The organism is Micromonospora zhanjiangensis (assembly GCF_042650605.1).
GTDB classification, from domain to species: domain Bacteria; phylum Actinomycetota; class Actinomycetes; order Mycobacteriales; family Micromonosporaceae; genus Micromonospora_J; species Micromonospora_J zhanjiangensis.
In genome coordinates this window covers 115,344-172,588 of sequence record NZ_JBHSBN010000012.1, presented here as the reverse complement: position 1 = coordinate 172,588, position 57,245 = coordinate 115,344, and the positions used below count along the sequence as shown (strand labels likewise).

The 57,245-nt window shown below is 70.7% G+C and carries 49 protein-coding genes and 1 pseudogene (2 of these 50 cut by a window edge); 24 read left to right on the top strand and 26 right to left on the bottom strand.

The genetic code is table 11. From position 1 onward, the window contains the following. Positions 1-406, bottom strand: partial view of an RICIN domain-containing protein gene (locus ACFOX0_RS18990; RefSeq protein WP_377547672.1) — the beginning only. Its footprint begins 1,040 nt before the window's first position; the window shows 406 of its 1,446 coding nt (coding positions 1-406); it begins with the start codon at positions 404-406; its stop codon lies off the left edge, out of view. 152 nt (positions 407-558) lie between these two features. On the opposite strand from ACFOX0_RS18990, the gene ACFOX0_RS18985 reads away from it, so the two are divergent. Continuing rightward, the gene (locus ACFOX0_RS18985) at positions 559-2,016 is read left to right on the top strand and encodes a DUF3237 family protein (protein ID WP_377547669.1); all 1,458 of its coding nucleotides are present in this window, start codon (positions 559-561) and stop codon (positions 2,014-2,016) included. 24 nt (positions 2,017-2,040) lie between these two features. Here the strand turns inward: ACFOX0_RS18985 and ACFOX0_RS18980 are convergent, their stop codons facing one another. From ACFOX0_RS18980 to nikB, 8 genes are all read right to left on the bottom strand, one after another. Then, entirely contained in the window at positions 2,041-3,099 is a 1,059-nt protein-coding gene (locus ACFOX0_RS18980; protein WP_377547667.1) for a hypothetical protein, read from the bottom strand. Between the two features lie 285 nt (positions 3,100-3,384). Then, a complete protein-coding gene (locus tag ACFOX0_RS18975) occupies positions 3,385-4,887 on the bottom strand; it encodes an ABC transporter substrate-binding protein (protein ID WP_377547664.1) in 1,503 nt (500 codons plus the stop codon). Further along, on the bottom strand, positions 4,884-5,717 hold the full coding sequence (locus tag ACFOX0_RS18970) for an endonuclease/exonuclease/phosphatase family protein (RefSeq protein WP_377547662.1): 834 nt from the start codon (positions 5,715-5,717) through the stop codon (positions 4,884-4,886). Before ACFOX0_RS18970 ends, ACFOX0_RS18975 begins: the two co-directional genes overlap by 4 nt. A 39-nt stretch (positions 5,718-5,756) precedes the next feature. After that, on the bottom strand, positions 5,757-6,416 hold the full coding sequence (locus ACFOX0_RS18965; protein WP_377547659.1) for a histidine phosphatase family protein: 660 nt from the start codon (positions 6,414-6,416) through the stop codon (positions 5,757-5,759). Then, complete coding sequence (locus ACFOX0_RS18960) at positions 6,413-7,426, bottom strand: ABC transporter ATP-binding protein (RefSeq protein ID WP_377547657.1); 1,014 nt, start codon at positions 7,424-7,426, stop codon at positions 6,413-6,415. Before ACFOX0_RS18960 ends, ACFOX0_RS18965 begins: the two co-directional genes overlap by 4 nt. Further along, a complete protein-coding gene (locus ACFOX0_RS18955) occupies positions 7,401-8,444 on the bottom strand; it encodes an ABC transporter ATP-binding protein (protein ID WP_377547655.1) in 1,044 nt (347 codons plus the stop codon). Before ACFOX0_RS18955 ends, ACFOX0_RS18960 begins: the two co-directional genes overlap by 26 nt. Then, entirely contained in the window at positions 8,444-9,418 is a 975-nt protein-coding gene (locus ACFOX0_RS18950; protein ID WP_377547654.1) for an ABC transporter permease, read from the bottom strand. Before ACFOX0_RS18950 ends, ACFOX0_RS18955 begins: the two co-directional genes overlap by 1 nt. Positions 9,419-9,420: 2 nt before the next feature. After that, positions 9,421-10,341, bottom strand: coding sequence for a nickel ABC transporter permease (gene nikB, locus ACFOX0_RS18945; RefSeq protein ID WP_377547652.1), 921 nt, complete (start codon positions 10,339-10,341; stop codon positions 9,421-9,423). A gap of 397 nt (positions 10,342-10,738) precedes the next feature. On the opposite strand from nikB, the gene ACFOX0_RS18940 reads away from it, so the two are divergent. The 6 genes from ACFOX0_RS18940 (at position 10,739) to ACFOX0_RS18915 (ending at position 15,204) form a co-directional block, all read left to right on the top strand. Then, a complete protein-coding gene (locus ACFOX0_RS18940) occupies positions 10,739-11,701 on the top strand; it encodes a DUF6772 family protein (protein ID WP_377547650.1) in 963 nt (320 codons plus the stop codon). A 4-nt stretch (positions 11,702-11,705) separates the two neighbouring features. Further along, a complete protein-coding gene (locus tag ACFOX0_RS18935; protein ID WP_377547648.1) occupies positions 11,706-12,041 on the top strand; it encodes a hypothetical protein in 336 nt (111 codons plus the stop codon). 67 nt (positions 12,042-12,108) lie between these two features. Continuing rightward, positions 12,109-13,191: a LacI family DNA-binding transcriptional regulator gene (locus ACFOX0_RS18930; protein WP_377547646.1), complete on the top strand. Its 1,083-nt coding sequence runs from the start codon at positions 12,109-12,111 to the stop codon at positions 13,189-13,191. A 161-nt stretch (positions 13,192-13,352) separates the two neighbouring features. Continuing rightward, entirely contained in the window at positions 13,353-13,577 is a 225-nt protein-coding gene (locus ACFOX0_RS18925) for a hypothetical protein (protein ID WP_377547644.1), read from the top strand. 262 nt (positions 13,578-13,839) lie between these two features. Beyond that, on the top strand, positions 13,840-14,862 hold the full coding sequence (locus tag ACFOX0_RS18920) for a trypsin-like serine peptidase (RefSeq protein ID WP_377547642.1): 1,023 nt from the start codon (positions 13,840-13,842) through the stop codon (positions 14,860-14,862). A gap of 108 nt (positions 14,863-14,970) precedes the next feature. After that, positions 14,971-15,204 (top strand): hypothetical protein, encoded by a 234-nt coding sequence (locus tag ACFOX0_RS18915; protein WP_377547640.1) that lies wholly within the window; start codon positions 14,971-14,973, stop codon positions 15,202-15,204. A gap of 9 nt (positions 15,205-15,213) precedes the next feature. Here ACFOX0_RS18915 and ACFOX0_RS18910 read toward each other — a convergent pair whose 3' ends face one another. The 4 genes from ACFOX0_RS18910 to ACFOX0_RS18895 form a co-directional block, all read right to left on the bottom strand. Continuing rightward, the gene (locus tag ACFOX0_RS18910) at positions 15,214-17,697 is read right to left on the bottom strand and encodes an FtsX-like permease family protein (RefSeq protein WP_377547638.1); all 2,484 of its coding nucleotides are present in this window, start codon (positions 17,695-17,697) and stop codon (positions 15,214-15,216) included. After that, positions 17,694-18,455 carry an ABC transporter ATP-binding protein gene (locus ACFOX0_RS18905; protein ID WP_377547636.1) on the bottom strand — a complete coding sequence of 254 codons (762 nt, stop codon included), beginning with the start codon at positions 18,453-18,455 and terminating at the stop codon, positions 17,694-17,696. Before ACFOX0_RS18905 ends, ACFOX0_RS18910 begins: the two co-directional genes overlap by 4 nt. A 109-nt stretch (positions 18,456-18,564) precedes the next feature. Next, on the bottom strand, positions 18,565-19,218 hold the full coding sequence (locus ACFOX0_RS18900) for a response regulator (RefSeq protein WP_377547634.1): 654 nt from the start codon (positions 19,216-19,218) through the stop codon (positions 18,565-18,567). Continuing rightward, a complete protein-coding gene (locus ACFOX0_RS18895) occupies positions 19,206-20,432 on the bottom strand; it encodes a sensor histidine kinase (protein WP_377547632.1) in 1,227 nt (408 codons plus the stop codon). Before ACFOX0_RS18895 ends, ACFOX0_RS18900 begins: the two co-directional genes overlap by 13 nt. A 302-nt stretch (positions 20,433-20,734) precedes the next feature. On the opposite strand from ACFOX0_RS18895, the pseudogene ACFOX0_RS18890 reads away from it, so the two are divergent. Then, a pseudogene (locus ACFOX0_RS18890) lies at positions 20,735-20,974 on the top strand (peptide deformylase); the annotation flags it as partial. Between the two features lie 79 nt (positions 20,975-21,053). On the opposite strand, the gene ACFOX0_RS18885 reads toward ACFOX0_RS18890, so the two are convergent. Beyond that, the gene (locus ACFOX0_RS18885) at positions 21,054-21,308 is read right to left on the bottom strand and encodes a winged helix-turn-helix domain-containing protein (RefSeq protein WP_377547630.1); all 255 of its coding nucleotides are present in this window, start codon (positions 21,306-21,308) and stop codon (positions 21,054-21,056) included. A 462-nt stretch (positions 21,309-21,770) separates the two neighbouring features. Between ACFOX0_RS18885 and ACFOX0_RS18880 the strand changes: the two genes are divergently transcribed. From ACFOX0_RS18880 to ACFOX0_RS18865, 4 genes are read left to right on the top strand one after another with little or no spacing between them, the layout of a single operon-like run. After that, a complete protein-coding gene (locus ACFOX0_RS18880; protein WP_377547628.1) occupies positions 21,771-22,319 on the top strand; it encodes a peroxiredoxin family protein in 549 nt (182 codons plus the stop codon). A gap of 17 nt (positions 22,320-22,336) precedes the next feature. Further along, positions 22,337-24,163, top strand: a complete 1,827-nt coding sequence (locus ACFOX0_RS18875) for an ABC transporter ATP-binding protein (protein WP_377547626.1) — start codon at positions 22,337-22,339, stop codon at positions 24,161-24,163. After that, entirely contained in the window at positions 24,160-24,636 is a 477-nt protein-coding gene (locus ACFOX0_RS18870; protein ID WP_377547624.1) for a S26 family signal peptidase, read from the top strand. Before ACFOX0_RS18875 ends, ACFOX0_RS18870 begins: the two co-directional genes overlap by 4 nt. A 1-nt stretch (position 24,637) precedes the next feature. Continuing rightward, a complete protein-coding gene (locus tag ACFOX0_RS18865) occupies positions 24,638-25,165 on the top strand; it encodes a MauE/DoxX family redox-associated membrane protein (RefSeq protein WP_377547622.1) in 528 nt (175 codons plus the stop codon). A gap of 128 nt (positions 25,166-25,293) precedes the next feature. Here ACFOX0_RS18865 and ACFOX0_RS18860 read toward each other — a convergent pair whose 3' ends face one another. Further along, positions 25,294-25,905, bottom strand: coding sequence for a dihydrofolate reductase family protein (locus tag ACFOX0_RS18860; protein WP_377547620.1), 612 nt, complete (start codon positions 25,903-25,905; stop codon positions 25,294-25,296). A 185-nt stretch (positions 25,906-26,090) separates the two neighbouring features. Here ACFOX0_RS18860 and ACFOX0_RS18855 point away from each other — a divergent pair, with 185 nt between their 5' ends. After that, positions 26,091-27,596, top strand: coding sequence for a glycoside hydrolase family 5 protein (locus ACFOX0_RS18855; protein WP_377547618.1), 1,506 nt, complete (start codon positions 26,091-26,093; stop codon positions 27,594-27,596). A gap of 74 nt (positions 27,597-27,670) precedes the next feature. Here the strand turns inward: ACFOX0_RS18855 and ACFOX0_RS18850 are convergent, their stop codons facing one another. Further along, positions 27,671-28,894 carry a multidrug effflux MFS transporter gene (locus ACFOX0_RS18850; protein ID WP_377547708.1) on the bottom strand — a complete coding sequence of 408 codons (1,224 nt, stop codon included), beginning with the start codon at positions 28,892-28,894 and terminating at the stop codon, positions 27,671-27,673. Between the two features lie 734 nt (positions 28,895-29,628). Here ACFOX0_RS18850 and mhpA point away from each other — a divergent pair. After that, positions 29,629-31,179, top strand: a complete 1,551-nt coding sequence (mhpA, locus tag ACFOX0_RS18845; protein ID WP_377547616.1) for a bifunctional 3-(3-hydroxy-phenyl)propionate/3-hydroxycinnamic acid hydroxylase MhpA — start codon at positions 29,629-29,631, stop codon at positions 31,177-31,179. Here mhpA and atzF read toward each other — a convergent pair. From atzF to ACFOX0_RS18825, 4 genes are read right to left on the bottom strand one after another with little or no spacing between them, the layout of a single operon-like run. Beyond that, positions 31,133-32,821, bottom strand: coding sequence for an allophanate hydrolase (gene atzF, locus ACFOX0_RS18840; protein WP_377547614.1), 1,689 nt, complete (start codon positions 32,819-32,821; stop codon positions 31,133-31,135). The genes mhpA and atzF overlap by 47 nt on opposite strands. Continuing rightward, positions 32,818-36,417: an urea carboxylase gene (gene uca / locus ACFOX0_RS18835; RefSeq protein WP_377547705.1), complete on the bottom strand. Its 3,600-nt coding sequence runs from the start codon at positions 36,415-36,417 to the stop codon at positions 32,818-32,820. Before uca ends, atzF begins: the two co-directional genes overlap by 4 nt. 1 nt (position 36,418) lies before the next feature. Next, a complete protein-coding gene (locus ACFOX0_RS18830; RefSeq protein WP_377547612.1) occupies positions 36,419-37,072 on the bottom strand; it encodes an urea amidolyase associated protein UAAP2 in 654 nt (217 codons plus the stop codon). Beyond that, positions 37,069-37,908, bottom strand: coding sequence for an urea amidolyase associated protein UAAP1 (locus tag ACFOX0_RS18825; RefSeq protein ID WP_377547610.1), 840 nt, complete (start codon positions 37,906-37,908; stop codon positions 37,069-37,071). Before ACFOX0_RS18825 ends, ACFOX0_RS18830 begins: the two co-directional genes overlap by 4 nt. Before the next feature lie 143 nt (positions 37,909-38,051). Here ACFOX0_RS18825 and ACFOX0_RS18820 point away from each other — a divergent pair, with 143 nt between their 5' ends. Next, positions 38,052-38,690 carry a TetR/AcrR family transcriptional regulator gene (locus ACFOX0_RS18820; RefSeq protein ID WP_377547608.1) on the top strand — a complete coding sequence of 213 codons (639 nt, stop codon included), beginning with the start codon at positions 38,052-38,054 and terminating at the stop codon, positions 38,688-38,690. On the opposite strand, the gene ACFOX0_RS18815 is transcribed toward ACFOX0_RS18820, so the two are convergent. The 5 genes from ACFOX0_RS18815 to ACFOX0_RS18795 all read right to left on the bottom strand — a co-directional run bounded on the left by ACFOX0_RS18815 (position 38,683) and on the right by ACFOX0_RS18795 (position 44,790). Next, positions 38,683-40,173, bottom strand: coding sequence for a sodium:solute symporter family transporter (locus tag ACFOX0_RS18815; protein ID WP_377547606.1), 1,491 nt, complete (start codon positions 40,171-40,173; stop codon positions 38,683-38,685). The genes ACFOX0_RS18820 and ACFOX0_RS18815 overlap by 8 nt on opposite strands. A gap of 138 nt (positions 40,174-40,311) precedes the next feature. Further along, on the bottom strand, positions 40,312-41,181 hold the full coding sequence (locus ACFOX0_RS18810; protein ID WP_377547604.1) for a carbohydrate ABC transporter permease: 870 nt from the start codon (positions 41,179-41,181) through the stop codon (positions 40,312-40,314). Continuing rightward, positions 41,178-42,134 (bottom strand): carbohydrate ABC transporter permease, encoded by a 957-nt coding sequence (locus ACFOX0_RS18805; protein ID WP_377547703.1) that lies wholly within the window; start codon positions 42,132-42,134, stop codon positions 41,178-41,180. The genes ACFOX0_RS18810 and ACFOX0_RS18805 overlap by 4 nt, the downstream gene beginning before the upstream one ends. Before the next feature lie 73 nt (positions 42,135-42,207). Further along, positions 42,208-43,479: an ABC transporter substrate-binding protein gene (locus tag ACFOX0_RS18800; RefSeq protein WP_377547602.1), complete on the bottom strand. Its 1,272-nt coding sequence runs from the start codon at positions 43,477-43,479 to the stop codon at positions 42,208-42,210. 273 nt (positions 43,480-43,752) lie between these two features. Continuing rightward, entirely contained in the window at positions 43,753-44,790 is a 1,038-nt protein-coding gene (locus ACFOX0_RS18795; RefSeq protein WP_377547600.1) for an arabinan endo-1,5-alpha-L-arabinosidase, read from the bottom strand. A 611-nt stretch (positions 44,791-45,401) separates the two neighbouring features. On the opposite strand from ACFOX0_RS18795, the gene ACFOX0_RS18790 reads away from it, so the two are divergent. From ACFOX0_RS18790 to gap, 8 genes are all read left to right on the top strand, one after another. Then, complete coding sequence (locus tag ACFOX0_RS18790) at positions 45,402-45,584, top strand: hypothetical protein (RefSeq protein WP_377547598.1); 183 nt, start codon at positions 45,402-45,404, stop codon at positions 45,582-45,584. Between the two features lie 93 nt (positions 45,585-45,677). Further along, a complete protein-coding gene (locus ACFOX0_RS18785) occupies positions 45,678-45,812 on the top strand; it encodes a hypothetical protein (RefSeq protein ID WP_377547596.1) in 135 nt (44 codons plus the stop codon). 41 nt (positions 45,813-45,853) lie between these two features. Then, positions 45,854-47,647 carry an ABC transporter ATP-binding protein gene (locus ACFOX0_RS18780; protein WP_377547594.1) on the top strand — a complete coding sequence of 598 codons (1,794 nt, stop codon included), beginning with the start codon at positions 45,854-45,856 and terminating at the stop codon, positions 47,645-47,647. After that, complete coding sequence (locus ACFOX0_RS18775) at positions 47,644-48,213, top strand: S26 family signal peptidase (protein WP_377547592.1); 570 nt, start codon at positions 47,644-47,646, stop codon at positions 48,211-48,213. The genes ACFOX0_RS18780 and ACFOX0_RS18775 overlap by 4 nt, the downstream gene beginning before the upstream one ends. A 286-nt stretch (positions 48,214-48,499) precedes the next feature. Further along, complete coding sequence (locus tag ACFOX0_RS18770) at positions 48,500-48,877, top strand: hypothetical protein (RefSeq protein WP_377547590.1); 378 nt, start codon at positions 48,500-48,502, stop codon at positions 48,875-48,877. 98 nt (positions 48,878-48,975) lie between these two features. Further along, positions 48,976-51,840 (top strand): AfsR/SARP family transcriptional regulator, encoded by a 2,865-nt coding sequence (locus ACFOX0_RS18765; protein ID WP_377547588.1) that lies wholly within the window; start codon positions 48,976-48,978, stop codon positions 51,838-51,840. Positions 51,841-51,987: 147 nt separating this feature from the next. Beyond that, the gene (locus tag ACFOX0_RS18760; protein ID WP_377547586.1) at positions 51,988-52,581 is read left to right on the top strand and encodes a TetR/AcrR family transcriptional regulator; all 594 of its coding nucleotides are present in this window, start codon (positions 51,988-51,990) and stop codon (positions 52,579-52,581) included. 5 nt (positions 52,582-52,586) lie between these two features. Further along, the gene (gap, locus tag ACFOX0_RS18755; RefSeq protein ID WP_377547584.1) at positions 52,587-53,597 is read left to right on the top strand and encodes a type I glyceraldehyde-3-phosphate dehydrogenase; all 1,011 of its coding nucleotides are present in this window, start codon (positions 52,587-52,589) and stop codon (positions 53,595-53,597) included. Between the two features lie 35 nt (positions 53,598-53,632). Here gap and ACFOX0_RS18750 read toward each other — a convergent pair whose 3' ends face one another. Beyond that, on the bottom strand, positions 53,633-56,749 hold the full coding sequence (locus tag ACFOX0_RS18750) for an AfsR/SARP family transcriptional regulator (RefSeq protein WP_377547582.1): 3,117 nt from the start codon (positions 56,747-56,749) through the stop codon (positions 53,633-53,635). Between the two features lie 111 nt (positions 56,750-56,860). Here ACFOX0_RS18750 and ACFOX0_RS18745 point away from each other — a divergent pair, with 111 nt between their 5' ends. Next, positions 56,861-57,245, top strand: the start of a protein-coding gene (locus ACFOX0_RS18745) for a fumarylacetoacetate hydrolase family protein (protein WP_377547580.1). It continues 482 nt past the right edge of the window; 385 of the gene's 867 nt are visible here — the first part of the coding sequence; its start codon is at positions 56,861-56,863; its stop codon lies off the right edge, out of view.

Genomic DNA, 57,245 nt, shown 5'->3' with positions numbered 1-57,245 from the left:
TCTCCTTGTGCATCCACATGACGAAGCGTCCGGTGCCGGCGTTGTAGACGACCTTCGGTCGCTCGATGTTGGCGCCCTGCAGTTCGGCGGCGGACGACGGGGTGAGCACGTCGTTGCGGAACTCCCAGGTGCGCAGGTCGGTGGAGCGGTAGACGGACACCGCCCGGAAGGTGTTGTTCGGGTTGCGGTTCTCGCCGAACCAGTAGTAGTAGTCGCCGACCTTGAGCACCCCGCCGCCGTGGGCGTGCACCGGGGTGCCGCGGGTGTCGATGAACTGGGTGCCGTTGGTGATGGTGACCGGTGCCGCCCGGGCGGGCGTACCGGTCCCGGTGACCGCCGCACCGACCAGCCCGCCGATCGCGACGAGCGCCGTCGCGAGCACCCCCAGCCGCCTGCTCGTCCGCACCGGGCACCCCCTTCCGCGGGCCGGCGACCGGCCCGCTCGAACCGTCACTATACATCGAGTGTCGTCGATTGACAGAAAATCGTCCGGTCGGGACACTGGCCGAAACGCATCCTCCGACCCGAGGTGCGCGGTCACCGATACAGGAGACCCGGATGAGGCTCGGTCACGATCGTCCCCTGCTCGCGGCGGCAGCCGTCGTCGCCGTCCTCATCGGCGGCGTCGGCATCGCCACCTCGGCCCACGCCGCCTCCGGCTGCCGGGTCACCTACACGGTCTCCAGCCAGTGGTCCGGCGGATTCGGGGCCACCGTCGGCGTCACCAACCTCGGCGACCCGGTCAACGGGTGGCGGCTGACCTGGTCGTTCACCGCCGGACAGCAGATCACCCAGCTCTGGAACGGGTCGGTCAGCCAGACCGGGGCCCAGGTCACCGTCGCCAACGCCGCCTGGAACGGCGCCCTCGCCACCGGGGGAAGCGCGTCGTTCGGATTCAACGGGTCGTGGAACACCGCCAACCCCGTGCCGACCGACTTCGCGCTCAACGGGACGCCGTGCACCGGCGGCAGCACGCCGTCCGGTTCACCCTCCGGACCGGGCGACGGAACACCGAGCGCCCCACCCTCGACGCCGACCTCACCCACCCCGTCGCCCACCCCGAGTACGCCCGGCGGCGAGCCGACGATCGTCCCCGACCCGTCGTGGACGTGCGGGGCACCGGCGGGCATCGTGCCCCCGGCGCGTGGTCGGCTCGTGCTGCGCGTCTCGGCCCAACTCGGCACCGTCCACGACGTCGGTGTCACCCAGTACGGCCGGCGCCGCATCCTCGACGTGCGGGGCGGCACGTTCACCGGGGACCGGATCAGCGGCACCGTCCTCACCGGTGGGCTGGACCTGGAACTCACCCTCACCAACGGCGCAACCGAACTGGAAGAGATCAACGTCCTGCGGGCGACCGACGGCACCCTCATCTACCTGCGCGGCTGCGGTGTCGCACCCGGCGGCGAGTCCACCGTCCGGGTGGTGCCCGACTTCGAGGCGCCGACGTCGAGCCCGCACGCCTGGCTGAACACCGGCACGTTCGCCGCGACCCGGGTGGTCGACACCGCGACGAACACGCTCCAGATCACCGTCTACGACGTCTCCGGCGTCTCGCCGGCCGAGCCACGGCTCCGGCTCACCGATCCCGTGGGCCTGGCCAACCAGTCCTGGGACTGCGCGACCGGCAGCGGGACCAGGGGCGCCGCCGTGTTCAGCGAATCCGTGACGCTCGGCGCCAGTCTCGCCGTGGGCGCCAGCAAGCGGGGCACCCGCAACATCATCCCCATCACCGGCGGTACGACCAGCGGCCGGGTGACCGGGTCGGTCCTCGCTGGCGGCGCCGACTACCAGCTCATCGGCTCCACCGCGACGCTGGACGCCCGGTACACCCTGTCGACCGCCGACCACGAGTTGATCCTGGTCCGCAACTGCGGTCCGATCGGCCGGCTGGTGCCGACCTTCGAGGCCCGCGCGGACGGCCCGTACGCCTTCCTCAACACGAACACCTGGTTGAGTTCCGACCCGGGTTCCGCCCCCGGCGGCGTGAGCATCACCTTCTACGAACGGCGTTAGCGGAGGTGCCGGGCCGTGCCGGTGTCACCTGCTGGGGCCGCGGCCGGGGGCCTGGCCAGGCCCTCCGGGAGCCGGTCGGTGCGGCGACCGGAACGGATTCGTCGAGGGCATTCCTCGCGGCGCCGGCACGGTTCCATCCCAACCGGCCGGCGTCATCTGAGCGGCCGACAGGATCTCCATACGCCGCCTGAACGAACGGCGAGCCTGCTCAGGGCTTTCCGGCGGCACCAGCGCGTCGCGCTGTCTGGGAAGCATCCGTTCCAGTTCTTCCGGGGTCGGCTCCGCCGTCCGCCGCGCCGGGTCAGGTGCCGACCCGTTGCCGGACGGCGGTGGCGGGGAGGGCTGCGAATAACTCGCTGACGGCAGGTACGGCGGCGGCGGATAAAAGGCCGTGTGCATCTGGTCGACGGTCCCGCGCCCCATGCCGGGGCCGGGTGCCACCGAAACCTGTCGGGGTTCGAACGTGGTCTGCCAGACCTCACCGCTGCCGGCGAACCGCGCCGACGCGGCGTCGGGCCGAGAGCCGGCCCGAGGCTCGTACGCGTTGGCGATCCGGTCGGCCTCTCCGAAGATCTCCGCCAGGTTCCGCATCTCCCGTGGATTCTTCTGATAGAGCGTGTTCAGCTCCGGGTTGCGGGAGACGAGGTAAGCCGCGGCCACGGCGCTTCCGACGGAACGCTGCTCATCGTGGCTCAAATGCTGCCGGCTGAGCAGACCGATCCACCGTTCCTGCTCCGCGCCGATCGCCGGGAATCTCCCGTGGCCGTCGGACAGCGCCATCTCATCAGGTTTCCGCCTCCTGCGGGCCTGGCGCATGAACCAGTTGCCGGCGATGCGCGCCCACCCCAACCAGCCCTCCCGCAGGCGGCCGTCGACCAGCGCGGCGGTGTTGGCGCGGGCCTTCCTCGTGGCCTGCCTGGTGTTCGGCACCTTCAGTCCGCCGGGCAGCCGGCGGCGACCGGACGAGCGGTCCGCGCGGTTGTTGTCGATCGCGACGCGGAAATCCTCGTCCAACGATCGCTGGACTCGGCGCAGCGTGCTGTTGGAGATCCATTCCGGCAGGTCCAGTTCCTGTTCCGCCATGCCCTCTGAACGCACGGAAACGGGGTGCGGTTCACGCTCGCCACCGGAAAGTTCCGTAGCCGGGTGCCGACACCGCCCCCCCTCCGGCCGGAGTGCCGCGCCGGCCTGCGCGAAGAGATCGGCGGCGGCCGGTACGCTGCGCCGACGAGCCTCGGCCCGACTCTCTGCGTGGCCGGGCGGCGGGACCGGTAGGCCGCCGCACGCCGGAGTGATCCGCGGTCGTACGTGGTGACCGGCTGGAGCGCGAGATGCTCCAGCCGGTCACCGTCCGTGGCGTCCGATGCGCTATCCGACCGACACCGTGGAGAAGTCCGGCCGACCGTTGACCGGCATCTCGAACCCCTTGACCTTCTCCCGTACGGCGTAGTTGTTCTTCAGGTCGACCGGGAAGACGCCGACCGCGTCTTCCCACAGGATCTTGTCGGCCTGGGCGTACAACGTCTTGCGCTCGTTCTGGTCCAGCGACGCGCGGGCCTTCGCCAGGATCTCGTCCAGGTCCTTGTTGCAGTAGCCCATCCGCTTGGCGGCACAGGTGTAGAGCCGGTTCAGGGTGAAGTCGGCGTCACCGGTGCCGGTGGTGTTGGTCTGCAGGTTCAGGTCCCACTTCAGCGCGCCGAAGTCCTTGAGCCAGGTGGCCCGCTCCTTCTCCAGCGGCTGCACCTTGATGCCGGCCTTCGCCCAGTCCGAGATGAACGCCTGGGCCATCGCCCGGATGTTCGGACCGCCTTCCAGCGGCCACTGCATCGAGACGCTGAGGCCGCCCGGGTATCCCGCCTCGGCGAGCAGCCGCTTGGCCAGCTCCGGGTCGTAGGAGTAGGGCTCCAGCGGGGTGGACCCGAAGACCGCCTGGGTGACCGGCGACCGGCCCACCGTGCCGAGCTCGCCGAAGAGACCGGAGACGGTGCCCTGGACGTTGATCGCGTGCAGCATGGCCTGCCGCACCTTCACGTTGTCCAACGGCTTGGTGCCCTGGTTGAACCAGATGAAGTAGTAGTTGTAGCTGGGCCCGGTCCCGTACGAGATGCCGTCCTGCCCGGACACCTCACCGACCTGGTCCGGCGGGATCGACGCGAGCACGTCCACCTCGTCGTTGTTCAGCGCGGTGATCCGGGAGGCGACCTCCGGCATGTCGAGGATCTGCAGCGTCCCCACCTTGGCCTTCGGACCCCAGTAGCCGTCGTTGCGGCGCAGGACGACCTTGTCGTCCGGGTCGAACGACTCGAACGTGAACGGTCCGGTGCCGATCGGCTTCTGCCAGTACGCGTCGCTGCCCACCTTGTCGCCCTGACCGACGAAGACCAGGGACATGGTGCTGGGCAGGGTGCCCAGCGGCGCCGAGGTGTGGAAGGTCACCGTACGGTCGTCGGTGGCGTCGATCGCGGTGATCGAGGCGAGCAACGGGTTGAGCGAGCCCTTGAGGCTGATCAGGCGCTCCACCGAGCCCTTCACGTCCTTGGCGGTGAACGCTGTCCCGTCGCTGAACTTCACGTTCTCGCGCAGGTGGAAGACCCAGGTCTTCGGGTCGGGCGCTTCCCAGGAGGTGGCCAGCTTCGGCGCGGGCTGGCCGTCCTTCATCACGGTCAACGTCTCCAACGCCTGCTGCACCGTGGTCTGGACGGCCTCCTCCGCCGGGTACTGCTGGACGTCCAGCGATACGGGGAACAGTTGCGGCGCGTACCGCACCACCGCGTCCCCGCTCTCGGCGTCACCGGAACCGCCGCAGCCGGCCAGACCGGCCACCAGTGCGACGGCGAGAAGACAACTCTTCAATCGTGTTCGGGCGATCATTTCTCTCCTTGGTTCGACGTCGTGCCGGCGCCCGCCGGGGCGGCCCCGGACGGCAGGGTGAAGGTGGCCGCGACGGGCTTGTGGTCCGAGGGCGCGCTGCCCGCCGAGAAGAACTCGACGACCTCGCTGGCCCGGGTCGTGATCGGGCCGCGCGAGAAGATCCAGTCGATCGCCTTGGCCGGGGATCCCAGTGGGGAGAGCCGGGTCCCGATCCCGGTGGTGAACGGCATCGGCGAGACCGGATGGGTGACCGGCGACGTCCGTCCCAGCGCGGTGAACGAGTCGAGGAAGCCGCCGTTGCCGAGCTCCCACAACGGGGGTCCGATGTCGTTGATGTCCACGGTGAACAGGGCCGCTCCGTCGCCGGCGATCTCGTCCAACGCGGCGACCACCCGCTGCGCCTGCCCGGTGCGCCGGTTGCGCCCGTCCTGCCGCTCGTCCGGGTGCCCGGGCCAGGTCAGGTGCGCGGTGGAGAAGACGATCGGCGGCGCGTCCCCGGCCAGCGGCCGCAGCCGCACCCAGAACAGCCCGGCGTCGGCGGCGAGGATGCCGACGTCACGCCGGCCGTACTCGACGAGCTCGAACAGCTCCGTGCGCCACCACAGGTTGCTCTGCCCGCCCCAGCCCGGGAAGTCGTCGTGCACCCGCGCGTGTCCGGGCAACGCCTCGTCCAGCACCTCCCGGGTACGCGGCCGCAGTTCCTGGGTGGCCAGCAGGTCGGGTGCGCGGGTGGCGAACAGGTCGCGCAGCGCCGGCTCCCGCTGCTCCAGATGGGCGTCCCCCCACACGTTGTAGGTCATCGCGACGAAGGTGAACGATCCGGTCAGCATGTCGGTCCTTTCCTGGCTCGGTCCGCGCGGGCGCCGGGCTCAGTCCGCGCGGGTCGCGGAGGCGGCCCGCGCGGTCGGCGAGTTGTACTCGACGAGGCAGTGGTGTCCCTGCTCGCCGGCGTAGGTGATGACCGTCAGCGAGGTGTTCACCGGCGGGGCGAAGCTGGTGTGGCCGGGCGTCGGCACCCGCAGCGCGGCTGCCGCCGCGACCCGGATCGCGCCGCCGTGGCTGAACGCGACGACCGTCCCGCCGGCACCCTGACCGGCCACCTGACCGGCGGCCTCGACCAGCGCCTGCCAGACCCGCTCGCGCACCTCGGCGAATGTCTCGCCGCCGCCGCGGCGTACGTCCACCCCGCGGCCGGCCGCCGCGACGTCGTCCGGGTACGCGGCGCTGATCTCGGTGAACGTCCGGCCGGTCCAGTCGCCCACGTCGACCTCGCGCAGCCGGGCGTCCTGCCGGGCGTCCCGACCGAGGTGACGCAGGTACGCGTTCGCGGTGTCCCGGGCCCGCGGCAGGTCGCTGGTGACGACCAGGTCGGCCGCGCCGAACCGGGCCAGCAGCTCGGCGGCGGCCACCTCCGCCTGCGCCCGGCCGGTGGCGGTGAGCCCCGAGTCGGCCTGCCCCTGGTAACGCTCCTCGACGTTCCACAGCGACTCGCCGTGGCGGACCAGGACCAGCCGTACCCGCCCGGTCACGGCGCGCCCGCCGCGACGGCCGGCGGCTGTGCCGGCAGTTCCGGGAAGTGGCAGGCCGCGGGGTGGCCGCCCAGCCGGTCGACCAGCGCCGGTTCCTCGCTCGCGCACCGGGGTCGGGCCTTCCAGCACCGGGTGCGGAACCGGCAGCCGGACGGCGGTGAGACCGGCGACGGGATGTCCCCGGTGAGGATGATCTGCTCCTTGCCGGGCGCGGCCCACGGCCGGGACACCGGCACCGCGGAGAGCAGGGCCTGCGTGTACGGGTGCACCGGGGCGGTGAAGATCTGCTCCCGGGTTCCGGTCTCGACGACCTTGCCCAGGTACATCACCGCGATCTCGTCGCTGATGTGCCGCACCACGGACAGGTCGTGGGCGATGAAGAGGTAGCTGAGACCGAGATCCGCCTGCAGGTCCACGAGCAGGTTGAGCACCTGCGCCTGGACCGAGACGTCCAGCGCGGAGACCGCCTCGTCGCAGATCACCAGCCGCGGCCGCAGCGCCAGCGCCCGGGCGATGCCGACCCGCTGGCGCTGTCCGCCGGAGAACTGGTGCGGGTACCGGTCGGCGTGGTCGGGGTTGAGTCCGACCCGGGCCAGCAGATCCTTCACCTCGGCGGCCCACCGGTCGCGCGGTACCACCCCGGGGTTGATCAGCCACGCCTCGCTGATGATCTGTTGCACGGTCAGCCGCGGGTTCAGCGACGCGTACGGGTCCTGGAAGATCATTTGGATCCGGCGGCGGGTCCGCCGCAGCGCGGCGCCGGACTGGGTGACCAGGTCCGCGCCGTCGAAGAGCACCTGTCCGGACCGCGGCCGTTCCAGGCCGATGACGGTGCGCGCGAGGGTGGTCTTGCCCGAGCCCGACTCGCCGACCAGGCCCAGGGTCCGCCCGGCGGGCAGGTCGAACGAGACGCCCGAGACGGCCTGCACGTCACCGACCCGGCGGCGCAGCAACGACGACCTGATCGGGAAGCTGGTGTGCAGGTCACGAACCGACAGCAGGGCGGACATCGGCCAGCACCTCCTTCGTGTGGTGGCAGGCGGCGCGGTGCGACCCGGCCGGCGACGGGAGGCCCCCGTCCACCGCGCCCGGGCCGGGGACCGGCGCCAGGTCCGGCCGTTCGGTGGCGCAGACGTCGGTGGCGAACGCGCACCGGGGCCGGAACGGGCACCCGCTGGGCAGCCGCATCAGGTCCGGCGGCGCACCGGGGATGGGCACCAGTCGCTCGCGCGGACCGTCCAGGTCCGGGATCGAGGCCATCAACCCCCGGGTGTACGGGTGGCCCATCGTGTCGTACACCTCGCGCAGCCCGCCGGTCTCCACCACCCGGCCCGCGTACATGATCATGACGCGGTCCGCGACGCCCGCGACCACGCCGAGGTCGTGGCTGATCAGGATCATCGCCATCCGGTGTTCCGCCTTGAGCTCCGCGAGCAGCGCCATGATCTGCGCCTGGACCGTGACGTCCAGCGCCGTCGTCGGTTCGTCGGCGATGAGGAGCCTGGGTCGCAGGGCGAGCGCCATGGCGATCATCACCCGTTGCCGCATGCCGCCGGAGAACTGGTGCGGGTAGTCGTCGACCCGTCGCGCGGCGGCCGGGATGCCCACCCGGTCCATCAACTCGATCGCCTTGCGGCGTGCCTCCGCCCGGGATGCGCCCTGCCGGCGGCGGAACAGCTCGCCGATCTGCGCGCCCACCCGGAACACCGGGTTGAGGGAGCTGAGCGGGTCCTGGAACACCATGGCCAGCTCGGTGCCGTTCAACCGGCGGGTCTGGGCCCGCGGGCGGGCCAGCAGGTCCGAGCCGGCATAGTGGATCTGCCCGCCGGTCACCCGGCCCGCCGGGTGCGGCACCAGTCCCATGAGGGCCTGGGCGGTGACGCTCTTGCCGCTGCCGGTCTCGCCCAGGACCGCGAGGGTCTCCCCCTCGGCCAGGTCGAAGCTCACCCGGTCGACGGCGGTGACGGTGCCCGCGCGGGCGCGGAACCGGACCGTCAGGTCCCGCACCGACAGGAGTGGATCACTCATCACATGCTCCTCAGCCGTGGGTCGAAGCGGTCGCGCAGGGCGTCGCCGAGGACGCCCAGGCTGACCAGCAGGCCGGCCAGGCCGATGCCGGGGATGGTGGAGATCCACCACGCGTTGGACAGGTAGTTCCGGCCGTTGGCGATGGTCATGCCCCAGCTCGGCGTGCTCGTCGGGGTGCCGAGGCCGAGGAAGCTCAGCGACGCCTCGGCCAGGATCACGTGGCCCAGGTCCACCGTCGCGACGACCAGGATCGGCGCGGCCGCGGCCGGCAGGATGCTCCGGGTGACCAGGTGCCAGGTCCGGGCGCCGAGGGTACGGGTGGCGTCGACGAAGTCCCGCTCCTTGAGCGCGAGCACCTGACTGCGGGTGACCCGGGCGAACGTCACCCAGTTGGAGATGGACAGCACGATGATGACGTTCAGCACGCTCGGCCCGAGGATGGCCGCGATGAGGATCGCCAGCAGGATCGAGGGGAAGGTGAGCTGGACGTCCGCGAGCCGCATGAGCACCGCGTCCAGCCAGCCGCCGAAGTAGCCGGCGACCAGGCCGGCGGCGACTCCGATCGTACCGGCCAGCAGCAGCGTGGCGGCACCGACCATGATGGACACCCGGGCGCCCTGCATCATCTGTGCCAGCAGGTCCTGGCCGACCTGGTCGGTGCCGAAGACCGCCAGGCTCCCGTCCGGCAGGCGGGTACCGGGTGGTTTCAGCCGCGCCGTGAGATCGGTGGCGACCGGGTCGTACCTCAGCAGGATCGGCCCGATCACCGCGGCCACCACGTAGCAGGCGACCACCGACAGCGAGACGATGATGCGTCCCCGCCCGATCCGGCCGCGGGTCCGGCCCTCGGCCGGTCGGTCCCCGGTCGACCGTTCCCCGGTCGGCGCGGCGCCGACGGGACCGAGCGGGGATTCCGGGGACGACGGCACCGGTGCCTCGTCGGTCCCCGGCGCCTGGCTGGCGAAGCTGTTCATCGTCACCCCTGTCGGATTCGTGGGTCGAGGTAGCCGTACAGGACGTCCACCGCCAGGTTGATCAGGACGAAGCCGCCGGCGATCATCAGGATCGCGGCCTGCACGACGTTGTAGTCCCGGGCGCCGATGGCGTCGACGAGCAGCCGTCCGCTGCCGGGCCAGGCGAAGACCGTCTCGACGATCACCGCGGTGCCGAGCAGTTCGCCGAACTTGATGCCGACCACCGTCACGATCGGGATCAGCGCGTTGCGGATGGCGTGCGGGAAGATGACGATCCGCTCGGACAGGCCCTTGGCCCGGGCGGTCTGGATGTAGTTCTCGTGGATGACGTCGAGCAGGCCGCTGCGGGTCAGCCGGATCAGGATGGCGATGATCGGCAGGGCGAGGGTGAAGCCGGGCAGGATCATGCGGTCGAGTCCGCCCTGACCGCCGCTGGGCAACAGGTGCAACTGCCGGGCGAAGACCAGGATCAGCACGATCCCGATCCAGAACGACGGCATGGACTGGGACAGCAGCGCGAACACCGACACCAGCCGGTCGGTGAACCGGTTGACCCGCAGCGCGGCGATCACGCCGAGCGAGATCCCGACGACCAGGGCGATCACCATCGCCACCACGGCGAGTTGCAGGGTCAGCGGGAACCGGTCGACCACCAGACCCATCGCGTCCTTGTGGTAGCGGTACGAGTCGCCGAAGTTCAGCTGGACCACGTCGGACAGGTACTTGCCGTACTGCACCAGCAGCGGGCGGTCGAGTCCCATCTGGGTGCGCAGTTGCGCGATCTCCTGCTGGGTGGCGTCCGAGCCGAGGATGAGCTGTGCCGGGTCGCCCGGGACCAGCCGGAGCATCCCGAAGACGACGGTCACGGCGCCCCACAGGACGAAGACGGCGAACAACGTGCGCCGGATCAGGTACCCGGTCACGACGGACCAGACCGTTTCAGCATTGAGGGCACTCCAAGTCGGGCCACGACGACGTGCGACGTCGGGCAGCGGCATGGCAATTGACATCGCGGCGGGGATGAGAACAATTGCGCCGACGGCCGGTGCGGCATGTCGACCACGTTACATTAACGTTAATGCGAAGACCTGGCTGATGCTAGGTGCCGCTGCCCCGAGCCGTCAAGAGTCCAAGCCAGGGAGCCCTGCCAGGCAGGTGGTATGCCCTGAAACCGGCACACCGGATCGGTGGCATCTGCTTGACGGGGCGCTGGCATTAACGTTAACGTTCAGCGCCATCGGATGACGTTGCTCAGGTCAATCGAGCCGGCGCGGAAAAATCGCCGCCCGGCATTGCCTAAACCCTTCAGGAGCACGCGGCATGACCACATTGGAGCGGCCTGATCTGGCCGCGGAACTTCGCCACGCCATCGTGTCGGCGGACCCGAAGCTGTCGAAGTTCTCGCCCCTTCGGCGGATCCTGTCCCACGACGACTTCAACTCGGGCACGCACGGCTGGACCGAACTGCTGGGCAACTACAACGGTCAGGGCGACCTGTCCACCGTGGACGACCACATGCGGGACTTCCGGCCGCCGCAGCTCTCCTCGTGCACGTTCTTCGACATCGGTACGCACGGCGCGATGACCGGCACGTACGCCCTGAAGCTCGCCACCCGCGCGTACCAGGGGCACACCGCGACCGCGATCCGCCGGCTGACCATGAGCGGACGGGGCCTGCTGCAACTCGAGGCCTACTTCACCTTCAAGTCCGAGGCGACCATCGACCCCAGCGGGGACGACCGGTTCGGCGATGTCACCTGGGACGGCAACCTGCACCCGTCCGAGGCGCAGTTCGGCTGCTTCACCGTGGCCACCGACCTGTGCGGCGACGGCGGCCTGCGCTACCACACCGTGGCCCGCTACCTGAACACCACGCTGGACAACAAGCTCGCCCGCCAGTGGGTCTACCCGGTGGTCCCCGAGCCGACGCCGCGCGAACACCTGGAGGGCAAGATCAAACTGCCCTACGCCGCCGACTTCACGGCGCCGAACCCGGAGGACTGGCACCCGTTCGGCGAGCCCCAGGAGCTCTGCTACAACGAGGTGCCGACGAAGGTCAACTGGCACTACCTGCGCTGGGTCATCGACACCGACGCCCGGCGGAACGTCGAGCTGCAGCTCAACGACCGCGTCATGGACATGTCCGCCGTGCCGGTCCCGCCGTACCAGGAGCGCTACGACTCACTGGAGAACCTGCTGAACTTCTACTTCTCGGTGCGGACCCACTCGACTGTCCGCAACTTCCTGTTCCTGGACTCCGTCCTCATCTCCACGGATTGGTGACCCGATGCGGCATTCGTTGACAGCGGTCCTGGAACGAAACACGACGTTCAAGGGCGACTTCGTGACCGAACCGTACGAGGCGGCGTGGGCCGGCGAGGCACGCTGGTTCGTGCAGACCCTCACCACCTCCGGCGACGACGTCGCGGTCAAGCTGGTCACCCAGATCTCCCCGGACGGGCTGACCTGGTGCGATCTCGACGGCCAGGAGCACGTGGCGGCCGGCCCCGGCCTGGCGACCTGGCCGGTCAGCGGGTTCGGCCAGTGGCTGCGGCTGCGTGGCACACTGACCGGCGACGATCCGGCTGCGACACTGCGTATCTATCTCACGGCCAAGAGCTGACGGCGCGACCGCGGCGACCACCACGGGCGCCGCGGTCACACCGGCCAAGGCAGAAAGGCACGCACACATGGCTGGGACCCGCCGGCGGACACTGCGGGACATCGCCGAAACGCTGAACCTGTCGGTGAACACGGTCTCCCGCGCGCTGTCCGGGAAGAGCGGGATCGGGAAGGAGACCCGGGCGCTGGTGCGCGCCGAGGCGGAGCGGATCGGCTACGTGCCCAACTCCCTCGCCCGGTCACTCGTGCTCGGCTCGAGCATGACCCTGGGCCTGGTCATCACCAACCCGTCCAACCCGTTCTACGCGCAGCTCATCTCCAGCATCGAACTGCGGGCCAGGGCACAGGGCTACTCCCTGCTGCTGGGGGTCACCGAGGAGTCCGCCGACAACGAGGCGCGGGCGGTGGAATCGCTGCTGCGCTCCTCCGTGAGTGGTTGCATCGTGGTCCCGGTGCAGGCCGGCGACGAACACTGGCGCCGCCTCGGCGCGGTCGGCGTGCCGACCGTCCTGCTCAACCGGGACCTGCCCGAGCTGGGCTACCGGTTCGTCGGGACCGACAACGAGCTGGGCGGTTACCGCGCCACCAGCCACGCGATCTCCTGCGGGGCCCGCTCGATCGTGGTGCTCGAGGAGGACCTGCCGATCACCACCATCGCCAACCGGATCGCCGGCTTCCGCCGGGCCATGGCCGAGGCCGGCCGGCCGGTGCCGCGGGGCAGCGTCATCTCCGTACCGACCCGCCGGTCCGAGCAGGCCGCCCTGCCCTGGCAGCCCGAGCAGGCCTACCAGGTGTCCCGGCGGATGCTCCGCCGGGCGAAGCTGCCGGACGCGGTCGTCGTCGGCAACGACTACTTCGCCCTCGGCCTGTACCGCGCCCTGGCGGAGCACGGCCTGAAGGTGCCGGACGACATGATGGTGATCGGATTCGGTGACTACCCCTTCTCGGGCTTCCTGTCGCCGCCGCTGACCACCGTACGACTGCCGGCCGAGGAGATCGGGAACATCGCCGTCGACCTGCTGCTGGAGGAGATCGCCGGCGGCGGGAGTGCCCGGCCGCTCAAGCAGCTCATCGCCCCGACGCTGGTGCGGCGCCAGTCGACGGCGGCGGTCCTCCGCACGCCTGCGGCCGTGCGGAGGACCGCACGCTGACCCGGCGGGCCGGACGAGGGTCTGCAGGCGTTGTTCGGGCGGTCCGTCATCATCTCCGCGTCGCTGGCGGACCCGACGCACCTGGTGGAGGCGGCGCCGAGCAGCGGCTGCGCGCCGAGGCCGAGCAGCGTGCCGCCGCCGCCGCGGAGCTCGCCACCCGGATGCGCGCCGCCGCGGCCGCGCAGGCCACCAGGCCGCACCCCGAGCACTGCCAGCTCGGCGGCGCCCAGGGGTGCACCGCACCGGCCGAGATCAAGGTCGCCGACTCGTGGGGCGACGCGGCGTGGGGCTGCGCCGCCCACGTCGAGGAGGCCGTCATCAACGTGCGGTCGGTGTTCATCGCCAACGAGGAGCTCGGCGGCCTGGCCGCCTACGTGAACCGCTGATCCGGTAACCGGGGTCGACCTGGACCGCACGACCTCCCGGTACATAATGGACGCATCTTTAGTGGTTATTGAAGATACCCACTTTCTGCGGCGGATTTCCCGCCGATCGACAGTCAACTCAATGACAGTCGATGGATGGCTAATAGACACCCGCTAACGCTTCCCGTTCAGCCCGACCATGGTCATGCTGTTTTCAGCGCTTCGAAGAGCGCCAATGCCATCTGTTGGGAGGAACAGTATGCATTTTCCGGAAATCCGGCGCGTGGCCACGGTTGCCGTGTCCGCCGCCCTCGTCACGACGCTGACCCTGATGGGCGGCGCCGGGTCCGCCCAGGCGGCCCCGGCCAGCACCTCCGGTGACGCGTCGGTCAGCACGGTGGCGGCGGGTGTGTCGACCGCGCAGCGGAGCGGACTGCAGGTCGCCGACCAGGCGAGCAGCTACTGGACCCCGGAGCGGCTGCGCACCGCCCAGTCGGCGGACACGCTGGTCGACAAGGCCCAGACCAGCTCCGGCACGGCCTCGCGAGCGGCCGGTACGGCCCAGTCCACGCCGCCCGCCGCCCCCAGCGCGTCGGTCGCCACCCGGAGCCGGGCAGCCGCCGCCGGCCCGATCAACATCCAGGTCAACGCCTCCGCCACGGTTGGCAAGGTGTTCTTCTACAACCCGGCGGACGGGAAGAACTACGTCTGCTCGGCGGGCACGGTGAACAGCGGTTCCAAGCTGCTCGTGATGAGCGCCGGGCACTGCGTGCACGGCGGCCGGGGTGGCCAGTGGATGCAGAACTGGATTTTCATCCCCTATTACAACTACGGCGCCGAGCCGTACGGCCGATGGTCGGCCAAGTACCTGACCACTTTCAATGCCTGGATCAACGACAGCAACCTCGACCGGGACGTTTCGTACATCACCATGTGGCCGAACGCCTCTGGCCAGCGGCCGGTGGACGTACTCGGCGGAAATGGCCTTTCGGTCAATTACAGCTATGAGCAGGCGGTCACCATTCTGGCCTACCCGGCGGCGCCGCCGTACGACGGCGGATGGCAGCAGTACTGCCAGGGCACCACGTACCGGCCGGGGATCTGGCCGTTCCAGGAGAACCAGATCGCCCTCAGGTGTGGCTTCACCGGCGGCTCCAGCGGCTCGGTCTGGCTGCGCCTCTACAACGGCTCCTACGGCTACGTCAACGGAATCATGAGTACGTTGGACAGCTCCGGGGTGAACCGGAGCCCCTACTTCGACACCGCCGTGATGGACGCCTACAACTCGGTGGCGAACCGCACCTGAGTCACCCGACCGGGTGACGCCGGCCCCCGGCCGGATCCGCATGGATCCGGCCGGGGGTGGCGCACGTCCAACCAGGCGAGCACCGACACCGGTGGAGAGGAGCGGGACATGAGGAACGGCTGGGTCGCGGCGGCCGGGGTGGCCGTCGCCGTCGTGGTGGTGGCCGTCGTGGTCGGCGTGCTGACCTCCCGCGGTTCCGGGCCGCGGGGGCAGTCACCGGCCCCGTCGAGCACCGGTACCGACCCGGGCTCGACCAGCACCCGGCTGCCGACTCCCGACGACTCGTACTGGGATCCGGGTCGGATGGCCAGCGCCCAGCCGGCGCCGATGCCCTCCCGTTGACGTCGGCCCCTACTCCCTGATGCCGATGTGGTCGACCGGCGGGACCCGCAGCAGCCGCCGGACCGGCAGCACCGTGGTCGCCAGCGCCAGCAGCGTCGTACCGCCGAGCACCGCCACCCAGCCGAGCGGCGGGACGTACGGAATCGGGCTGCCGGTCAGCGCGTTGACGATCGCGCCCAGGGTCAGCGCCGCGATCGTCGCGCCGATCAGCACGGCGGTGCCCAGCAGCCCGGCCTGTTCGGCGTGCACCATCGCGCGGACCTGCCGGCGGGTCAGACCGACCAGCCGCAGCAGCGCCAGTTCGCGGCGGCGGGCCAGCGCGGCGGACACCATCGTGGTGGCCGCGGCCAGCGCCGCGTAACCCACCAGCACACCGATCAGCAGCCGGTTCAGCCAGGCGCCGAACGCCAGGTCGGCGCTGATCAGCCGGGTACGGGCGGCCGCGTCGAGCACCTCGCTGCCCGGGTGGCGGGCCGACCAGGCGGCCAGCCCGGCGTCGGCGTCGGGACCGGCGCGCACCAGGATCTCGTCGTCGGCGGCCCCGGCGGTGTGTCCGAGGACCGTCCGGTCGGCCAGCGTGACGTCGCCGAAGCCGAGCCCGCGCCGGTAGACCGCCACGACCCGCAGCCTGACCGGGGTGCCGTCGCCGAGCCAGAGTTCCGCCTGGTCGCCGACGTGCCAGCCGGACGCGGACGCCTGGGTCGCGGAGAGCGCGACCGTGTCCGCGCCCAGGTCCGCCAGGTTGCCCTCGCGCACGTCGAGGTCCATCGTCCCGGTGATGCCGTCCGGGTCGACGGCCTGGGCGGCGACCGGCTCGATCCCGTCGAACGACCGCACCACCACCTGGGTACGGCGGACCCCGGTGGCCGCCCGCACCCCGGCCAGTTCCCGGACCTCCCGGACCGCCTCCGGCGGCAGCCCACCCGGCGCGACCAGTACCCGCTCGGCGCGGGTGCCCGCGCCGCTCTGCGCGACGGTCTGCCGTTCGAGGTTGGTCTGCAGGAACCAGACCGAGCCGCCGAACCCGACCGACAGCACGAGGGCGGTCAGCACCGTCGCCATCCCCCGCGCGTTGGCCCGCAGGTTGGCGGCGGCCAGGTAGCCGCTGACCCGCCAGATCCGGGGCAGCACCGGGGTCAGCAGCCGGGCCGCGGCCGCGTTGATCCGCGGCGCGAGCAGCGCCACCGCGATGACGAACAGGTAGAGCATGCCGACCGCGCCGGCCAGCGCGGCCGTCGGCCCGCCGCCGCCGAGGACGAACGCCCCGGAACTGACCGCCGCCACCAGCGTCAGCCCGCCGGCGACCAGCCGCACCCGGCCACCGCCGCGCGGCTCGACGGCGATCTCACCGAGCGCCTCGGTCGGCCTGATCCCGGTGACCCGGCGCCCGGCGACCAGCGCGGCGAGCACCGCCACCAGCACCGCCGTACCGACCGCGGCCGGCACCGTGAACAGGCCACCGCTCATCGGGAAGTCGGCCGGGACGAATCCCCGGTCGACCAGTTCGCCGTGCACCCAGCGGGCCGCGGACAGGCCGGCCGGCACGCCGACCGCGGCACCCACCAGGGCGAGCAGCGCGGCCTCGGCGGTCAGCATCCGGCGCACCTGGCCCGGGGTGGCAGCGATCGCGCGCAGCAACGCCAGATCGCGTCGACGGTGCCGGACGGACAGCCCGATCGTGCCGGCCACCACGAAGACGATCAGCAGGACGACGTACCCGCCGAAGGCCGACCCGGCCTCGACCAGCAACCCCGCGGCGGTCAGGTTCGCCGCCTGCTCGACCTGCCCGCGGTCGGACCCGGCGTACGTCGTGGCGCCGGCCGCCGCGGCCGTCGCGCGGACCGCGTCGCCGACCGTGGCACGGTCCACGCCGGGCGCCAGCCGCACGCCGACCGCGTCCACCCGGCCCGGGTGCGCGGACAGCCGGGCGGCCTGCGCATCGGTGAAGAAGACCGCGGCCGTACCGGTGTCGGCGGTCCCGCTCACCCGGTACGGCTGACCGACCCCGCCGACGACCAGGTCGACATGGTCGCCGGGGACGACGCCGAGCCGGGAGTCGGCCAGCACCTCGTCGTCGGCCGCCGGCGCGGCGCCCGCCGCGATCGGACGCCCCGTGAAGGCGTACGTGGCCCAGCCGTGCCCGACGACGTCGGTCGAGCCGATCAGCACCCGGTCGTCGCCGCTCACGGCCGCGACGCCGGGCAGCCGCCGGATCCGGTCCACCAGGGCGGCGTCCACCGTGCCGCCCTCGGGCAGGGCCACGGTGCTCGTGGTGGTTTCCCCGCCGAACTCCTGGAACGTGTGGCTGACCGTGCGGCTGGCGACGACCAGGTCGGCCGCCGCCCAGAGCCGGGGCTCCGGACGGAAGCGCAACCCGGACTCGACGAGGGTGCCCATGGCGACCAGGATCATCACCCCGGCGATCAGGGCGAGCAGCGTGGCGGCGGACGGGCCGGCACGGTGCCGCAGCAGCCGGGCGGCGAGCGCCGTCATCGGAGCACCCGCCGGTCCAGCGAGGCCAGGTGCTCGGCGATCCGGGCGGCTCCGAGCTGCGGCAGGTCGGCGACGATCAGGCCGTCGGCCAGCACGAGCACCCGGTCCGCGTACGACGCGGCGACCGGGTCGTGGGTCACCATCACCACGGTCAGCCCGTGTTCGTCGACGACGGCGCGCAGCAGCGTCAGCACCTCCGCCGCGGTCCGGGTGTCCAGCGCCCCGGTGGGCTCGTCGCAGAAAACCACCTCGGGGCGGGTGGCCAGCGCCCGGGCGATCGCCACCCGCTGCTGCTGGCCGCCGGAGAGGGCGGCCGGCCGGTGGTGCAGCCGGTCGGTCAGCCCGACCCGCTCGACCACCCGGGCCAGCCAGGCCCGGTCCGGCCGGACGCCGGCCAGCCGCAGCGGCAGGACGATGTTCTCCTCGACGGTGAGCGCACCGATCAGATTGAACGCCTGGAAGACGAAACCGATCCGGGTCCGCCGCAGTTCGGTGAGACGGGTCTCGGACAGCAGCGACAGGTCGGCGTCGCCGACGACGACCCGCCCGGAGGTGGGCCGGTCGAGGCCGGCCGCGGTCTGCAGCAGCGTGCTCTTGCCGGAGCCGGAGGGCCCCATCACCGCGGTGAAGGTGCCGCGGCCGAAGTCGACGTCGACCCCGGCCAACGCGTCCACCCGGTCAGGGCCGGTCTCGTACACCCGGGTGAGGTGTTCGACGCGTACCGCCGGGTCGATGGTGTGTCCCGGATAGCTGGACATCCTGGTGGCCTTTCCATGTCATCGGTCAGGGTTGCGCGCACCAGGAACGCTATTGAGCCGCGGCGGCGGTAACCATCCAGCCGACTGCCGGACCCGGGTACAGCAGGGGCTACCGGGGGCCCTCCAGGTAACGCAGCACGGCGGTGACCCGGCGGTCGGCGCTGTCGTCCGGTGACAGCCCCAGCTTCGCGAAGATGCTGCGGATGTGCTTGTGCACCGCGCCGTCGGTGACGAACAGCCGCTCCGCGATGGCCGAGTTGCCCAGCCCCTCGGCCATCAGCCCCAACACCTCGCGCTCCCGCGGCGACAGCTCGGCCAGCGCCGTGTCCGCCCGCCGGTTGCGGGCCAGCAGCTGCGCCACCACCTCCGGGTCGATGACGCTGCCGCCGTCCGCGACGCGGTGCAGCGCGGCGAGGAACTCCTCGACCCGGCCCACCCGCTCCTTCAACAGATAGCCGAGGCCGACCGCGCCGACCGAGAACAGTTCGGTGGCGAACGCCTGCTCCACGTACGCCGACAGGACCAGCACGGCGAGGCCGGGCCGGCGCCGCCGGGCCTCCACCGCGGCCACGATGCCCTCGTCGGTGTGCGTCGGTGGCATCCGTACGTCCACGATGGCCACGTCCGGCGCGTGCTCGTCGACCGCGGTGAGGAACTCACCCGGGGTGCCGGCCGTGGCGACCACGTCCAGGTCCTCCGCCCGCAGCAGCAGCGCCAGTCCCTCCCGCAGCAGCGCGTCGTCCTCGGCGATCACGATCCGCATGGCAGCTCCACGTCCATCCTCGTCGGTCCTCCCGGTGGGCTGGTCAGGCCCATCCGGCCGTCGTACGCCTCGACCCGCCGGCGGATGCCGGTGAGCCCGGAGCCGCGGGCCTCGTCGGCGTCCCCGTGTCCGTCGTCCTGCACGGTCACCAGCAGCCGGCCGCGCTCGCGGCGGACGGTGACGTCCACCTGACCGGCCCCGCTGTGCCGCACCACGTTGGTCAGCGCCTCGGCCACCACGAAGTAGGCGGTGGCCTCGACCGAGGCCGCGCAGCGGACGGCCACGTCCACCTCGAGCCGGCAGGGTACCGCGCAGCTGCCGGCCAGGCCCGCCAGCGCCCCGGCGAGGCCCCGGTCGTCCAGCACGGGCGGCAGAATCCCGCGCACCACCGTACGCAGTTCACCGAGCGCCTGTTCGGCCGCGTCCTGGGCCCGCCCGAGGATCTCGTCGGCCCGGTCCGGGTCGCGTCGTACGGCCCGCCGCGCGGCGCCCAGCAGCACGTTGACCGCGACCAGCCGGTTCTGCGTGCCGTCGTGCAGCGACCGTTCGATCCGGCGCAGTTCCACGGCGTGCGCGTCCAGCGCCGCGGCCCGGGTGGCGGTCAGCGCGGCGACCCGCAGCGACAGGTCGACCCCCGGCGGCGGGGACAGCAGCCACCGGCCCGGCCAGTCCTGGAACCGGGCCAGCGCCGGGCTGAACAGCACCCCGGCGAGCAGCCAGCCCACTCCGAGCAGTCCGGCCAGGAACGCCTCGGACTGTCCGTCGATGCGCCACCACCAGACCCCCGGCGCACCGTCCTCGGGCGGAACCCACCGGTACCACAACGGGAACGTCATGTCCTGCAGGGCGTTCAGCGGGAAGGCGAAGCCGAGCAGCCCGGACACCAGGCCGGTGACGGAGTGCAGGGCGACCCAGCCGAGTTCCCGGCGGACGAACGGGTCCCGCAGCGCCGCCCGCAACCCGGCCGGTACCGCCCCCGGCTCGGGGATCTCTGTCCCCCGACGGGACAACCGGGCGCGCTCGCGGTCAGCCACCGACCGCACCACCCGCAACGCGCCGGGCGCCGCCAGCAGGCCCACCCCGACCAGACAGGTCAGGGCCACGAACACCGCCCAGAGCAGCGCACCCAGCGCCAGCACGGCGGTGCCCAGGCCGCCGCCGAGGCGCGCGATCGCCTCGACCACCGTCCGGACCCGACCCCACACGTACGCCATCGGCCCACCTCCCGGCGCCAACATAGGTCACCGTCGACCGGCCGGCGATGGCCCGGCGCGGAAAGTACAGCCTGCTGTACCGCCGATCGTCGAGCGGGCGGCGTCCCACCGCATGGCGTCGGGATCACCTGCCGTCGAACGGTTCCCGGCCTTCGGCCAGGATGGTGCGGCCGTCGCCGGGCCGGCCGGAAGCGGCAGCAGGTACGTCGACGACGGAGGTATCAGATGACGGTGCTGGCCATTCGAAAGGTTGGCGATCCGGTGTTGCGTCAGGTGGCCGAACCGGTGACCATGTTCGACGCGGAATCTACCTGGACACCAAGCGGCGGATGAACGTGGTCGCCAAGGGCTTCACCAAGCACGGTGACCCCGTACAGGTCGTCGGCACGGGGCTGTTGGCCCGCTGCATCCAGCACGAGACCGACCATCTCGACGGGGTGCTGTTCATCGACCGGCAGGACCCGGCGGGCCAGGAACGGATCCTCACCACCCTCCGCCAGGCGGCCTGGGCGGACGCCCGGATAAAGGTCAGCCCGCACTGAGGCCGGCGGCCGCGACCCGCGGCCCGCGCCGCCGGGAGTGCCTCGTCCTCGAAGACCAGCCACGTCTGCCGCTGCACCGCTACCGTTCTGCCGCCGGCCACGTCTCCCGCCGCCAAGTGGTGACCGCGGCCTCGTCACGCTCGACCGCACGGTGCTTCGGTACCTGTACCGACCAGCCCAACCGGTACATGACGTTCGCCGTGCCGCGCAGCGTGTACCGGGTACGGAACATCCGGGGCCCTTTCGAGGCGAGGGCCTGTTCACCACCGACCTGCCACCGCTTGCGCCAGCCGTACACGGCGGTCTGCGACACCCGCAGCCTGCGCCTGTCCATTCAAGATCTGTAGCGGGCCCGTCGACCGGGCATTCAAGCTTCTCGCAAGGTTCCCACATTCTTCGGGGCGAAGAGTCTGTCCATAGGCGGCGGCATCAGCCTCCGCCGGCCGAGCATCAGACCGAACGGAGAAAGGAAAGAAGTATGAAGTTTCTCAGCCAGATGGCAGACAAGGCCCTGGATCTGCTGGTGCCAAGCATCACGGCCGCTGCGACTGGAACCTGCACGGAAAAGCAGCGCTGCTGCTCACCCGGCGGCTGGCAGGTCGACTACGAATCGCGCACGGTCGACTGCACGAGCGGGCTGGGGAAGACCCCGTGGAGACTCCACCACTCCTTGGGGATTGCCTGCAGTTTCCCGGGTAAGTGCCAAGCGGGCTGGTAATTTCCGGCGTGCGGGTGTGTCACTCGAAGTAGTGGCACACCCGCTTCCATTGCGGTTCCCCAACCTAGGAGAAAAACGATGTTGCATGCCACCGCCGGCCTTGTCAGCACCCTGCTCCTGATAAATTTGCTGCTCATGTTTGGTGTGATCAGACGCCTCCGTGAGCACACCAACCTCCTGGCGGAGATGAAAGCCGCACGGCCGACCGATGTCGTCGCATCCGGTTCGAGGGTCGCTGACTTCGCCACCGTCGACATCGCCGGAAACGTTGTCTCCCGTGAGCTGTTGTCCGCCGGGACGGTCGTCGCCTTCTTCTCGTCCAATTGCGGGTTCTGCGACGAGTTGCTCCCCAAGTTCGTCCACTACGCGGCGGGCTCGGCTGACGGTGGGGCGGAACTTCTTGCTGTCGTATCCGGCGACGACACCGGGCGCTCGGCGTTCGTGGAAAAGCTCGCCCCGGTGGCCCGGGTGGTGACCGAAGCGTTCGACGGAGCCACCACAAAGGCATTCGGGGTTACCGCATTCCCCATGATCTTCGTCATGGCGAATGATGGAGTGGTGGCCTCAAGCGATATCGGGGTCGATGCGCTCCAGCAGCGCCGCGTCCCCGCGATGTCTGCCGGATGACATCGGGAAATTGCGCAATGGCTTCCCAGCGGCACAGTGGTGTCGAACTGTTCCGGCTCATCCTGTCCGCAGCTCCGGTACATACAGCGGCGTACGGTGCGATCGCCATAGTGGAGGCGCTCATACCGGTCGCCATAGCCTGGCTCACCAAGGTGGTCCTGGACCGGCTCGGTGCGGAACAGGTAGGCCAGGTCCTCGCGCCGGCCGTACTCCTGGGGTGTTTCGGTGTGCTGGCCGCAGTGGTGCCGCAGCCAGCTTCCTATCTGTCCAAGCAGATAGGACGGCGAGTCGGCCTGCTGTCGTTGGACCGGCTGTACAGAGCGATCAACAAGTTCATCGGCCTTGGACCATTTGAAAGTCCGGCCTTCCGGGACCGGCTGCGGCTCGCGCAGCAAGGCTCGAGCACGGTCATCCATTCTGTGGCGATGGCTTTCGGGCTCGGCCAGTCGCTGCTGACGCTCGTCGGGTTTTTCAGCGCCCTGGTGATCGTCAGTAAAGCGGCCGCGGCCATCGTCATTGTGACAGTGCTGCCTGCTCTCTTCCTGGAGTTCTCGTTATCGCGAAAGAGGATGCAACTCCTTTGGGATATTTCGCCTCATCAGCGGCGCGAGGCATTCTACGCAAATTTACTGACTGATACACGCGCCGCCAAGGAAACCCGGTTGTTCGGCCTCGGCGGGTTCCTGCGCCGCAGGATGCTCCGGGAGCGAATGACAGCCGACACCGCCGAGCGTGCGATGGACCGTAGGGAGATGTCCACTTACAGCTTCTTGCAGGCACTGGCGGCCGTAACAGCCGGCGGTGGTCTGGTGTGGGCGATACTCGCCGCCTCGCACGGTGAACTGAGCATCGGCGACGTGTCGATTTTTGCCGCCGCGGTCGCGAGTACGCAGACTTCCATGGGGGCGTTGGTACACGGGATAGCGGGCGTGCGGGAACAACTTCTGCTGTTCCGCCCGTTCGTCGATATCGCACACGGCGAACCGGATCTGATGCTGGCTGCGAAGCCGGTTCCCACTCCTCCCCTGGGTCAGGCGCTGGAACTGCGCGACGTCTGGTTCAGATACAGCGACAGTCATCCGTGGATTCTGGCCGGCGTGAACCTGGTGATTCCGCGTGGGACGGTCATGGGGCTGGTCGGCCTGAACGGATCAGGCAAGTCAACGCTGGTGAAGCTGATCAGCCGCCTCTACGATCCGACTCGTGGCGAAATCCTGTGGGACGGGGTGGATATCCGAAACTTCGATCCCGGCGACTATCGGGAACGCATCAGTGCCGTGTTTCAGGATCACATGAGCTACGACTTCAGCGCCGCCGACAACATTGCCGTAGGAGACCTGTCGGCGATGGCGGACAGGGCGCGTATCCGGGACGCCGCCGTCCAAGCGGGGATCCACGCCAAACTGGAACACCTTCCCCAGGGCTACGACACGCTGCTGACCAGGATCTTCAACCAGGAAGGCGCCGACGGAGAGACGGACGACGGCGTTGTGCTGTCGGGTGGTCAGTGGCAACGCCTGGCCCTGGCACGTGCGTTCCTTCGTGGGGATCGGGATCTCATGATTTTGGACGAGCCCAGTTCCGGGCTGGATCCGGAAGCGGAGCACGATGTGCACGACAGGATGCGACGCTATCGTGCCGACCGGACCAGTCTGCTCATCTCGCACCGGCTCAACGCGGTCCGGGATGCTGATCTCATCGCTGTGCTCCACTTCGGTGTCGTTTCCGAACTGGGCAATCACGATCAACTGGTGGCCTCCGGCGGTGTCTACGCTCGGCTGTTCGCGATGCAGGCCGCCGGATACCAGGATGATCGGGTCCTTTCGATCGAGAGCAGTAGATGATGGTCGCTGTCTACCTGGTGGCCGGCTGTTGTTTCGCGCCCCTCGTCCTGGTCCTCTGGGCACGTCGCTGCTTGGTGATGGTTGCTGTCGATGGCGAGAGCATGGCACCAACCTTCCACAACGGAGATCGACTTTTGGTGCGCCGGACCCGGCTGGCACGCGTGCGTCCCCAGGATGTCGTCGTCGTCAAGTCGCTGGACCAGTTCCTGGAGCACGGCGTGGTCCCCGACAATCGTGCCCGGTACATGGTGAAGCGGGCCGTATCCGTTCCCGGTGATCCGGTACCCCTCGAACGGGTTCCGCTGCTCGCTTCAGTGACCGAGAATTCGGTACCCGGGGGAAGGCTCGTGCTGCTGGGGGACAACCCACAAAGCTACGACTCGCGGCATTTTGGATACTGCCCCGGCGAACTCCTCGTCGGTGTTGTGGTACGTCGTATTGTGAAGTGGAAGCTGACCACAAAGGAGATGTGAGGTGCGGACCCTCGAAATCTCGGCTCGAACCCTTCTGGTAGTGGTGTTCGCCGTTGCCGTTTACGGAAAGGCGTCGAACAAGAGATCGTACCTCGCGTTCGAACACTCGTTGCGACAGATGTCGCTGGCGCCGCCGGTTCTCGTCACCACGATCGCGAAGGCCACGATAGCCGCAGAAGCCGTGGTCGTCTGTCTTTTGCTGATTCCGACAAGGTGGTGCGGCGTCGCCGGATTCATGGTCGCAACCGGACTCCTCGCGGCAATGACCGGCGTGATCGGCATGAATATCGGCAAGAAGAATCGCGCACCCTGCAACTGTTTCGGCGCCTCAGACGCCGAGCTGGGCGTTCAACATATTCTGCGCAACCTGGGTCTTGCCGCAACCGCAGTGCTAGGTGCCACCGCGACGCTCATGGCCCTCGGCGCAGCAGATCTGGCTTCAGGGATGCTGGCTGCCGCTACCGGACTGGTCATCGGATCTCTGATCGTATTCCTCGAGGATCTCATAGCACTTTTCGCTCGTGGATAAGACCTTGTCACGACTGCCATCGCGTCGGCTACAGATCTTGAATGGTCAGGTTCGTCCACTGTGGAGCGGCGTGGCCACCCATCGACCGCCCCGGGCCGGCTGCCGGCCCAGGGCGGTCGGCGCCGGTCCTACCCTTCGGACAGTTGATCCTTGACCTCGTCGTAGCCGGCCGCGGTCGGCGCCGCGGTCGGCGCGTAGATCACCCGGATCACGCCGGTGGGATACACCTCCGTGGCGGTGACCTTCAGGTGGTACGGCGCGTCGCCGTCGTCGAACAGCCGACGACCCTTACGCGCCGCCACCGGATGCACCAGCAGCCGCAGCTCGTCGACCAGTCCCGCGGCGAGCAGTTGCTGCACCACCGAGATCGATCCGGGGACCAGGACGCCCTTGCTGTCGGCGTCGGCCTTCAGCGCGGCGACCGCGTCGAGGAGGTCACCCTCGATCAGCTCCGAGTTCCGCCAGGAGAACTGCACCGGCTGACGCGAGGCGACCACCTTGCGTACGTCCCCGAGCTGCTTGGCGAAGGCGGCGTCGTCGCCGCCCGCGGCCTCCCGTCCGGGCCAGGCCCCGGCGAAGCTGTCGTAGGTCACCCGGCCGATGAGCAGCACGTCGGCGGCTTCGTAGTCCTCGGTGACGGCGCGACCCATGTTCTCGTCGAAGTACGGGAAGTGCCAGTCGGAGTCGATCTCGGCCACGCCGTCGGCCGAGATGAACAGCGTAGAGATGACCTTTGCCATCGTGATGGTCCCTTCGATGATCCGGTGTTGTCGACAGGTAGACCGCCGCAGCATCCCAAACTCATCGCTCCGCCACCGACCCGTCCGGACGAAAAGTCGTTCGAGTCTTGATCCGTTACGGAAGCGCTCCCGTAACCCTCTCCGAACGGATGATGCGGCACACCTGGCGGAAGGTAGCGGCTCGGATGCGCAGATCGAGACTGGGCAGTTCAGACACGCACACCCGCCGTTGGCGGGTCGGCGCGGTGGCCGGCGTCGCGGTTCTCATCGTCGGCATCGGGCTGGGTGTCGCCTCCGCCGACGAGGAACCGGCCACCGTCAGTTGCCCGCAGGTCACCGTCGGTGTGGCCGTACCGGCTCAACAACAGGCCGAGGTGCAGCGCAACCTGGAACTGCTCAACACCCAGATCACCGAGGCCAACAAGCGGCTGCGCGACACGGTCGGGCAGGGCGGTCCCAACTTCGCCCAGAACGCGATCCTCGGACCGCTGCGGGACAAGCGCTTCGCCACCATCAACCGGATCGAGACGGCGATCGGCCGCAACGCCCCGAAGCCCGACCTCAACGCCGAAGGGCTGTCGACCTGCACGCTGAACGGCACCAAGGCGGCCGGGCCCGCGCAGCCCACCACCGTGCCGACCACCACCGTGCCGACCACCACCGTGCCGACCACCACCGTGCCGACCACCACCGCCCCGCCGGCCGCCGGACCGGACCGGCCCGCCCCGGCGGCGTCCGGCAACGCCCCGGGCGGTACGCCCGTGGCGGTCAACGGTCAGCTGCGCGTGTGCGGCACGCAGCTGTGCAACCAGGCCGGCCAGGCGATCCAACTGCGCGGCATGAGCAGCCACGGCCTGCAGTTCTTCCCGAACTGCGTGAACGCGAACTCGCTCGCGGCGCTGCGCAACGACTGGAAGGCCGACTTCATCCGGCTGTCGATGTACGTGCAGGAGGGCGGCCTGGAAACCGACCCGGTCGGCTTCACCGCCAAGGTGAACGGACTCGTCGACGCCGCCACCCGACTCGGGCTCTACGTCCTGGTGGACTTCCACATCCTCACCCCGGGTGACCCGAACGTGAACCTCGGGCTGGCCAAGACGTTCTTCGCGGACGTGTCGGCCCGACACGCGGCGAACAACAACGTGATCTACGAGGTGGCGAACGAGCCGAACGGGGTCAGCTGGGACGGCATCAAGACGTACGCCGAGCAGGTGATCCCGGTGATCCGGAAGAACTCGCCGGACAGCGTCGTGCTGGTCGGCACCCGCGGCTTCTCGTCGTTGGGTCTCAGCGAGGGCAGCGACGAGACGGAGGTCGTCAACGACCCGGTCGACGCCGAGAACGTCATGTACACGTTCCACTTCTACGCGGCGTCGCACGGCGCCGACCGGCGCGCGGTCGTGGCGCGGGCCGCGAAGAGCCTGCCGCTGTTCGTCAGCGAGTTCGGCACGCAGACCTTCACCGGTGACGGCACCAACGACTTCACCAGCACCACCGCCTGGCTCGACCTGCTGAAGAGCAACAAGATCTCGTACGGGATGTGGAGCTTCTCGGACGGCCGGGAGACCAACTCGGCGTTCCGGCAGGGCACCTGTGCGGGGACCGCCTTCGCCGGCAACGGCGTGCTGACCGAGGCGGGCCGTTACCTGCGCAGCCGGATCCTCACCGGCGTCGGCAACCCGAACGGATGACCGACGGCCGCGGCCCGGATCCGATCACTCGGATCCGAGCCGCGGCGTGTCCGGCCGGTCGTCCGGGCCGTCCCTCAGTGCGCGGCCACGACCGCCGGTGCCGGTTCCAGGTCGGCCAGCCGGGCCGGTCGTACGACGACCAGCAGCACCGCCACCGCCGACACCATGCCACCGGCCACCACCAGGGCCATCGCCACCGCGCCGGTGCCCAGCACACCCACCAGCGGCGCGGCCACCGCACCCACGCCGAACTGGACGGCGCCGAGCAGGGCGGACGCGGTGCCGGCCGCTTCACCGTGCCGGGACAGCGCCAACGCCGGGGCGTTCGGCATCGCCAGGCCGGCCGCCGCCAGCACCGCCCACAACGACACCAGCAGGGCGGGCAGCCCGCCGAGGCCGGTCGCGGCGAAGGCCACCAGGGCCAACCCCGCCAGGGTGCCGGCGCACAGGGACACGACGAGGATCCGTTGCGGAGGGTAGCGGCGCAACAGCCGTACGTTGTACTGGGTCGCCCCGATCAGGCCCACCGCGCCCGCCCCGAACGCCAGCCCGAACTGCTGCTGGCTGAGGCCGTACCCCTGTTGCAGGACGAACGACGAGCCGGCCACGTACGCGAACAGCGCCGCCATGGCCAGGCCGGCGACCATGACCAGGCCCACGAAGACGCGGTCGCGCAGCAGCGAACCGTACAGGGAGACGGTCGCGACGATGCCGCCGCGGCGGCGGCGCGCGGGCGGCAGCGTCTCCGGCAGGCCGACCGCGGCGACCACGATCAGCAGCACCCCGAACGCGGCCAGCACCACGAAGACGCCACGCCAGTCCGTCCAGCGCAGCACGCCGCCACCGAGGGTCGGCGCGAGGACCGGTGCCGCCCCCATCACCAGCAGCAGTCGGGACAGCAGGGTGGCGAACGCCGCCCCGCTGAACAGGTCACGGACCACGGCCATCGCGACCACCGCGGTGGCGGCGACACCGAGACCCTGCACCACCCGCAGCGCGCCGAGAACGGCGACGTTGGGCGCCACGACGCAGAGCACCGACGCCACGACGTGCAGCGCGAGGCCGGCGATCAGCGGGCGACGCCGCCCGACGGCGTCCGACAGCGGGCCGACCATCAGCTGGCCGAGGGCGAGCCCGGCGAGCGTGCCGGTGAGGGTCAGCTGGACCGCCGCCGAGGTGGTCGCGAAGTCCGCGACGATCGCGGGCAGCGCGGGCAGGTACATGTCGATCGTCAGGGGGCCCACCGCGATCAGCGAGCCGAGGACCAGGACGAGCCGCAGCCGTTGCCCGCGGCTCATCAGGTCACCCGGGGTCGGCGCGACGGCGGTCGACGGCTGCTCGGGGGCGGAGCCGGTCATCGGGTGATCCCCGTCCGGTCGGGGCGCGGCCGGGCGGAGGACGGTGTGACGGTCACACCCTGCTTCAAATCCTCCTCCGTCGACCTGATTCCCTCCTGGGCGAGAGGTAACGTGGGTCACATCGAGCGATAACGGGACAGGTCTCTTCCCGACTGATTCCTTGACGCGCTTTCCGTGTCCGGTCGATCACCCAGGGCACTCGTCGCGGGATTCCCCTCATTCGTCTTTCCGCAGGTGGTGCTATACGGTCAGGACGTGAGAATCGAGCGTCATTGGTGGAACGGGGACCGGAGTCCGCGAGGGCGTCGTGACGTCTACATCCGCACCGACGGCCAGCGATGGGAAGTAGAGGCACGGACCGGCGGCGTCGCCGGCCGGTCGAAGCTGCACCCCTGCCCGAGTCGAGCCTCGGCGAAAATCCTCGCCGACGCGTGGCTGGGCGGCCGCCCGGAGTGGCGGGAAATGGCGCCGGACAGCGGACGTCAGCCGCAGTCCGGGCAGTCCTCCCGGCCGGCGGACCGCGCGGCGAGCTGACCGCGCCGGCGCCTGCCACCCGCCCCGGTTCCTCCGTACTGCCCGACGCGCACGCGAACGGGTGACGTGCGCGCGTTCCCCGGCCCGGGTGACGGTCCGGCCCGGGTGACGGTCCGGCCCGGGTCGGGGAGAATCACGGCGTGGCGGGCCCGACGAGGACGGTTCCGGTGGTGATCGTCGGCGCGGGCCCCACCGGTCTCACCGCCGCGACCCTGCTCGGCCAGTACGGCGTCGAGTGCCTGGTCCTCGACCGCTGGGCGACGAGCTACCCGCTGCCCCGGGCCGTGGCCCTGGACGACGAGGTGCACCGCATCCTGGCCCGGCTCGGGCTCCGGGACTCCTTCGCCGCGATCTCCCGCCCGCACCGGGGTCTGCGCCTGCTGGACCGGGACATGCGGGTGCTGGCCGAGTTCTCCCGCGACCCCGCGCCGGGCCGGCACGGCTACCCGCAGGGCAGCCTGTTCGACCAGCCGGACCTGGAGGCGATCCTGCGCCGCAACCTGGCCCGGTTCGGGGCGGTCACGCTGCGCGGCAACGCCGAGGTGACCGCGCTGGTCCAGCACGCGGACGGGGTACGGGTCGAGGTCACCGACACCGCCACCGGTGCGCGTGCGGCGCTCCGGGCGGCGTACGCGCTGGGCTGCGACGGCGCCAACAGCCTGACCCGGCTCGCCATCGGCGCGACCATGCGGGAGTTGGGTTTCACGCAACGCTGGTTGGTGATCGACGTGGCCACCGCGGCCGACCTCGGGCAGTGGGAGGGCGTGCAGCAACTCTCCGACCCGGCTCGTCCCGGCACCTACCTGCGCGTCGGGGCGACCCGGTACCGATGGGAGTTCCGGCTGCGGCCCGGTGAGACCGCCGACGACTACCGCGACATGGCACGGCTGCGTCCGTTGATCTCGCGGTGGACCGGGGACGTCCCCGACCGGGAGTTGGAGATCGTCCGGGTCGCCGAGTACACCTTCCGCGCGCAGGTCGCCCGCCGGTGGCGCGACCGGCGGGTGTTCCTGCTCGGCGACGCCGCCCATCTCACCCCGCCGTTCATCGGGCAGGGCCTGTGCGCCGGGCAGCGCGACGCGATGAATCTCGCCTGGAAGCTGGCCGGCGTGCTCGCCGGCACGCTGCCGCCGGCCGTGCTGGACACGTACCAGGTCGAACGCGCCCGGCACGTCCGCGCGATGATCAGGATGGCGAGGATCATCGGTACGGCCATGACCGCCGGCGGCGAACTGGGCGACGTCGTCCGTCGGGCCGTGGCACCGCGGCTGCACCTGGTACCGGGCCTCACCGGCCTGGCGACGGACAGCCGGACACCGCCGCTGCGCCGCTCCGGCCTCGTGCGGCGGCCACGGCTGCGGATACGGTGGCGTCGCGGTCTCGCCGGCGGGCTCTGCCCGAACGCGGTCGTCGACGGCGACCGGCGCTTCGACGACCTGGCCGCCGGCCGGTTCGCGATCGTCACCTCCGTCGAGCCGTCCGACGCCCGACGCGCCGAGATCGAAGGGCGCGGGATGGTCCTCGTCGTCGCCGGCCCGGGCAGCGAGCTGCACCGCTGGTTGCGCACCGGCGCGGCCCGGGAGGCGGTTGTCCGCCCCGACGGAGTCGTGCTCCAGGCTGGTCGACGCCTTCCGGCTACGGGGATCAGGAACCGGCTGCCAGCCAGTTGCGCCAGCCGCCGTGGGCGCTGATGTCCGTGCCCGCGGCCGCCGCTTCCGTGGCGCAGCCGAACCCGATCACCCAGCGTCCGTCGTCGAGTTCGACCCGGCCGAGGTTCATCGGTGCGGGAAGCGCGGCCAGGAACCTGCCCAGCGCTCCGACCGAGAGCGCCCAGACCTCTCCGTCGACGCGGACACCGCCGCCGCCGACGCGGGTGAGCCCCGGTCTGGGTGGCGCGGTGTCGAGCGCGGCGAGCGCGTACGCCCCGGCTGTACGCGCCGGACCCAGCCATCGTGCTCCGAGCGAGCGCAGTTCCCGCTCGAGTGGCTGCCCCACGAGGTGGGCGCCGATGACGAACAACTCGACGGTTTGCACCGCCGCGTCGGCGATCCTGGCCGGCCACGGAAGTCGCTGCTCCGCCAGCGGGGCCGCCCCGCCGGCGTACGCCTCGGGCGGCGGGGTGGCCAGCATGACCCGCCGGGCCAGGTCCAGCGCCACGGCGTCGTGGAACGCCCGGGCCAGGACGGTGACCCCGAACTGGGCCGCTCCGGCCGTACCGTCGGGCACCGTGCCCGACGGTACGGCGACCGCGCACAGGTCGAACAGGTTGCAGAAGTTGGTGTACGTGCCGACCCGGGAGTTGCTGGCCACGGGTTCGGCGGCGACCTCGGCGACGGTCGGCTGACCGGGCGCGGTCGGCACCAGCAGCACCTCGAACCCGGTGAGCAGACCGAGGCACTCGGTGCGCAGCGCCGCGAGCCGGGCCAAATCGCGTGCCAGGGTGGAGCCGCTGACCCGACCCGCCCGTGAGATGATCGCGCCCACCGTCGGGTCGACCAGGTCGGGATGGGCGTCGACGAACCCGCCGACCGCCGCGTGCCGCTCCGCGACCAGCCCGCCGTCGTAGAGCAGCCGGGCCGCGGCCAGGAACGAGGCGAACGGGATCGGTTCCACGACGCATCCGTCCGCCCTGAGCCGGTCGGCCGCCGCCCGGAACGCCTCGGCCCAGCCGGGAGCCATCGCGGGCAGCTCGTCGGGGACCGCGACGCGGGCCGCGACCGGCGCGGCGAGCGGAGTGTCCAGAGGCCAGCCCCGCGTGCCGCCACCGCCCGCCATCGCCGCCATCGCGGCGTCCGCGGTGTCGAGGTCACGGGCGAAGATCGTCACGGCGTCGAACGACCGGCAGGCGGGGACGACACCCCGCACCGAGACCACCCCGAGCGTCGGCTTGACCCCCACGATGCCCTGGAAGGCCGCCGGTACCCGGCCGGAACCCGCCGTGTCGGTGCCGACGGCGATGTCGGCCGCGCCCAGTGCCACGGCGACCGCCGAGCCGGAACTCGACCCGCCGGACACGTGGGTCGCGCGGCGGGCGTCGCGGACGCCGCCGTACGGGCTGCGCTGACCGACGAGCCCGGTGGCGAACTGGTCGAGGTTGGTCACGCCGACCACGGTGGCGCCGGCGGCCCGCAGTCGGGCGACCGCCTGGGCGTCGCTGCCGGCCGGCCCGGTGGCGTACGCCGGGCAGCCGGCCGTGGTGGGGAAGCCGGCCACGTCCACGTTGTTCTTCACGGCGAGCCGCAGACCGGCCAACGGGCCGCGGGACGCGGCGAGTTCCGCGGCCACCGCGGCCGGGTCGCGCAGGGCGATGAACGCCTCCGGGCGGGCGCTCACGACACCGGTCCCAGCACGACGAGGGCGTCGCCCGGCGCGACCTGTACGCCCGGCCGCGCCGGCACGGCCAGGACGGTGCCGGCGGACGGCGCGGCGACGTACGTCTCCATCTTCATGGCTTCCAGTGCCACCAGGGTCTGTCCCCGCTCCACCACGTCGCCCACGGTCACCTCCACCTTCCACACGTTGGCCACGAACGGCGCGTCCACCCGGACGCCGTCCTCGGGCACGATCACGTCCGCCGGATCCGTCGTCTGCGCGGCGGCCGCGTCCTCGGCCCGGTCGAACTCCCCGGCCCGTGCCCAGGCGCGGCGCTCCGCGTCGAACGCGGCCGCCTGGGTGGCTCGGAAGGCGGCGATCGACCCGGCGTTCGCGCGCAGGAACCGTTCGTGCTCGGCCAGCGAGAAGCAGCCCTCGGTGACGTCCAGGGCGGTCCGGCCGGCGGCGAGGTCGGCCCGCAGGTCGAGAAGCTCGTCGGCTTCGACCGGATACCAGCTGATCCGGTCGAAGAACCGCAGCAGCCACGGGTCCTGCCCCGGCGGCGGATACGTCCGCCAGACCTGGGTCGTGCGGCCGACGAACTGGTATCCGCCCGGGCCCTCCATGCCGTAGACGCACAGATAGGCTCCGCCGATACCCACCGAGTTCTCCGCCGTCCAGGTACGGGCCGGGTTGTACTTCGTCGTCACGAGCCGGTGCCGCGGGTCGAGCGGGGTGGCCACCGGGGCACCGAGGTAGACGTCGCCGAGGCCCAGGACGAGGTACTCGGCGTCGAAGACGGTGCGGTACACGTCGTCGACGGAGGCCAGGCCGTTGATCCGCCGGATGAACTCGATGTTCCAGGGACACCACGGCGCGTCGTCCCGCACCCCCGCCGTGTAGCGGGCGATCGCCTCCCTCGTCGCCGGATCGTCCCAGCTCAACGGCAGGCGTACCCGTCGGCTCGGTACCACCAGGTCGGAGCCGGCGGGCAGCCGCGCCTCGAGGTCGACCAGCAGGTCGAGCAGCGCGGGCACCGGCAGCACGTCCGGGTCCACGTGCACCTGCAGCGACCGGATGCCGGGCGTCAGGTCGAGGACCCCGGGCAGGCCCCGGTCGGCCAGCGCGGTGTGCAGCGCGTGCACCCGGGCCCGCAGCGCGAGGTCGAGCACGATGTCGCCGTACTCCACCAGGACCGCGTCGTCGCCCTGGCGGCGGTAGGTGACCGTCGGGGCACCGTCGAGCCGGTGCAGCACCCCGTCGTCCGGATCGGCACCCGGCAGGTAGGTCGGCAGGTCCAGCAGTCGCGCGGACGGGGCTGCCGCGGCGCACACCGGCAGGAACGTGACGGTGTCACCGGGCCGGAGCTGACCCACCTTCCAGCGGTCGGCGGAGACCACGGTGACCGGACAGACGAAGCCGCCGAGGCTGGGACCGTCGGGCCCGAGCAGGATCGGGGTGTCGCCGGTGAAGTCCAGGGCACCCACGGAGTACGCCGTGTCGTGGATGTTCGAGGGGTGCAGTCCGGCCTCTCCGCCGTCGTGCCGGGCCCAGCCGGGCTTGGGACCCACGAGCCGCACACCGGTACGGGCGGAGTTGAAGTGCACCCGGTAGCGGGTGGCGTAGAGCTGCTCGACGTCGGCGCGGGTGAAGAACTCCGGCGCCGCGTGCGGGCCCTCGGTCACCGCGAGGTCCCAGTGGCTGCCGAAGTTCGGCCGGCGCGCCTCGGGCACCGGCCGTCTCGGTGAGCCGGCGGGCGCCGGGTGCGTGCGCAACACGTCACCGGGGCGCAGCGCGCGTCCGCCGTGACCGCCGAACCGGCCCAGGGTGAAGGTGGCGGCGCTGCCGAGGTAATGAGGTACGTCGAGGCCACCGGCGAGAGCGACGTAGCTGCGCAGGCCCGCGGTCGCGTCGCCGATGTCGAGGGTCGCACCGGCCGGTACGCGCACCGGTTCCCAGCGGGGCACCTCGACGCCGTCGACCGTCACCCGCGCTGGAGCCCCGGCGACGCACACCCACGTGTCGTGGGTGAAGCTGAGCGCCGGACCGGAGGCGGTGCACTCCAGGCCGGCGGCGTTCTCGTCGTTGCCGACGGCGAGGTTGGCCAGGCGCAGGGACCGGTCGTCCATGGCACCGCTCGGCGGCACGCCCACCTGCCAGTAACCGACCCGGCCGTCGGCGTCCTGCACGGTGGTCAGCAGGCCGGCGCGCAGGACCGTGACGCGCGGCTCGGGATCCCGTACGTCGGCGAGGGTGCCGGTGGTGTGCGCGGCGGCGCGGAAGGCGGGCAGGTCGACCGCGGCGCGCAGCAGGCCGAGGTTCACCTCGATCCCCGCCATCCGGGTGCCGGCCAGGGCGACCCGCAGCCGGTCCAGGGCGGCGTCCCGGTCCGCGCCCGTGGCGATCACCTTGGCGAGCATCGGGTCGTACGCGGTGGTCACCTCGGTTCCCGTCGCGACCCAGGTGTCGACCCGGATGCCGTCGCCCCGGGGCAGGTCCACCCGGGTGAGGGTGCCGGCGCCGGGTCGGAAGTCCGCGGCCGGGTCCTCGGCGTAGACCCGGGCCTCGACCGCGTGCCCGCGGACCGGCACCGTCCCGGTGTCCCGGTAACCGGCCAGGAACGTGTCGTCGCCACCGGCCAGCCGGAGCATCCAGGCAACGAGGTCCACTCCGGTCACCTGCTCGGTGACCGGGTGCTCGACCTGCAGCCGGGTGTTGACCTCCAGGAAGGACGCCTCCTCGCGCGCGGGGTCGTAGACGAACTCCACGGTGCCGGCGGAGCGGTAGTCCAGCGAGGCGGCCAGCTCACGCGAGGCCCGGTGCAACCGCTCGCGGACGTGCCCGGGCAGGGCCGGCGCGGGTGCCTCCTCGATCACCTTCTGGTGGCGCCGCTGCAGGGAGCAGTCGCGGTCGCCGAGGCAGAGCACCCCGCCGGCACCGTCACCGAAGATCTGCACCTCGACGTGCCGGGCCCGCTCGACGTACCGCTCGGCGAAGACCGTGCCGGAGCCGAAGCTGCGTGACGCCAGCCCGGTGACCCGGTCGTAGGCCTCACGCAGGTCGTCGACGTCGCGGCACACGGCCATTCCGATCCCACCGCCGCCACCGGTGGCCTTGAGCATGACCGGGTAGCCGATCCGCGCGGCCTCGGCCGCGGCGTGCCCGACGTCGGTGAGCAGCCCCGTTCCGGGGAACACCGGTACCCCGGCCGCGACGGCGGCCGCGCGGGCGGAGTGCTTGTCCCCGAAGATCCGCAACTGGTCGGGGGTCGGGCCGACGAATGCCAGGTCGGCGGCCTCGACCGCGAGCGCGAAGTCGGCGTTCTCGGCCAGGAAACCGTAGCCGGGATGCACCGCGTCCGCCCCGGTGACCTTGGCGGCGCGCAGCACCTCCGCCACGTTCAGGTAGGACTCGACCGGCGGGGTGGGGCCCAGCGGCACGGCCTCGTCGGCCAGGTGGACGTGCGCGGCGCCCCGGTCGGCTTCGGAGAACACGGCGACGGTGCGCATGCCGAGGTCCCGCGCGGTACGGATGATCCGGCAGGCGATCTCGCCGCGGTTCGCGACCAGCAGGGTGCGGACCGCACGGGCGGCGCCCCGGGGGCGGGCGCGGGTCAGGTCAGTCACCGGCGTGCACCACCATCTCGACCCGGCTGGGGCGGAACCCGTTGCACGGGTTGTTGACCTGTGGACAGTTCGAGACCACGACGAGGGTGTCCTTCTCGGCGCGCAGCGACAGCGACAGGCCGGGGGCGGAGATCCCGTCCACGATGCCGAGGGCGCCGTCCGGGTCGACCGGGACGTTCATGAACCAGTTGACGTTGGAGACCAGGTCGCGCTTGCCCATGCCGTACCGGCTCAGCTCACCGAGGAAGTTGTCGACGCAGGCGTGCTGGGCCTGGGTGTGGTGGCCGTAGCGCAGGGTGTTGGACTCGCGGGAGCAGGCCCCGCCGAGGGTGTCGTGCCGGCCCACCCGGTCGGCGACGACGGTCAGCAGCGGCCCGTACTCGTTGTCCCGCAGCACGCTGCCGGTGGTGAGGAAGATTGTCTCCTGGGCCTGGAGGGTGGCCTGGGCACTGTAGGCGCGGGCGGTGTCCGCGGCGTCGTACGCCAGGAAGTCGACCGCCTGGTTGCCGTCGAGGTCGACGATGGTCAGCACCTGACCGGTCGACAACCGGCGCGACCAGGGGGCGCGGGCGGCTACGGTCTCGCGGTGCAGTTCGGACCCGTACCGCGTGGTCCGGGTTTGGGAGGTCCCGGCGGTGGTCGTCACAGTCCACGTCCCTTCCGGTGGTCGGCGGTGTTCTCGAAGGCGCGCCGGCCCTCCGGCGTCGCCGTCCACACCGCGTCCGCTGCGGTGCTGACGCGGTCGCGCCAGGCGAGGACCTCCACCGGCGTGCAGGTGTAGTCGGCCCGGGGATCGAGCGGGTGCGCGGCGTTGGCGAGCAGGACGACGACGGGCAGTTCGGTCCGCAGGGTGACGCTCGCTCCCGCTCCGGCCGTGCCCTGCCATCGTGGGCGACCCTCGGCGTCGACCCGCACCCCCTTGAAGAAGGAGATCGGCGGGGGGATGTCGCGGCGGTCGAGGCCGTTCCTGGCGCCTCCCAGTACGAGCAGTTCACGTCCGGCCGGGCTGGCCCCCTCGGGCGCGCCGTCGCCGTAGCGTTCCTCGTTCCGCGCCCGGCTGGAGGTGCCGTAGAGCGTGTCGTGGTGGCCGGAGCCGTCCACCAGGACGGTCGCCAGCACCCGGGCCTGGTCGCTGAGGAGCAGGTAGCCCGCGCCGGGGTAGACCTGCCACTGAACCTTGACGGTGTCCGCGACGTTGAGCCGTTCCCAGGGCATGCCCGCGTGGTGGAGCGTGAGCGACGCGCAGGCGTCGCCCGCCACGTCGGTCAACCGGATGAGCGTGCCCGGCGCGAGGACGCGGTGCGCGTAACCGCCGCCCGGGACGCGGTCGGCCCAGACGACGCGGTCGGCGTCGACGCCGGCCGGCAGGTCGGCGTGGCGCGCCGCGGGCACCGTCGGGGCGGCGGGTACGACGGTGCCCTCCTGCGCCCGGGCGTGCGCTCTGGCGCCGGCGGTGGTCGAGGTCTCCGGTGCGGTGGTCACGGCTCCCCCTGGTTGTTTTCTGTCGGTTGACAGAAATTCAAGAGGGGCCGGCGTCGCCCGCTGTCTCCACCAGGTAAATTCCGCGTAAACCGGTGCGCCCCGCCGTCCGCGGCCGGCGTCCGGTCTGCTGTTAGCTTTTCGGCATGGCTGCGCGTGGACGTCCCCGGGCCTCGGGTCCGTCGGCCTCGGGGCTCGGTACGGAACAGGACATCCTGCTGGCCGCCGGCCGACTCTTCTGCACCGAGGGCTACGGCAGCACGAGTACCTACGCGATCGCGCGGGCCGCGGGCATCTCCCAGGCCACGATGTACCACTACTTCGAGGGCAAGCACGAGATCCTGCTCGCCCTCCTGCTGGAGACGGTGCGCCCGTCGGTGGAGTACGCCGAGCGGCTGACCGCCAGTCCCGAGCCGCCGACCGAGCGGCTGCGCAAGCTGGTGTCCTACGACGCCACGCTGCTCGCCTCGGGCACGGAGAACCTGGGCTCGCTCTACCTGCTCCCCGAACTCGGCGACGAGCGGTTCGCCCCGTTCCACGCGGAGCGCCAGCGCCTCTTCGAGACCTACCGGGAGCTGGTCGCCGCCTGCCAGGGCTGCGGCCTGCGGGAGGCCCATCCGACCGCCAGCTTGGTGCTGGGCCTGGTGGAGAGCCTGATCCTGCGGCGTCGTACCGAGCCACACATGCTGGAGGACGACATCGCGACCAGGATCGCCGATGCCGCCCTCCGCATCGTGCACGCCGACGAGCCTCCCGGACCATCCGGGACGAGTCGGCTCAGATGAGCTCGGGTGCCGCGACGGCCAGCCGGTTGACCAGGGCGAGGTCGATCTCCTCGCTCTCGTGCGGCCGGGTCACCAGGGCCGCGACGACGAACGCCACGACGCCTGCCGCGGCGGCGAGCAACGTCGCCCAGCCGTCGAACCCGGCGCCGACGACCCGGTTGTCGAGGTAAAGCAGGTCGTTGGGCACGCCGTACAGCGTCGGGGTGAGCACCAGGAAGACCAGCCGCACCACGAGGCCGACGCCGGCGCCGACCAGAGCGGCCGCGGAGGTCGCGCCCTTCCAGAACAGGCCGAGCAGGAACGGCGCGACGAGGCAGGCGAGCATCAGGTCGAAGGCCAGGGTGAGCAGGATCCCGGTCTGACTCACCCGAAGGGCCAGGAAGGCACCGACCACCACGACCGGCAGCATCGCGACGCGCGTCCAGCGCAGCAGCGGGTCACGGTGGCCGGGCGCCACCTCGCGCTTGACGTTGGCGATGTTGCGTACCGCCACGGCGGAGGTGGCCAGGATGGCACCGGACGCGGTGGAGAACGAGGCGGCCACGATGCCGGACAGGACGAGGACGGCCAGCAGGGCCGGCGCGTTGCCGTCGAGCAGCTGGTAGATGACCGGACCCCGGTCGGCCACGAGCCCGAGCCGCGAGGAGGCGGTCAGCGCGATGAGCGCCCAGGCCACCCCGATCAGGGTGGTCGCGCCCGCGCCGATGAAGCAGGCCCGCTGGGCCGCCTGCGGCGTACGCGCCGCGAAGATCCGCTGCATGAAGTCGATGGCGACCAGGTCACCCACGCCCAGCGACACCAGCGTCGCCCAGTTGACCGGGGCGCCCCGGCCCGGGTCGGTCAACTGTCCGAGGTCGAACGGCCCCAGCCCGACCGGGATGTGGATGCCGTAGGTGCGTGCCACCCAGACGAACAGCACGACCGTGGCGGCCACCGTGATGACGGCCTGGATCACCGCCGTGTACGCGTCGGAGAACAGACCGCCACCGATGGTGTAGGCCAGGATCAGCGCCACGGCGAGCACCACACCGACCGCGTACGACAGTCCGGTGAAGTACTCCACAAGGAAACCCATCGCGACCAGGTTGCCCGCCAGCAGGATGGTGAAGGCGAAGATCATGAGCACCGACGCCACGATCTCGACGCGCCGGTTGTAACGGCGGGCGAAGAAGTCGCCCAGGGTGAACAGGCCCATCCGGTTCATCGGCTTGGCGAGGAACAGGCCGGCGACGGTGAGACAGATCGCGAGCCCGACGGCGAGGGACGCGCCGGCCCAGAAGCCGTACGCCGACGAGAGGTCGGTGTTGCCGACGGTGGCGTTGCTGTCCACCGCCGCGGTGGTCAGGGCGACGGCGACGAGCGGTACGCCCAGCTGCCGGCCGGCCACGAGGTAGTTGGCGCTGTCGCCGTCGATCTTGCGGGCCACCGCGATGCCGACGACGAGTACCAGTGCGACGGTGAGCGCGACTCCAGTGATGATCATGAGGGCTCCTGGGGGTCGGTGCCTGCCGACCACATTTCGATCGATCGACAGATATTGCCCACGATTGAGCCGCGCGTGTGTTACAGGCAGCTTCGCTCGGATGACACGACTCTGTTAACCGCTCCCGACCTCAACGGCTCATCCCTTGAACGCGCCTTCCATGATCCCCTGCACCAGGCGGCGGCCGACGAAGACGAACAACACCAGCAGCGGCAGCGTGGCCAGGAACGAGCCGGACATGGCCAGGCCCAGGTCGATGTCCCGGTTGGCCTGCAGGGCCTTGATGGCGATCTGGACGGTGTAGCGCTCCGGGGACTTCAGCACGATGAACGGCCACAGGAAGTCGTTCCAGGCGTAGACGAAGCCGAACAGGCCCAGGACGAACGCGGCCGGGCGGACCAGCGGGAAGGCGATGCGCCAGAAGATCTGCCAGGTCGTGGCGCCGTCCACCCGGGCCGCATGCATCAGCTCTTCGTCGATGGTGTTGCCGATGTGCTGGCGCATCCAGAAGATGCCGAACGCGTTCAGCAGCCCGGGGACGGTCACCGCCTGGAGGGTGTCCACCCAGCCGAGCTTCGACATGATCAGGTACTGCGGGATGATGGCCAGTTGGATGGGAACCGTCATGGTCAGCACGACGATGAGGAAAAGCGTGTTGCGGCCGGGGAAGGAGAGCTTGGCGAAGGCGAAGCCGGCCAGCGCGCACAGCACCGCCTGCCCGACGCCGACCGCGGTGGCGATGACCACGCTGTTGATCAGCGCCTGCACGAACGGCACCGTGTCGAAGACCAGGCCCGCCAGGTGCAGGAAGTTGTCGCCGGGTAGGACGTGCGGTGGCAGGCTCGTCGCAGTGGCCGAGTCCGTCGTGGACACCACGAACATCCAGTAGAGCGGGAACACGCTGACGAGCACCATGACGCCGAGCAGCGCGTACACCAGGAACGGGACCCGGTTGGCGCTGCGCCGGCGCGCCGGTGCGGGTGTGGCGGTCCGAGCGGTGGGGTTCATGGACGCTCCGAGCGGATGCGGGTGGCCAGCAGGTAGTTGATCCCGGCGACGATCACCACCATGACGAAGAGCGCGACGCCGACGGCGGCGCCGTAGCCGAAGTGGAACCGGCCGAAGCCCTGTTCGTAGAGGAAGAGGGTGAGGGTCTGGCACTGCCGAGCCGCCGCGCAGGTGAGTCCGGCCGAGGGATTGACCAGCAGCGGTTCGGTGAAGATCTGCAGCCCGAAGATCGTCGACGTGACGACGGTGAACACGATGATCGGCCGCAGCGCGGGGATGGTGATGTGGCGGAACTGCTTCCAGCCGTTCGCGCCGTCCGCGGCGGCGGCCTCGTACAGCTCGCGGGGAACCGCCTGGAGCGAGGCGAGATACAGCAGTGTGTTGTATCCGGTCCACCGCCAGGCGACCATCGTGGCGATCATGATGTTGCTGCTCCAGACCGACGCCGTGAAGTCGACGTGGTGGAAACCCAGCAGCTCCAGGAACCAGTTGAGCATGCCGTAGTCGCGGTCGAAGAGCTGGGCGATGACGATGGTCGTCGCCGCCACGGAGGTGACGTAGGGCACGAGCACCGACATCCGGAAAAACCCGGCCGCCCGCAGCCGGGGGTGGTTGAGCACGTGCGCCGTGCCGAGTGCGATCAGCAACTGCGGCACCGTCGACAGCACCCAGATGAGGAACGTGTTCCGCAGTGCGCCCCAGAACCGCGGGTCGTGCATGAGCTGCGAGAAGTTGTCCAGCCCCACGAAGTGGTGCTCGCCGATGGGGTTCCAGTCGAACAGGGCGACGTAGAACGTGAACAGCAGCGGGAAGAGGCCGAAGATGAGGAAGAGCAGGAAGAACGGCGCCACGTACGCGTAGGGCGCCAGTCGCTCGCGTAATCCCTGCTGGATGTGGCGGGGGCGGGTGGGCCGGGCGGTCGTGATCCCGGCGCCCGGGGTCGGGCTGAGCATGGTGGTCACAGGGGTCACCTTCCCGACGAACGGCGGCCGGGTCAGCCCCGGCCGCCGCGCGTCAGTCGTCCGTTCAGCCGCGGATGGCGTTCTTGACGTTGGTCAGCGCGGTGTTCCACGCGTTGGCCGGGGCGACCTTGCCCTGCTCGACACTGGTGAGGGTGTTGAGCAGTTCGGTGCCGATGGTGCCGTCCTCCGGGCCGATGTAGAACGGCTTGAGGTTCACCACGGACTGGGTGTAGATCTTGCCGATCGGCGCGTCGGAGAAGAACGGGTCGGTCCGGCCGACGAGCTTCGGGTCCGTGTAGACCGACGGGGTCGTCGGCAGCGATCCCTGCGACAGGAAGTGCGCGAGTTCGCCGGCCGGCGACTGCATCTCGGCGATGTAGTTCCACGCCGCCTGCGGGTTCTTCGCGCGTTTGGGGATGGCGAGGAAGCTGCCGCCCCAGTTTCCCGAACCGCCGGGGATGGTGGCGATGTCCCACTTGCCGGCTGTCTTGGGGGCGTTCGTCTTCATCTGGTTGAGCATCCAGGACGGCGACGACACGACCGCGAAGTCACCCTTTCCCAGTCCCGCGGTCCACCCGGCGGAGAACGAGGTCTGCTTGGCGGAGATGCCCGACTGGAAGGCCTTCAGCGTGAGGTCGAATGCGTCCTTGACCTGTGGGTTCTTGTCGTACGACAGCTTGTGGTCCGGGCCGTAGTAGCGCTCGGTCCCCTGGTTGACCGCCTGGAAGAAGACGCTCGTCGGGGTGTTGTCCACGAACGCCTTGCCGGTCTTCTGGACGTACCGCTTGCCGACCTCCATGAACGCGTCCCAGGTCGGCCACAACTTGGACACCTCGTCCCGGTTCGTGGGCAGACCGGCGGCCTTGAACAGGTCGGTCCGGTAGGCGATCGCCATGCCGCCGACGTCCGTCGGTATCCCGATGATCTTGCCGTCCGGCGTGGTCGGCTGCTTGATCACCCAGTCGAGGTAATCGCCCTTGATCTTGTCGGCGCCCAGCGTGTTGAGGTCGACGAAGTTGTCCGGGGACTGCATGAACTTCGGCAGGTCGTCGCCCTGGATCAGCACGAGGTCGGGCACCTTGCCGCCGGCCAGCGCGGTGGTGAGCGCCTGGGCCGTCTCGGTCGTGCTGCCCACCTCGGTGAGCTTGATGTGGATGTCCGGGTGGGCCTTCGTGTAGACGTCCACGTCGGCCTTCTGGTTGATCGCGGTGAACGACCAGAACTCGAACGTCTTCGGATCCGACGACGCGGACCCGCCGCTCGATCCCGGTGAACAGCCGACGGCCAGGAGCCCGACCGTGGCGAAGGTGGTTACGGCGGTGATGACGCGCTTCACGCGGCCCTCCATACAGTGGTGGTGGTGCGCGGCGGTGCTGTCGAAATCACCCCGACGCCGCCTGACCCAAGGCTAAGAAATTGATCAACGTAAATGTGTTGTACGACATGTGACGTTACTCAACGGAGCGGGGCCAGTCAATGGATCACTGGCCGCGAGGACCTCGCGCGACCGTGGCGGTCGGTGAACCTTTTTCAACCGCCCCTTGCGCTCGGGCGTCGGCCGAGGTCGAAGACGCGGTTTGCGCACCGCGCGGTTCAGGTTGAAAAAGGTTCAGTAGACGAACGGCCAGCCGGCGGGGTCGTATCCGATCAGGTTGATGCCCAGGTACGAGGCGCCGCTGTCGGCGTAGTAGTGGTAGACCAGCACCTCGGCGTCGGAGTCCGCCAGCACCGCCTGGTGGCCGGGCCCGTGGATGCCGCCGTGTCCCGCGAGCACCTGAGTGCCACCACCCGCGGTCATCGCGGTGCCGTTGCGGTCCACGAAGGGACCGGTCGGGCTGGTGGAGCGACCCACCATGATCCGGTACGTGCTGTCGGCGCCGCGGCAGCACAGGTCGAACGACACCCACAGGTAGTAGTACGAACCGTGCCGGAACAGGAACGGCGCCTCGATGGCTCCACCGTTACGGCCGGCGAGGGCGCGGATCGTCGGGTCGGACCGCTTGCCGGTGGACGGATTCAGGGCTACCTGCTTGATGCCGGACCAGAACGAGCCGAAGGTCAACCACCACCTGCCGAGGGCGTCGACGAACAGGTTCGGATCGATGGCGTTGAAGTTGTCACCCCCGGTCGACTCGATGACCAGCCCCTCGTTGGTCCAGGATCCCGACGCGCCGGTGGCGCTGGTGGCCAGAAAGATCGCGGAGTGGTTCGAGCCGAACGTGGAGGCCGAGTAGTACAGGTAGTAGCGGCCGTTGTGGTACGAGACGTCCGGCGCCCACAGGCTCCGGCTCCCGCCCGTGTAGGAGGCGGTCCACGGGGCCCCGTTCGGGAACACCGCGCCCGCGGCCCGGAACACCGTACGGTCCGTGGAGGTGGTGAGCGGGATGTTGTCACCGGTCTGGGCGACCAGGTAACCACCGGCCGGGGTCTTGACCATCGACGGGTCGTGGGTAGCCGTGGCGCCCGACACCCGGCCCGGATTGGGATAGCCCGCGGGCGGCGCCGTCGGGGTCGACACCGCCACCGTCGGTTGAGGAGTCGCCGCGTCGGCGCGTACCGCCAGGGTGGTGCCGGCGACGAGAGCGGCCGCCGCGACACCCGCGCACAGGAGCCGGCGGCCGAGACCGCCGTCCATGAACCCAGACACCTGTTGTCCCCCATCTCACCGGAAGGTCCGCATGGCTCCTGTCGCTCACCCGGTTACCCAAACCTTGGCCGCACGAGCGGTCCATGTCAATGATGGATGTCAATGCATACCGGTGCCGCGACGACCTGTCCGACGCGTCCCCGTCGCTCCGGAGGGCCCGCCTGGCGACCGGGTGCTCGGATAGATTGACCGGTCGTGCCCCATACGCGACTCGATCTTGATCGGATCCGCGCGGCTCCCGGGGTGATCGACCCGGTCTTCCTGGACTCGCCGCATCGAGACCTGCGAGGGCGCGGCAACCATCGGCCTGGAACTGGTCGGCGCGGTGTCCCCCGGCGACGTCGTCCTGATCGCTCTCGGCGGCGGCGCCCTGGCCACCGGCGTCGCGTGACGTACGCGAACGGTCCGGCGTCGGCCAGGGCAGCACGTACCACCACTTCCGCACCAAGCTGGACGGTCCGGGCGGACCGGTGGCCCGGCCCGATGCCTACCTGATGCGTCCACGCGACGCCCTGCCCTCCAAGCTTTGCTCAAGGTTTGCCCAGCACAAATCGGCGAGGGTGAGACCTCCAACCGCGGTCCATCGAGGACCGCCGGATACGAGGAGAGCAATGAAGACCATCACCCGAATCGGCGACGCGCTGCTGAACCGGCTCGCTCCGCGCATGCACGCCGACGCCGCCTGCGTCTTCACCGGCTGGGCGGGGCCCTGCGTCGTCACCGGGGCCGCCGGCTGCAAGGTCCAGTGCCTGGCGACCTACGACAACTGCCCGAGCAAGTGGGTCTGCCGCTGAGCCAACTCTTCCGGGTGGTCCGGTCTGCCGATCGGGCCACCCGGCCCGTCGGCGCCCTGCTTTTGCTGGACGCCAGAGCAAACTGGAGTAGCAATGTCCATCACCGCCGCCGCGGTACTCGTCACGGCCATCACCGGTCTGGTCAAGTGCGTCGAGGAGGGTGTGGTAACCGCGGTCGAATCGATCGTCAGCAGGTTGCCCGCAGTCGAGGCGGTGGCAGCGGCATGACCCGTGGGTCCTCGACGCGCCGCTGGCGCAGCCTCGGCGGGATGCCGGCGGCTCTCACGATGGCATGGCGGGCGGCTCCGGGACCGCTGATCCTGCTGTGCCTGATTACGCTCGTCGCGTCGGTCATTCCCGTCTGCTCGGCCTGGCTGCTGAAGACGCTGCTCGACCGGATCGTGAGCGGAGCGCCGGGCCTGGCCCTGCTCGGCGTCGGACTCTGCCTGCTCGGACTCGCCCTGGGGGTCCTACCGGAGGCCAACAACTACCTGCGGGCCGAGTTGGGTCGGGCGACCGGGGTGGCCGCCAGCGACCGGCTGTATTCGGCGCTCAACCGGCTTCCGGGCCTCGCCCGGTTCGAAGACCCCGCTTTCCGGGACCGGCTGCGCATTGCCAGTCAATCCAGCGCGACCACCCCACCAGCCGTGGTCCAAGGCGCGGTGGCACTGGTCGGGAACGTGGTGACGATCGGCGGTTTCCTCGGCACCCTGGTCGCCGTCAGTCCATGGATGGCCCTGATCGTCCTGGCCGGCGCGGTCCCGGCCCTCCTCGCCGAACTCTCCCTGGCCCGGCGGATGGCCCTCATGCTCTGGCGGGTTGGGCCCACCGAACGACGGGAGTTCTTCTACGCCGAGCTGATGGCCAACCTCGACGCGGCCAAGGAAGTGCGGCTGTTCGGCACCGGCGCCTTTCTACGAAACCGGATGTTGACCGAGCGCCGCCAGGCCAACGCCGAGCGCCGCCGGCTCGACAGGCGTGGTCTTGTGGTCCAGGCGGCCCTGGGGCTCCTGAACGCCGTGATCAACGGTGCCGGGATTCTCTGGGCGGTCACCAACGTGCGGGACGGCACGACCGGGGTGGGCGACATCGCGATTTTCATCGCGGCGGTCGCAGGTGTGCAGGCCGGCATGACCTCATTGGTCAACCAGCTCGCCTCGACTCACCAGCACCTGCTGCTGTTCCGGCACTTCCAGGAGGTCGAAAGTGCGCCGCCGGACCTGGTCGTCCGATCCCGTCCGACCCGCGTCCCGATGTTACGCACGGGCATCGAGCTGCGGGACGTGTGGTTCCGGTACGGCCCCGACTCGCCCTGGGTGCTTCGGGGGGTCAACCTGTCCATACCGCACGGGCACTCCCTCGGCCTGGTGGGTCGCAACGGGTCCGGAAAGAGCACGCTGGTGAAGTTGCTCTGCCGCTTCTACGACCCGCAGCGCGGCAGCATCCGCTGGAATGGTGTGGACCTGCGAGATCTGAACCCGGCACAACTGCGGGAGCGGGTCACCGCGTTGTTCCAGGACTACATGGCCTACGACCTGTCCGCCGCCGAGAACATCGGGCTCGGCGATCCGGCCAGGCTGGCGAATCGGCGGGCGATCCGGCAGGCGGCGCGGAACGCGGGTGTCGATGAGGCGCTGGACGCGCTTCCCCGAGGGTTCGACACTCTGCTGAGCCGCAGCTTCCTTGACACGGAGGCAGAGAACCCGACCGAGGGCGTCCCGCTGTCCGGCGGTCAGTGGCAGCGGGTGGCGTTGGCCCGCGCGGTGCTGCGCAGCGACCGCGACCTGCTCATCATGGACGAGCCCAGCGCCAGCCTGGATCCCGAGGCCGAGTACGACATCCATCAACGGCTGAAGCGTCATCGCAGTGGCCGGACGAGCGTGCTCATCTCACACCGCCTCGGCGCCCTGCGGGACGCGGACCGCATAGCCGTGCTGGATCAGGGACAGATCGTCGAACTGGGTACGCACGACCACCTGATCGGTCAGGGCGGGTGCTACGCGCACCTGTTCGGCATTCAATCGTCGGGCTACGGCTCAGGACGGATCGAGGTGCCCACGTGATCCCGTACCTCATCGCAACCATTGCGCTGGTGCTGTTGCTCGCTGCGGTCGCATGGATTCGTCGCCGGCTGCTCGTCATCGACGTGCACGGGCCGAGCATGCTTCCCACGTACCGTGACGGCGACCGGCTGCTTACCCGCCGTCGCACCGCGGACGACCCCCTGTCTCCCGGACAGGTCGTGGTGTTGCGTAATCCACGCCCGGTGGGCCTGCCCGGTTCGTCGACCGGTCACTGGCTCGTCAAACGCATCGCCGCGGTCGCCGGGGACCGGCTGCTTCCCGGGATGCCGGACGGACACGTCCCGAACGGACACGTACTGGTGCTCGGCGATAATCCCGCCCAGAGCCTGGACTCCCGACACTTCGGGCTTATCCCCTCCGGCACCATACTGGGCACCGTCGTACGACCGATGGGCAACCGGCGGCAGACGGGCCGGCCTGGCACCGTCGGCGGTGAGTCAACTCGCCCCACCACATCCGGTTGCTGGCAGGAGCCGGCCAGTAACGGCACGTTCGTCGGAGGCGTGGACGTCGATGGCGTTCCGCCCCTCGGCCGGTCGCCGTAACGCGGTGCTGCTCCTTGCCGCGGCAGGAGGGCTGTTCGGTTGGGCCACCGGAGCCGCTGGTGGTGCGGGCCTGCCATCCGCTGGCCTGGTTCTCGCCGCCGGGCTCGCGGCCGTTTTCGCCATGGTGACCGCAGCTCTCGACGACATCGCAGCCCTGTTCGCGAAGGCGCGGCGCAGGAATGGTCAAGTGTCATGCACTCACAGTCAAGGCGAGTGACGTGATGGGCGCCTATTTTGGCTGCACGGGGAACAGGTTTCACAGAGTCCTGATAAGTGGAGAGATCTCATGCTGCGAAAGTCGAAGAACCTGGCCAAGGCCTCCGCCGCTCTACTCGTCGCTGGCATCGCGCTGCCCATACTGCCCGCCAGTGCGAGCGCCGCAACGGCGGCCGCGGACTGCCGGCAGCACCGCCATCAGCCGCAGGATGACCAGTTGGGCTCGGTGTTGAACGCGGACACCCCGCTGCGTACCGCGGGTCCCTACTCGGCCTGCCCGATTGTCGGCCGTGTCCAGCCCGGGAGGAATTCTCTGCTGTACCACTGTTGGGTGCGGAACGATGTCGGTAACACGTGGACGTGGGTGACCGTACGGGCCACCGGGCAGCAGGGTTGGATCTACGACGGTAACCTGCAGTTCGGCGGTTCGGGGATTGATTGTCTGTAGGAACGCAAGTCGCTACCGTCGAGCGGTTCCAGGAGGTGCCACGCGGCGGGCGGTGAGCGTCGCAGATTCTGTGTTCGTCTGCCTGCGGGGGGAAACGGGTGGGTGTGGAGTTGGGCATTCTCGGGCAGATCGAGGTGCGCCTCAATGGACAAAATCTGGATCTGGGTCACACTCGGCAGCGGTGGGTGCTTGCTGCGCTGCTGGCCGATGCCAACCGCCCGGTGGCGGTGGACACGCTGATCGAGCGAGTGTGGGGCGGCCGTTCACCGAATCAGGCCCGAAGCACCCTCTACAGCTATCTCTCGCGGATTCGGCGGGCGTTTCCCGAGGACGCGCAGGTCGCGATCAGGCGTGCGGCTTCCGGATATCAAATCGCTGTGAACGCGTTGGCGGTCGACCTGTTCCGCTTCGACCACCTGGTGACACGGGCTCAATCGGCGGTCTGTGAAGCGGAGGCCATGAATATCTTGCGGGAGGCGCTGACGCTGTGGCGGGGCGAGGCGGTTGCGGGGTTCGACACGCCATGGAGCCATGGCCTGCGCGAGCAGTTGGCCGCCAAGCGGCGGGTGGCGGAGTTGAAGTACGGGGACGTGGCCTTGCGGCTTGGTCATCATGCGGAGTTGATCCCGCACCTGTCGACCCGGGTTTCCGCCGACCCGTTGGATGAGCGGTTGGCCGGTCAGCTCATGCGGGCGCTCTATGCTGCGGGCCGGCAGGCTGAAGCGCTCAACCAGTACCAGCTGACGCGACGGCGGCTGCTCGAGGACGCCGGTGTCGAGCCGGCTGCCGCCCTGCGGGAGCTGCATATGCGCATGCTGCGGGGTGAGTCGGTCGAGCTGCGACGACCGGAATCGGTGGCCGCCGGGCAATCGGCCGCACGAGTCGGGCCGGCGGGCGCCGACGGCCGGGGAGGGCCGGGTGCGGCCCGGGTGGTGCCTCGTCACCTACCGCCCCCACCCGGGTTCTTTGCCGGTCGCGTGGCCGAGTTGGCGGAACTGACTCGCGCGATCGAGACGGCAGCCGGGACAGACCAGACTGTTGTCATCTCGGCGATCGGTGGGATCGGTGGGGTGGGCAAGACGACGCTGGCGCTGCAGTGGGCCCACCGTCACCAGGACCGGTTTCCCGACGGGCAACTCTATGCGCAGTTGCGCGGGTTCGATCCCCGTGCCGAACCAGTGTCGCCGCACACGGTGGTCCGCGCATTCCTGGACGCGCTGGGTGTCACTCCCGAAGCGGTCCCGTCACGGCCGGAAGCGCAGGTGGGTCTGTACCGCAGCCTGGTCGCCGACCGCCGGATGCTCATCGTGCTGGACAACGCGGCGGACTCGGAGCAGGTCCTGCCGTTGTTGCCGGGGACCGCGTCCTGCACCGTGATCGTCACCAGCCGTCGGCGGCTCGGCGGCATCACGGCCGCGCATGGCGCCAAGGCCATCGCACTGAACATGCTCACCGACGACGAGGCATGGCAACTGTTGGCAGCGCACGTCGGTGCCGCGCGCTTGGTGGCGGATCCGCAGGCGACGGCAGAGATTCTCCGGCACTGTGCCGGGTTGCCGTTGGCGATCGGCATCACCGGTGTACGTACGGCCGCCTCGCCGGCTGTCTCGCTCGGTACGCTGGCCCGGGAATTCACGCAGGCTTCGGCACGGCTGGACGCGCTCGACGCGGGGGAGATCAGCGTCAACCTGCGTGCGACGTTTTCGGCGTCGGTTCGGGCATTGACTCCCGCGCGGGCACGGTTGTTCGGATTGCTGGGCCTCGTCACCACGCCCGACTTCGACGTCGCCGCCGTGGCCAGCCTGATCGCGGAGCCGGTGCTGCGGGCTCGGGTGCTGCTCAACGACCTGGAGGGAGCCTGTCTGATCCAGCGCCTGTCGTCCGGGCGTTACCGGATGCACGATCTGGTGCGGCTGTACGCGGCGGAGCGCGCCGGGGCCGACCACGCGGACGAAATCGCTGATGCCGAGCGCAGGCTGGTGCATTTCTATCTGTGTTCGGCCTACCGGGCGGACCGTATCCTGTCTGCGGACCGGGTGGATATCCAGCTGGATCCGGTCCCGCCCGGCTGCACTCCCCAGCCGATCGATACTGCTGGCGACGCCATGGTGTGGTTCGACGCCGAGCACGATGCCTTGCTCGCCACCCAGCAACTGGCGCTGGATCGGGGGTGGGACAGGCAGGCGTGGCAGATCGCGTGGAGCCTGACAAACTTCCACATCTGGCGGGCGCGAGGGCTGGACCAGGCAGCAGTGTGGCGGGCCGGGCTCGAGGCGGCCGAACGGCTCGGCGACCTGCCGATCCAGTCGTTGGCGACCCGGTTCATCGGGCAGGCGTACTCGGTGATGGGCGACCAGTCCGCTGCCGTGGACCATCTGAGTCGCGCCGTGACACTCGCCGAGCAGGCCGGTGATCTGCTCCGGCAGGCGGAGGCGCATGACTCGCTGGGACTGGTGTACGGGCGGTACCAGGACGACCCCGCCGCCGAGCTTCGACACGCGACCGAGGCTCTCCGGCTGTCTCGGGCGGTCAAGAATCGGATCAGGGAGGCGTTCGCCCTGGACGGTATCGGCGGTGCCTACGTCCGACTCGGCGACTATGCCCGAGCCCAGCAGTATTCCTCGCAGGCGCTGTCTCTGTTTCGCGAGTTTGGCAGCGGCAGTGGCACCGCCGATGCCTTGCTGGTGCTCGCTCGGGCCGCGAAGCACATGGGACAACTGGCCCAGGCCGCGGACTACTACCAACAGGCAGTGGAGATCCACAGAAACACCGGCAATCTGAGCTACGAGGCGGAGGTTGTGGACGAACTTGGGGACGTGTGCGCCAGCCTCGGGCGGTTGGCCGACGCCCGCGCTTTCCTGACACATGCCCACGAGATCTACCAGAGCCAACATCGCGTCCAAGAAGCCGCCGACATCGGGCGGCGACTGGCCAGACTCGGCCCCGGCGCGGACCACGCCTGACGTTGTACCTACCGAGAGTAGATCCCGACCCTACCTTCGGTAGGCCACAGCCGGCGGCCGTGACCCTGCGCGCCGACCAACGGAAGGGCTGACGCTGGTAAGCCCTTCCTCGACGAGGCTGTACCTACTGGTATGTACACTGGCCCCATGGACTCGCGGCAACTTCTGGTCGACACGATGAGCCAGCTCATGTGGGAGCGCGGCTACGCCGACACCAGCCCGCGTGACGTACGCGAACGGTCCGGCGTCGGCCAGGGCAGCATGTACCACCACTTTCCCACCAAGAAGGACCTGGCGCTCGCCGCCCTGGAGCGCAACGTCGCCGATCTGCTGCCCGCCGCGTCCGAGCTGGACGGTCCGGGCGCACCGATGGCCCGGATCGAGGCCTACCTGATGCGTCCGCGCGACGCCCTCAAGGGCTGCAAGGTCGGCCGGATGACCCAGGACCCGCAGGTCCGCGAGGACCCGGCGCTGCTCGCCCCGGTGGCGCGCGCGTTCACCCAGGTCCATCTTCGCTGGGCGAAGGTGCTGCGCGAGGCGGTCGCCGCGGGCGAACTGCGGGCCGACCTCGATCCGGAGCGCCTCGCCCACACCCTGATGGCCGTCCTGCAGGGCGGTTACGTGCTCGCGATCGCCCAGCAGGACCCGGGCCCGTTCGACGACGCCCGCGCCGGCGCCCTCGACCTGCTCCGCGCGGCGGCACCAGCCGTACCCACCGGCACGAACAACAGGAGGAACTGAACGTCATGACGGTACGCATCGGCATCAACGGGTTCGGCCGGATCGGACGCAGTTACCTGCGTGCGGCGCTGGCGAACAACGCCGACGTCGAGGTGGTCGCGGTCAACGACCTCACCGACGCCCGTACGCTGGCCACCCTGCTCGAGTGGGACTCCGTCTCCGGTCACCTCGACGGCGTCGCCGTGGACGGCGACGTGATCACCGTCGGGGGCACGCGGATGAGGGTCTTCGCACAGTCCGATCCGGCCGCCATCGCCTGGGGCGACGTCGGCGCCGACGTCGTCATCGAGGCCACCGGCCACTTCACCGACGGCGGCGCGGCGGCGGCCCACCTCTCCGGCGGCGCGCGGAAGGTCGTCATCTCGGCGCCGGCCAAGGGGGACGTCCCCACGTTCGTCCCCGGGGTGAACGACGACCGGCTCGACCCGGACAGCCACGACGTCTTCTCCAACGGCTCGTGCACCACGAACTCGCTGGCGCCGCTGGCGAAGGTGCTCAACGACGCGTTCGGCGTCGAGTCGGGGCTGATGACGACGATCCACGCGTACACCGGCGACCAGCGGCTGCACGACGCGCCGCACTCCGACCTGCGCCGGGCCCGCGCGGCGGCCGTCTCGATCATTCCGACGTCGTCGGGCGCCGCGAAGGCGATCGGCAAGGTCATCCCGGAACTCGACGGCCGTCTCACCGGTGCGGCGCTGCGCGTCCCCGTCCCGGTTGGCTCGGTCACCGACCTCACCGTGGTCCTGCGGCGCAGCGCCACCGTCGAGGACGTCAACGCGGCGTTCCGCGAGGCGGCCGACTCCGAGCGGCTGCGGCACTACCTGCAGTACTCCGAGGCGCCGCTGGTCTCGGCGGACATCGTCGGCAACCCGTACTCGTCGATCTTCGACGCGCCGCTGACCGAGGCCGCCGGCAACCAGGTCAAGGTGTTCGGCTGGTACGACAACGAGTGGGGCTTCTCCAACCGCCTGGTCGAGTTCTCCGAGCGGATCGGAGCGACCACGGCGGCCTGACGCGCGGCGCCACGGGCCCACCTGCGATCCGGGGGTCAACCCGAGGCGGCGCGGAGGATCTCCGCCTCGAAGCGGGGCGGACGGTAGCCGGTGGCCCGGTGCAGGGCCACCGCCTGCCGGGCCGCCTCGGCCGCCTCGGCCGCCGCCCCCGTGACCAGGTGCAACCGGGCGAGGACGGCCAACGCCCGGGCCTCGGACACCCGGTAGCCGTAGCGGCGGGTCGCCGCCAGCGCCGCCGACGCGTGCTCCCGCGCGGGTGCCGGCTGACCGGACTCGGTCAGCGCCGCGGCGAGCCAGACCTGGGTGATGGCGCCGGCCCGCCGCTCGTCGGTCGTCCGGGCGAGGTCCAAGGCGCGGGTGTGCAGCGCGATGGCCTGCAGGTGCTCGCCCCGGCGGCGCTGCACGACGCCGGAGGCGGTCAGCGCGTCGACCTCCGCGGCCGGGCTGCGGATCTCCCGGGCCAGGGCCAGCGCGGCGGCGGCGTACTCCGCCGCACCGTCGAGATCGTCGAGGTCGCAACGGAGTTCGCTCAGGCCGTACAACGAGTAGGCCGCCGCGAGGCTGTAGCCGGTCTCCTGGCTGTCGGCGAGCGCCTGGGTCAACTCGACCGCGGCGGCGGTGGTGTCGCCCAGCCGATGCAGGCACTGGCCGAGGGTGAACCGCAGGTGCGCGCTCGGCGACATGTCCCGGACCGCCAGGATGGCGGCGGCCTCCCGCAGGTGTTCGACGGCGGCGTGCAGGTCCCCGCCGGCGAACTCGACGGTGGCCAGGTTGGCGAGTTTGGTCGCGATGCCGCTCGGCGACGGCCGAGACCGCTCGACGGCGATCCCCCGCCGGAAGTACTCCTTCGCCTCGTCGTTCATGCCCCGCGAGGTGTACAGCATGCCGAGGTTGTTGTAGAGGGGCCCGGTGGCGTCGTCCCGCCCGGCCGCCTGCCGCAGCGCGATCGCCCGCTGGTAGTGCTCGTGTGCCGGCGGGTACTCCGCCCGGTAGCCGTGCAACAGGCCCAGGCTGTGGTGCATGGCCGACTGCGCGTACGGTTCCCCGGCCGCCTCCGCCGCCGCGAGCCCCGCCGAGGTCACCTGCTCCCAGTCGTCGTCGAGCCGACGGGCCGCGAAGTAGCCCCGGAGCGCGTCGGCGAGGTGCCAGGTCAGCTCGGCGGGGCCGTGCGTGCCGGCGTGCCGGGCGGCGGCCACCAGGTTGACCCGCTCGGCGTCCAACCAGGCCAACGCCTCCCGGTGCGTGCCGAATCCGACGCCGGCGACGGCCGGGCGGGCGATCCGGCCCATCGACGGGTAGAGCATCGCCACGGCGCTGTCGACCCGGCCGAGTTGGTACCGCAACAGCCGACCGATCGCCTCGGCGCGCTCGGCGACACCGTCGGTGGCCCGCGCCCGCTCGCCGGCGTAGAGCCGGAGCAGGTCGTGGAACCGGTACCGGTCGGGGCTGTGCTGCTGGATCAGGCTGGTGGCGGCGAGCGCCTCCAACAACCGCCGCGCCTCGGGCTCGGGCCGATCCAGCAGCACCGCCGCCGTCTCGGCGGTGGAGTCGGCGCCGGGGATCAGTCCGAGCAGCCGGAACATCCGGGCGACCGCCGGATCGAGCCCCTGGTAGGACAGGTCGAAGGCGGCCCGTACCGCCGCCTGCGAGTCCCCCGCGACCTGTAGGCGGCTGAGCCGGTCGCCGTCGCGCAACTGGTCGACGTAGCTGCCGATCGACCGGTCGCGGTGCAGGTCGAGGTTGGCGGCCGCGATCCGCAGGGCCAACGGCAGCCGCGCGCAGAGCTCGACCAGCTCGGCGACGGCACCGGGCTCGGTCCCGGTACGGCTGGCACCCAGTGCGGTCGCCAGCAGTGTGCCGCCCGCTTCCGCCGTGAGGACCGGCAGCGCCAGCCCGTGCGAGCCGTGCCGCACCGCCAGGCCCCGCAGGTCCCGGCGGCTGGTGACCAGGACCGCGCTGCCCGCCGTGCCCGGCAGCAGGTCCTCGACGTGCGCGGCGTCGGCGGCGTCGTCGAGCAGCAGCAGGACCCGCCGGCCGGCGAGCCGGGCCCGCAGCGCGGCCGCCCGCGCCGAACCGCCGCGCGGTGTCAACGCCGGCGGCACCCCGGCGGCCAGCAGCAGCTCGCCGAGGACCTCGACCGGGTCCCGGCCGACCCGCCCCGCGCCGTCGAGGCGGACGTACCACTGGCCGTCCGGGAAGGACCCGGCCACCCGGTGCGCGACGGTGACCGCCAGGGTCGACTTGCCGACTCCGGCGCCGCCGTAGATCGCGACGACCGGCACCGGCCCGGGCCCGGTCAGCCGGTCGACCAGTTCGTCGACGAACCGGTCCCGTCCGACCACGCCGGCCACCTCGCGCGGTAGCTGGTACTGCGGCGTCCAGGTGTGTGGCACCACCGGCGGCGCGGCGGCGACGGGGTGCAGCAACTCCGGGTCGCCCGCGAGCACCCCGCGTTCCAGCCGACGCAACTCCGGACCGGGCTCGATCCCCAGCACGTCGATCAGGAGCCGGCGGGCCGTCCGATACGCCTCCAGGGCCTCGGCCGGCCGGCCGGACCGGTACAGCACGACCATCAGCAGGCCCCAGAACCGCTCCCGCAGCGGCGACTCGGCGGTCAGCGCGCGCAGCTCCGGCAGCAGCTCGGCGTGCCGGCGCAGGCGCAGGTCCGCGTCGATGCGCCGTTCGAGGGCCTGCGCGCGGCGCTCGGCCAGCGCGGGGACCACGTCCCGGTGCAGCGCCTCGCAGGCCACGTCGACCAGCGCCGGCCCGCGCCACAGGCCGAGCGCCTCGCCGAGCAGCCGGGACTGCTCGGCCGGCTCCCCGCTGGCGGCGGCCCGGCGGACCAGGGTGTCGAACACCTCCAGGTCCAGTTGGCCGGGGCGGAGCGGGATCCGATAGCCCCCGGGAACCGTCTGGATGGGATCCGGGGTGCCGAGTGCCCGCCGCAGCCGGGAGATCTGGACGTGCAGCGCGGCCTTCGGTCTCGGCGGCGGCACGGTCTCCCAGAGCCGTTCGACGAGTTCGTCGACCGGGACGATCCCGTTGCCCCGCAACAGCAGCGTGGCGAGCAGCGTGCGCTGGCCACCCGCGCGGATCTGGAGCTCCGCGCCGTCCCGGGTCACCCGTAACGGGCCGAGCAGACCGAATTCCACAGTCGACACCATGGCATACGCCACCGACGTGTTTCCGGCCCGCGGTGGTCGAGGACGACGGCCGTGGGCCCGCGGCGCCGGTCGGCCACGGCGGAGCCATATGATGGACCGATGCCGATCTCTCTGCACCGGGTCCGCACGCCGGCCGGATCGCGCTGGGCGGTGCGCGGCGAGGCCGGGTGGGCCCGGCTCGACGGCACGCTGGCCGATCTGCTCGCGATGCCGCTGGCCCGGGCCCGAGCCGTGATCGAGGCGGCCGGGGAGCCCGTCGGCGAGGATCCCGGCGACGGTCCGCTCCCGCCGGTCGACCGGCAGGAGGTGTGGGCGGCGGGCGTGACCTACCAGCGCAGCCGGGAGGGTCGCAAGGAGGAGTCGGGACACGGCTCCGTCTACGACCAGGTCTACGCCAGCGAGCGACCGGAGATCTTTTTCAAGTCCACCCCGGAGCGGGTCGTCGGTGCCGGTGACCCGGTGGGCGTGCGGGCCGACTCCACCT

What these genes read in the sequence shown, in the direction of transcription:
- ACFOX0_RS18860 (WP_377547620.1), bottom strand. Translation starts at nt 25,905, where the DNA reads ATGGCAAAGGTCATCTCTACGCTGTTCATCTCGGCCGACGGCGTGGCC.
- ACFOX0_RS18880 (WP_377547628.1), top strand. Translation starts at nt 21,771, where the DNA reads ATGTTGCATGCCACCGCCGGCCTTGTCAGCACCCTGCTCCTGATAAAT.
- ACFOX0_RS18820 (WP_377547608.1), top strand. Translation starts at nt 38,052, where the DNA reads ATGGCTGCGCGTGGACGTCCCCGGGCCTCGGGTCCGTCGGCCTCGGGG.
- ACFOX0_RS18950 (WP_377547654.1), bottom strand. Translation starts at nt 9,418, where the DNA reads ATGAACAGCTTCGCCAGCCAGGCGCCGGGGACCGACGAGGCACCGGTG.
- ACFOX0_RS18970 (WP_377547662.1), bottom strand. Translation starts at nt 5,717, where the DNA reads ATGCTGACCGGATCGTTCACCTTCGTCGCGATGACCTACAACGTGTGG.
- ACFOX0_RS18805 (WP_377547703.1), bottom strand. Translation starts at nt 42,134, where the DNA reads ATGCTCAGCCCGACCCCGGGCGCCGGGATCACGACCGCCCGGCCCACC.
- gap (WP_377547584.1), top strand. Translation starts at nt 52,587, where the DNA reads ATGACGGTACGCATCGGCATCAACGGGTTCGGCCGGATCGGACGCAGT.
- ACFOX0_RS18850 (WP_377547708.1), bottom strand. Translation starts at nt 28,894, where the DNA reads ATGAGCCGCGGGCAACGGCTGCGGCTCGTCCTGGTCCTCGGCTCGCTG.
- ACFOX0_RS18885 (WP_377547630.1), bottom strand. Translation starts at nt 21,308, where the DNA reads ATGGACAGGCGCAGGCTGCGGGTGTCGCAGACCGCCGTGTACGGCTGG.
- ACFOX0_RS18910 (WP_377547638.1), bottom strand. Translation starts at nt 17,697, where the DNA reads ATGACGGCGCTCGCCGCCCGGCTGCTGCGGCACCGTGCCGGCCCGTCC.
- ACFOX0_RS18780 (WP_377547594.1), top strand. Translation starts at nt 45,854, where the DNA reads ATGCCGGCGGCTCTCACGATGGCATGGCGGGCGGCTCCGGGACCGCTG.
- ACFOX0_RS18785 (WP_377547596.1), top strand. Translation starts at nt 45,678, where the DNA reads ATGTCCATCACCGCCGCCGCGGTACTCGTCACGGCCATCACCGGTCTG.
- ACFOX0_RS18980 (WP_377547667.1), bottom strand. Translation starts at nt 3,099, where the DNA reads ATGGCGGAACAGGAACTGGACCTGCCGGAATGGATCTCCAACAGCACG.
- ACFOX0_RS18930 (WP_377547646.1), top strand. Translation starts at nt 12,109, where the DNA reads ATGGCTGGGACCCGCCGGCGGACACTGCGGGACATCGCCGAAACGCTG.
- ACFOX0_RS18955 (WP_377547655.1), bottom strand. Translation starts at nt 8,444, where the DNA reads ATGAGTGATCCACTCCTGTCGGTGCGGGACCTGACGGTCCGGTTCCGC.
- ACFOX0_RS18855 (WP_377547618.1), top strand. Translation starts at nt 26,091, where the DNA reads ATGCGCAGATCGAGACTGGGCAGTTCAGACACGCACACCCGCCGTTGG.
- ACFOX0_RS18985 (WP_377547669.1), top strand. Translation starts at nt 559, where the DNA reads ATGAGGCTCGGTCACGATCGTCCCCTGCTCGCGGCGGCAGCCGTCGTC.
- ACFOX0_RS18895 (WP_377547632.1), bottom strand. Translation starts at nt 20,432, where the DNA reads ATGGCGTACGTGTGGGGTCGGGTCCGGACGGTGGTCGAGGCGATCGCG.
- ACFOX0_RS18935 (WP_377547648.1), top strand. Translation starts at nt 11,706, where the DNA reads ATGCGGCATTCGTTGACAGCGGTCCTGGAACGAAACACGACGTTCAAG.
- ACFOX0_RS18940 (WP_377547650.1), top strand. Translation starts at nt 10,739, where the DNA reads ATGACCACATTGGAGCGGCCTGATCTGGCCGCGGAACTTCGCCACGCC.
- ACFOX0_RS18915 (WP_377547640.1), top strand. Translation starts at nt 14,971, where the DNA reads ATGAGGAACGGCTGGGTCGCGGCGGCCGGGGTGGCCGTCGCCGTCGTG.
- ACFOX0_RS18870 (WP_377547624.1), top strand. Translation starts at nt 24,160, where the DNA reads ATGATGGTCGCTGTCTACCTGGTGGCCGGCTGTTGTTTCGCGCCCCTC.
- ACFOX0_RS18760 (WP_377547586.1), top strand. Translation starts at nt 51,988, where the DNA reads ATGGACTCGCGGCAACTTCTGGTCGACACGATGAGCCAGCTCATGTGG.
- ACFOX0_RS18925 (WP_377547644.1), top strand. Translation starts at nt 13,353, where the DNA reads ATGCGCGCCGCCGCGGCCGCGCAGGCCACCAGGCCGCACCCCGAGCAC.
- ACFOX0_RS18815 (WP_377547606.1), bottom strand. Translation starts at nt 40,173, where the DNA reads ATGATCATCACTGGAGTCGCGCTCACCGTCGCACTGGTACTCGTCGTC.
- ACFOX0_RS18770 (WP_377547590.1), top strand. Translation starts at nt 48,500, where the DNA reads ATGCTGCGAAAGTCGAAGAACCTGGCCAAGGCCTCCGCCGCTCTACTC.
- ACFOX0_RS18900 (WP_377547634.1), bottom strand. Translation starts at nt 19,218, where the DNA reads ATGCGGATCGTGATCGCCGAGGACGACGCGCTGCTGCGGGAGGGACTG.
- ACFOX0_RS18960 (WP_377547657.1), bottom strand. Translation starts at nt 7,426, where the DNA reads ATGTCCGCCCTGCTGTCGGTTCGTGACCTGCACACCAGCTTCCCGATC.
- ACFOX0_RS18790 (WP_377547598.1), top strand. Translation starts at nt 45,402, where the DNA reads ATGAAGACCATCACCCGAATCGGCGACGCGCTGCTGAACCGGCTCGCT.
- ACFOX0_RS18905 (WP_377547636.1), bottom strand. Translation starts at nt 18,455, where the DNA reads ATGTCCAGCTATCCGGGACACACCATCGACCCGGCGGTACGCGTCGAA.
- ACFOX0_RS18975 (WP_377547664.1), bottom strand. Translation starts at nt 4,887, where the DNA reads ATGATCGCCCGAACACGATTGAAGAGTTGTCTTCTCGCCGTCGCACTG.
- ACFOX0_RS18875 (WP_377547626.1), top strand. Translation starts at nt 22,337, where the DNA reads ATGGCTTCCCAGCGGCACAGTGGTGTCGAACTGTTCCGGCTCATCCTG.
- ACFOX0_RS18810 (WP_377547604.1), bottom strand. Translation starts at nt 41,181, where the DNA reads ATGAACCCCACCGCTCGGACCGCCACACCCGCACCGGCGCGCCGGCGC.